35 protein-coding genes and 1 tRNA gene are annotated in these 52,039 nt (G+C 35.7%); 16 read left to right on the top strand and 20 right to left on the bottom strand.

The annotated features are described in order from the left end of the window. Positions 1-1,207: 1,207 nt before the first annotated feature. Complete coding sequence (locus F6K54_RS01180; protein WP_293073305.1) at positions 1,208-2,995, bottom strand: tetratricopeptide repeat protein; 1,788 nt, start codon at positions 2,993-2,995, stop codon at positions 1,208-1,210. Positions 2,996-3,953: 958 nt separating this feature from the next. Between F6K54_RS01180 and F6K54_RS01185 the strand changes: the two genes are divergently transcribed. Continuing rightward, the gene (locus F6K54_RS01185; RefSeq protein WP_293073308.1) at positions 3,954-5,063 is read left to right on the top strand and encodes a three-Cys-motif partner protein TcmP; all 1,110 of its coding nucleotides are present in this window, start codon (positions 3,954-3,956) and stop codon (positions 5,061-5,063) included. Here F6K54_RS01185 and F6K54_RS01190 read toward each other — a convergent pair. Further along, entirely contained in the window at positions 5,038-5,829 is a 792-nt protein-coding gene (locus F6K54_RS01190; RefSeq protein ID WP_293073311.1) for a DUF5131 family protein, read from the bottom strand. The two genes, F6K54_RS01185 and F6K54_RS01190, sit on opposite strands and share 26 nt — an antisense overlap. Positions 5,830-6,630: 801 nt before the next feature. On the opposite strand from F6K54_RS01190, the gene F6K54_RS01195 reads away from it, so the two are divergent. The 5 genes from F6K54_RS01195 to clpP all read left to right on the top strand — a co-directional run bounded on the left by F6K54_RS01195 (position 6,631) and on the right by clpP (position 13,598). Beyond that, positions 6,631-6,960 (top strand): hypothetical protein, encoded by a 330-nt coding sequence (locus F6K54_RS01195; RefSeq protein ID WP_293073314.1) that lies wholly within the window; start codon positions 6,631-6,633, stop codon positions 6,958-6,960. Positions 6,961-7,308: 348 nt separating this feature from the next. After that, on the top strand, positions 7,309-8,409 hold the full coding sequence (locus tag F6K54_RS01200; RefSeq protein ID WP_293073317.1) for an acyltransferase family protein: 1,101 nt from the start codon (positions 7,309-7,311) through the stop codon (positions 8,407-8,409). Positions 8,410-8,982: 573 nt separating this feature from the next. Further along, positions 8,983-9,831, top strand: a complete 849-nt coding sequence (locus F6K54_RS01205) for a GNAT family N-acetyltransferase (protein WP_293073319.1) — start codon at positions 8,983-8,985, stop codon at positions 9,829-9,831. 740 nt (positions 9,832-10,571) lie between these two features. Further along, entirely contained in the window at positions 10,572-11,747 is a 1,176-nt protein-coding gene (locus F6K54_RS01210; protein ID WP_293073322.1) for an ATP-grasp domain-containing protein, read from the top strand. A gap of 1,263 nt (positions 11,748-13,010) precedes the next feature. Continuing rightward, the gene (gene clpP, locus F6K54_RS01215; protein WP_293073325.1) at positions 13,011-13,598 is read left to right on the top strand and encodes an ATP-dependent Clp endopeptidase proteolytic subunit ClpP; all 588 of its coding nucleotides are present in this window, start codon (positions 13,011-13,013) and stop codon (positions 13,596-13,598) included. Between the two features lie 359 nt (positions 13,599-13,957). Here the strand turns inward: clpP and F6K54_RS01220 are convergent, their stop codons facing one another. Beyond that, a complete protein-coding gene (locus tag F6K54_RS01220; protein ID WP_293073327.1) occupies positions 13,958-15,121 on the bottom strand; it encodes a hypothetical protein in 1,164 nt (387 codons plus the stop codon). 1,688 nt (positions 15,122-16,809) lie between these two features. Between F6K54_RS01220 and F6K54_RS01225 the strand changes: the two genes are divergently transcribed. Together F6K54_RS01225 and F6K54_RS01230 are read left to right on the top strand one after the other, a co-directional pair. After that, complete coding sequence (locus tag F6K54_RS01225; RefSeq protein WP_293073330.1) at positions 16,810-19,116, top strand: ribonuclease R family protein; 2,307 nt, start codon at positions 16,810-16,812, stop codon at positions 19,114-19,116. A gap of 602 nt (positions 19,117-19,718) precedes the next feature. Beyond that, entirely contained in the window at positions 19,719-19,961 is a 243-nt protein-coding gene (locus F6K54_RS01230) for a hypothetical protein (RefSeq protein WP_366558013.1), read from the top strand. Between the two features lie 106 nt (positions 19,962-20,067). On the opposite strand, the gene F6K54_RS42555 is transcribed toward F6K54_RS01230, so the two are convergent. The 3 genes from F6K54_RS42555 to F6K54_RS01240 all read right to left on the bottom strand — a co-directional run bounded on the left by F6K54_RS42555 (position 20,068) and on the right by F6K54_RS01240 (position 21,763). Beyond that, on the bottom strand, positions 20,068-20,172 hold the full coding sequence (locus F6K54_RS42555) for a helix-turn-helix domain-containing protein (protein WP_366558014.1): 105 nt from the start codon (positions 20,170-20,172) through the stop codon (positions 20,068-20,070). Positions 20,173-20,467: 295 nt separating this feature from the next. Beyond that, positions 20,468-20,743: a hypothetical protein gene (locus F6K54_RS01235; RefSeq protein ID WP_293073332.1), complete on the bottom strand. Its 276-nt coding sequence runs from the start codon at positions 20,741-20,743 to the stop codon at positions 20,468-20,470. Between the two features lie 393 nt (positions 20,744-21,136). Continuing rightward, on the bottom strand, positions 21,137-21,763 hold the full coding sequence (locus F6K54_RS01240) for a chorismate lyase (protein WP_293073334.1): 627 nt from the start codon (positions 21,761-21,763) through the stop codon (positions 21,137-21,139). Positions 21,764-22,197: 434 nt separating this feature from the next. Between F6K54_RS01240 and F6K54_RS01245 the strand changes: the two genes are divergently transcribed. Both F6K54_RS01245 and F6K54_RS01250 read left to right on the top strand, forming a co-directional pair. Beyond that, on the top strand, positions 22,198-23,835 hold the full coding sequence (locus tag F6K54_RS01245) for a hypothetical protein (RefSeq protein WP_293073337.1): 1,638 nt from the start codon (positions 22,198-22,200) through the stop codon (positions 23,833-23,835). 1,514 nt (positions 23,836-25,349) lie between these two features. Then, positions 25,350-27,296 carry an ATP-binding protein gene (locus F6K54_RS01250; protein ID WP_293073340.1) on the top strand — a complete coding sequence of 649 codons (1,947 nt, stop codon included), beginning with the start codon at positions 25,350-25,352 and terminating at the stop codon, positions 27,294-27,296. Positions 27,297-28,829: 1,533 nt separating this feature from the next. Here the strand turns inward: F6K54_RS01250 and F6K54_RS01255 are convergent. Beyond that, positions 28,830-28,910, bottom strand: a tRNA-Leu gene (locus F6K54_RS01255). Positions 28,911-29,078: 168 nt separating this feature from the next. Here F6K54_RS01255 and accC point away from each other — a divergent pair. Further along, positions 29,079-30,437 carry an acetyl-CoA carboxylase biotin carboxylase subunit gene (gene accC, locus F6K54_RS01260; RefSeq protein WP_293073344.1) on the top strand — a complete coding sequence of 453 codons (1,359 nt, stop codon included), beginning with the start codon at positions 29,079-29,081 and terminating at the stop codon, positions 30,435-30,437. A gap of 314 nt (positions 30,438-30,751) precedes the next feature. Here accC and F6K54_RS01265 read toward each other — a convergent pair whose 3' ends face one another. Beyond that, entirely contained in the window at positions 30,752-31,036 is a 285-nt protein-coding gene (locus F6K54_RS01265; protein WP_202221485.1) for a YggT family protein, read from the bottom strand. Positions 31,037-31,344: 308 nt separating this feature from the next. Here F6K54_RS01265 and psbX point away from each other — a divergent pair, with 308 nt between their 5' ends. Both psbX and F6K54_RS01275 read left to right on the top strand, forming a co-directional pair. Further along, on the top strand, positions 31,345-31,464 hold the full coding sequence (psbX, locus tag F6K54_RS01270; protein WP_124146589.1) for a photosystem II reaction center X protein: 120 nt from the start codon (positions 31,345-31,347) through the stop codon (positions 31,462-31,464). A 488-nt stretch (positions 31,465-31,952) separates the two neighbouring features. Beyond that, complete coding sequence (locus tag F6K54_RS01275; protein ID WP_293073354.1) at positions 31,953-32,834, top strand: Ycf66 family protein; 882 nt, start codon at positions 31,953-31,955, stop codon at positions 32,832-32,834. Positions 32,835-33,969: 1,135 nt separating this feature from the next. On the opposite strand, the gene F6K54_RS01280 is transcribed toward F6K54_RS01275, so the two are convergent. From F6K54_RS01280 to F6K54_RS01300, 5 genes are all read right to left on the bottom strand, one after another. Continuing rightward, positions 33,970-34,524, bottom strand: a complete 555-nt coding sequence (locus F6K54_RS01280) for a transposase (RefSeq protein WP_366558017.1) — start codon at positions 34,522-34,524, stop codon at positions 33,970-33,972. After that, positions 34,479-34,622, bottom strand: coding sequence for a hypothetical protein (locus F6K54_RS01285; RefSeq protein WP_293073357.1), 144 nt, complete (start codon positions 34,620-34,622; stop codon positions 34,479-34,481). Before F6K54_RS01285 ends, F6K54_RS01280 begins: the two co-directional genes overlap by 46 nt. Then, complete coding sequence (locus F6K54_RS01290) at positions 34,612-34,800, bottom strand: hypothetical protein (RefSeq protein ID WP_293073360.1); 189 nt, start codon at positions 34,798-34,800, stop codon at positions 34,612-34,614. Before F6K54_RS01290 ends, F6K54_RS01285 begins: the two co-directional genes overlap by 11 nt. A 21-nt stretch (positions 34,801-34,821) precedes the next feature. Then, positions 34,822-35,130: a helix-turn-helix domain-containing protein gene (locus F6K54_RS01295; RefSeq protein WP_293073363.1), complete on the bottom strand. Its 309-nt coding sequence runs from the start codon at positions 35,128-35,130 to the stop codon at positions 34,822-34,824. Between the two features lie 358 nt (positions 35,131-35,488). Beyond that, on the bottom strand, positions 35,489-36,220 hold the full coding sequence (locus tag F6K54_RS01300) for a sugar transferase (RefSeq protein WP_293073366.1): 732 nt from the start codon (positions 36,218-36,220) through the stop codon (positions 35,489-35,491). Positions 36,221-37,210: 990 nt separating this feature from the next. On the opposite strand from F6K54_RS01300, the gene F6K54_RS01305 reads away from it, so the two are divergent. Further along, positions 37,211-37,732 carry a hypothetical protein gene (locus F6K54_RS01305; protein ID WP_293073369.1) on the top strand — a complete coding sequence of 174 codons (522 nt, stop codon included), beginning with the start codon at positions 37,211-37,213 and terminating at the stop codon, positions 37,730-37,732. Between the two features lie 501 nt (positions 37,733-38,233). On the opposite strand, the gene F6K54_RS01310 is transcribed toward F6K54_RS01305, so the two are convergent. The 7 genes from F6K54_RS01310 to F6K54_RS01335 all read right to left on the bottom strand — a co-directional run bounded on the left by F6K54_RS01310 (position 38,234) and on the right by F6K54_RS01335 (position 50,310). Next, entirely contained in the window at positions 38,234-39,931 is a 1,698-nt protein-coding gene (locus F6K54_RS01310; RefSeq protein WP_293073372.1) for a S8 family serine peptidase, read from the bottom strand. A gap of 1,725 nt (positions 39,932-41,656) precedes the next feature. Beyond that, positions 41,657-42,289 carry a ribonuclease HII gene (locus tag F6K54_RS01315; protein ID WP_293073375.1) on the bottom strand — a complete coding sequence of 211 codons (633 nt, stop codon included), beginning with the start codon at positions 42,287-42,289 and terminating at the stop codon, positions 41,657-41,659. A gap of 829 nt (positions 42,290-43,118) precedes the next feature. Continuing rightward, complete coding sequence (locus F6K54_RS01320; RefSeq protein ID WP_293073378.1) at positions 43,119-45,170, bottom strand: Rne/Rng family ribonuclease; 2,052 nt, start codon at positions 45,168-45,170, stop codon at positions 43,119-43,121. Positions 45,171-45,303: 133 nt separating this feature from the next. Continuing rightward, positions 45,304-45,546, bottom strand: coding sequence for a transposase (locus F6K54_RS01325; protein ID WP_366558018.1), 243 nt, complete (start codon positions 45,544-45,546; stop codon positions 45,304-45,306). A gap of 514 nt (positions 45,547-46,060) precedes the next feature. Next, a complete protein-coding gene (locus F6K54_RS42560; protein WP_366558015.1) occupies positions 46,061-46,282 on the bottom strand; it encodes a transposase in 222 nt (73 codons plus the stop codon). 347 nt (positions 46,283-46,629) lie between these two features. Next, complete coding sequence (locus F6K54_RS42565) at positions 46,630-46,914, bottom strand: helix-turn-helix domain-containing protein (RefSeq protein WP_366558016.1); 285 nt, start codon at positions 46,912-46,914, stop codon at positions 46,630-46,632. Positions 46,915-47,598: 684 nt separating this feature from the next. Then, positions 47,599-50,310 carry a TIGR03960 family B12-binding radical SAM protein gene (locus F6K54_RS01335; RefSeq protein ID WP_293073381.1) on the bottom strand — a complete coding sequence of 904 codons (2,712 nt, stop codon included), beginning with the start codon at positions 50,308-50,310 and terminating at the stop codon, positions 47,599-47,601. Positions 50,311-50,720: 410 nt separating this feature from the next. Between F6K54_RS01335 and F6K54_RS01340 the strand changes: the two genes are divergently transcribed. Further along, positions 50,721-50,900 (top strand): hypothetical protein, encoded by a 180-nt coding sequence (locus F6K54_RS01340; protein ID WP_293073384.1) that lies wholly within the window; start codon positions 50,721-50,723, stop codon positions 50,898-50,900. A 491-nt stretch (positions 50,901-51,391) separates the two neighbouring features. Continuing rightward, positions 51,392-51,541, top strand: coding sequence for a hypothetical protein (locus F6K54_RS01345; RefSeq protein WP_293073387.1), 150 nt, complete (start codon positions 51,392-51,394; stop codon positions 51,539-51,541). Positions 51,542-52,039: the final 498 nt, after the last annotated feature.

The raw sequence follows: 52,039 nt of genomic DNA on the forward strand, positions 1-52,039 counted from the left end.
CCAAAAATAATAAGGAAAAATTACTCATTATCCTGCTTTTAGCTAAATCAGATATTTCTGTTGATTTTTCATGTCTTACTCTGAGGGAAAAAGAAGTAGAAAAATTTCAGTAACCTACCCCAGAATTATTTGATTTGAGGCGATGAGGAAAATTGATTTATATTTAAACTCGACTCTACCTAGAATTATTTTCCCACACCTCATATTTTGATCTATCTGCTATCTAGAGGAATTAAATTAAATGAAATACAAATTCGGTCGCTATCTCCAGTAAATGGAGTAGTAGAGCGCCAAAAATAACCAGGAAAAATTATTCATCATCCTATTTCTAGTCTCAGTTTATATTTCTGTTAATTTTCCATTTCTTACTCTCAGAGAAAAGAAGTAAAAAAAAATCAGTAACCTACCCCAGAATTATGTTGTTAGAGAGGATAAGGAAAAATTTATTTCTTAAACTTGCCCTTAATAGATGATTAGTATTTCCCCAAACTTCAGAGAATTTTATCCGTCTCAAGGACTCCAACTAAATAGTAAGTATTCAGCCGTCAGCTATTAGCTAGCCTCCTGCGGAGGAACTGCATTAACAGCTATTAATTTTGAGGAAGATAAAAGCAACCTTTATTCTTTCTCAAGAATAAAAGTTACTGGCAAAGTCCCCGGACTAAACCTGAGAAGTAATTACTCATTACTAAATAAGGGATAGCTTTTAGGGAGAGGTAATTATCCATTATCCATTATCCATTAATGAACTACTATCTAGAGGAATCAAATTAAATGAAATACAAATTCGGTCACTATCTCCAGTAAATAGAATAGTAGAGCGCATAAGGAAAATTTATTGATATTTAAACTCGCTCCTAATAGATGATTAGTATTTACCCAAACTTCAGATAATTTCATCTATCTCAAGGACTCCAACTAAATGAAATATAAATTCGGTTACTCTCTCCAGTAAATGAAATAGTAGAGTACCAGAAATAACAAGGAAAAATTACCCATAATCCCATTTCTATTCTCAACTTATATTTCTCTTGATTTCCCATTTCTTACTCTCAGAGAAAAGAAGATGAAGTATTTGCCCAAGCCTCATATTTTGATTTACCGAATAATTAATAATTAGGGTTTGCTGAAAAAGTCTTTTTGTTGAGGTAGGGAGTAGGGAGTAGTTAAGAGTCAGGATAAAGGAGAGGTAATTATCCATTATCCATTATCCATTATCCATTAATGAACTACTATCTAGAGGAATCAAATTAAATGAAATACAAATTCGTTCACTATTTCCAGTAAATGGAATAGTAGAGTGCCAAAAATAGGAAGGAAAAATTACTAATAATCCTGCTTCTGGTTGAATTAGATATTTCTTTTGATTTTCTATCTCTTGCTCTGAGGGAAAAGAAGTACCAAAATTTAAGTAACCAGACCCATAATTTTCTTTTACACTATTAGGAACTTGAATATAATAAACGCCACTGCAATAACTTTCAGGATGAATATGAGAGTTTTGAAATCCTTCTGACTCTAAAATAACTGCCCAACCACTGAGCTTCCAGTCTGAGGGTAAATTCTGGAAAAATTGATAATTAGAGTTATCAATAAAACGACCAAAATAATCATGGAGAGAACTATTAATTTTTCTGCTTAGTGCTGCCATTACAGGAGTATTATCTGTAAAAATTTCGTAAGTTTGACTACCTCTATTTATTGGTTTACCTGGCCGATCTTTTAAAAGAGTAGGATGTCGAACAATGTAATTTTTCAAGTCACTATTATAAGCTGCCAAATTCTCCCATCCTTCTATATCCGTAAATTGGTATTTAGCTACTAATTGTGAACAGTCAAAAATTGACTCAGCTTCAGATTTTTTACCTACATCTTGCAGAGCTAAACCCAGATGAGCATAAGCTTTAATATGTCTATGATTAATATTTATAGCTTTTTCAAATTTAGCGATCGCTTCTTCAGATTTACCTATTTCTCGCAATGCTATTCCTAATTGTGCATAAGTATCAGCAGAATTATAATTATGTTTAAGAATTTTCTGATATAGCTTTATTGCTTCTTCCCAATGAGATTGTTTCCCTAAAATTTCTGCTAAACCTGCCATGGCATGAATAGAATTTTTATTGTGTTTCAATGCTGAGTTATAACATTTAATAGCTTCCTCATATTTTTCTTGTTGACTTAACAGAAAACCTAGATTGATATAAGCACCAGCAGAAGTAGGAATTAGATCGATAACTGCTTGATAACAAGCTTCGGAAACATCAATTCTTCCCTGCTCATAAAAAGTAGCAGCAATATTAGTCAAACATTCTGTGGAATGGGGATTAATTTCTAGTGCTTGTTGATAAGCTTTTTGTGATTCTTTGAGGTTGCCACGACGGTAAAATGCCATACCTAAAGATGATAGAGCATCAAAATTATTGGGAACTATAGAAATAGCTTTTATGTAAGAAGATATTGCTTCATCTAACTTCCCTTGAGTTTGAAATATATCCCCCAGAGTCATATTAACTCGCGGATGATTGGGATTAATAGTTAAAGCTTTTTGTAAGGTAGCGATCGCCTCTTCTATGATTCCTTTTTCTGTCAAAGCAATTCCCAAGTTTAGGTGAGAGTCAGCAGAGTTTTGATTTAGTTGAATTGCCCGTTTATAACAGTCAATAGCATTATCTAATTGTTGAGAGGCGCGATAAGTATTACCGAGATTATTTAGGTATCCAAAATTATTCGGTTCTAGATTAATAGCTTGATTTATTAAACTTATAGCGCTGTTATTATTTCCCATTTGTGCTTTAAGTACGCCCAGATAATTTAAGGCTTGAGAATTATTTGGTTCCGACTGAATAATTTTTTCATAGATAACTTTTGCCTCTTGTAGTTGCCCGCTTTTGTGAAAAGACAAAGCATAAGATAGGGAATTTTCTGGGAGATTATTTTTTAGTGGTTTTTGACTTTTATTTTTGGCTGCTTTTCTTCTTTGTTCTCTGTTCATATTTTTATCCTTGTACTAATATTAGGCTGTTCAATAATTAATAATTAATAATTAATAATTAATAATTAGGGTTTGCGTATGGAAAGTCTTTTTGCTGGGGTAGGAGACAGGAGACAGGAGACAGGAGAAATGGGAATGAGCGAGGAAGTTAGGAGCTAAGTTTTGTCCCTGAATTTTTCTGCCCAACTATGCGCCTAAAATACTAACTTTTTGAGCGTGTTAGACGTGAGACCAGGTACTTTTTAAAGGCTCCAAAAAGGCTAAATCTTTTATATGTCAATGCTTTTAGATTTAATCAGCAAGCCCTAATTAACAATTACCTCTTCTTGAAAAGAAGAGAATTGACACTGAAGGAAAATTTTTTCTTCTCTTTGTCGATTGGATATTGCGAGGAGACCTCGCCATCCCTCAACCGCTTTTTTATCCTTTAAAGGAGAGGCTTTAAATCTTAATTCTTCAGTAATTTTGAAATAGTAAATAGGATTCGATTGGGTGCATCTCATATTTGCAAAAATACTTTTTTCCTATATATTCCCTGTTCCCTGTTCCCAGCTCCGGTGTTCCCTAAAAGCAATAACTTTTTGGCTTTATTCACGCATTGAGATGCACCCATTCGATTTTTGAATAATGTTCAAAATTGAATTGAATAAAATATTGAATTAATTCAGTCTTTCTTTAAATAACCTAGAATACTATTAGCCTAAAATTGTCTTGTTTTAACAAAAACTTAATTTTATCAATGACAACAATATCTAAATGAAGATTAAAATAGATCGATAATTACTATAGCAATCCTCAATAAGTTGTGACAAATCAAAAAGTAGATAAAAAAAACTGAAACTCCCATCTGTTCCCTGTTCCCTGTTCCCTGTTCCCTGTTCCCTGTTCCCTAAAAGTAGTAAGATTTTTATACACAAATAAAATAGGATTGCTATAGATATTTTTAAAGTGTAGAAATATGACAAATAATTCTTTTTTTGATGAGTTTAAAGAAACATCTTTAGTAAAAGCTGAAATTGTAGCTAAATATTTTTGGGCTTGGGCAAAGGTCATAATACCACAAGCGAAAAAAAGGGGAAAAAATATTGCATATATCGATTTGTTTTCTGGGCCTGGTCATTATCAAGATGGTTCAAAATCTACACCATTACTAATTTTAGAACGTGCTATTGCTGATGTAGATATGCGAGAAAAGTTAATTACTATTTTTAACGATAAAAACTCTGATAATACAGATTCACTTCAACAAGCAATAAATTCTCTACCAAACATAAAAATGTTGAAGCATAAACCACAAGTATTAAATACAGAAATAGGAACAGAAGTTGTTCAAGTATTTCCAAATATACCTACACTATCTTTTATCGATCCATGGGGTTACAAAGGTTTATCTCTTCAACTCATTAGTTCAGCAATTGCAGGTTGGGGGTGTGATTGTATATTTTTCTTTAACTACAATCGGATTAATTCAGGATTAAATAACCCACGAGTTGAAACCCATATTAACGAACTATTTGGTATAGAGCAAGCCAATTTACTTAGAGAACAAATCCTCAATTTACAACCAGATAAACGAGAGTCAAAAATTGTTCAGGCCATTGGTGATGCTTTACAAAGAGTTGGAGGTTCTTATTTTCAACATTTTTGTTTTAAAAAGGAAGATATAAACCGAACTAGCCATTATCTTATTTTTGTATCTAAGAATAATCGAGGTCATTCTATTATGAAAGATATTATGGCAAAAAAAAGCTCTATTTTGCTTCAAGGTGTACCGTCTTTTCAACATGACCAAAAACCTGTTCAGCTTTCATTATTTGACTCACAACCAATTAACAAATTAGAAGATATGTTGCTTGATGAATTTGCGGGTCAGACTATGACAATGCTTCAAGTTTATGAGCAACACCATGTTGGTAAACCATACATTGAGCGGAATTACAAAGATGCTCTTTTGTTGTTAGAAGAGAAAGGTAAAATTGTTGTATATCCCCCAGGTAGTCAACGACAAAAAAGGAAAGGCAAGCTTACATTTGCCAATCATGTTAAAGTGACTTTCCCGCGGAAATAAAGGTATTTTTTTTCACAATTTTTCTTGATTGAACAGGAATTTTTTTCCAAAGCTGACGGTGTTTTTCCCACACTTCTGGCATCTCATCCCAAACTTTTTCATCTAAAATTCTGCCTAAAGCTTTAGGAGTTCTACCTCCCCATTGTTTAAAGAAAAAAGCTACATTAGAACCTTGACATTGTTCACAAATATTTTTTGCCCATTCCTCTTTCATAGGACGATATTTATTGCCAGATTCACCACCTACAATCACCCAGTCAATATCTGTTAAATTAAGTTGTAAATTGCCTAAAAGTGGTTCACAAGAAAGGAATTTCACATTAGCAGGTACTTGTCGTAAATAATCGACGCGATGAACATAATCTTGACTTTCCACTGATACACCCATCCAAATATTTTCATGCCATTCTAATTGAGGTGCTAGATCGACTAAACGTTCATGTCTTTTCGTCAAAATTTGATAAATATGCCAAGGGGTTTTGCCAATTATTTCAAAGACTTGTTTGATGAAATAAATAGGAACATCCTCATGGAAAATATCGCTCATTGAATTAACAAAAATTCGGCTAGGAGTACGCCAACTTAGAGGTTGTTTCAAACGCTCAGGATGAAGTTTTAAAGCAAATCCTTCAGGAAAATTATTAGTAAAACGTTTTGTAATTGCTTCTGCATAACAATGAGTACAACCAGGACTAACTTTGTCACAACCTGTCGTAGGATTCCAGCTCTTATCCGTCCATTGAATACCAGTTTTATTACTAGCCATAATCAAATTCACCTTTTCCAAAAAGAATAATTCTTAAGTTCTAATTATTGTTATTGACTTAAATATTTTTTTATTAGTTACTTAATTATAGCTTTTTTTGAATCATAAATCAACATATTTATCTAGCAATATGAAAACTTAAAATTATCTCAATAAAAAAATATAATAGTTACTGAATATCAATAATAAAATAGTAAGCATTCAGCTATTAGCCAGCCTCCTACCGGAGGAACTGCGGACTTCAGCTAGCCTCCTCCGGAGGAACTGCGGACTTCAGCAATAATACCTTGTGCTTAAGGACAAGTTTTAAATGAATATAGACTTTGGAACTGACTTTTAGTCAGATTTTTCTAGCTTAATTAAATATTGCTTTTAGTGAGTGATCAAAGCACTCTTCTGATAGCTGATAACTGGTAAGCATTCAGCTATTAGCTGTCAGCTATCAGCAACAAGAGTATCTCCTTAAGAATAGTGTTTAAATTAACAACTGAGTTTAAAGGCAAGGGAGACAACTTTTGCAGTAAGACAATTAAATATTGCTTTTAGTTTAGGATAAAAGCAATAGCTGAAAGCTGATGGCTGACGGCTGAATGCTTACGATAACTGACGGCTGAATGCTTACATAAAATAATTAAGTACCTATGCAAAATTAATTACATATTTTGAGATTTTAAATAGCATTAACAACGAGAGTAAAGCAAAATAACCCAGTTTGTTGAATCTTAAAAAAAGACAAAGATATAGGTAAAGCCTCCCCAAAAAACTTATTTTAAACAAAAGTAATTAAAAACAGTCCTAATTATGGCAAAACTCACTCACAAAGAAATATTCGACCTCCTAATCAAAGAAGTTCTTGAAGTTTACCCACAGATGGAAAATAAGTTAGATTTTGTATCCAAAGATATTTTAGACCATCTCCTCTCTAGTAGCGATCGCGTGAGAGAAAGATTGCGTAAGGGATCTTTTACAAAAGATGATGGTGAAATTAATCAAACCGAAGCTTTTTTACTCACCTGGGTAGATGAAGTCTGGGATGTAGAAAATGGTAATCAAGAGTTATATAAAAAATTTATCTCTGACTTGAATGGAACACCACAAAAGTTTGATTTATATGACAAAGAGGTACCTTAAATTAATGAATAATGAATAATTAATAATGAATAATTAATGTAAGCATTTCCTCCGGAATGCTGCGCAAACAGCTATTAGCTGAAGTCCGCAGTTCCTCCGGTAGGAGGCTGGCTGACTGCTGAATGCTTACTAATTAATAATTAATAATTGATTGATCATGAAAACTATAGTAATCTGCGCTTATGTTGTCACAATTCAAAAACGAGAAATAAACTCCGAAACTTTTACTTATTAACTATTGCCTTCAGACCTATTCTGAAAAAGTAGTAAGATTTTTGACACGAATAAAATAGGATTGCTATATCTTTAAAATTATCCATTATCCATTATCCATTATCCATTATCCAAATGCGCTTAAAATCTCTCGACGTATTTCGTGGCATTACTATTGCCAGTATGATTCTTGTTAATAACCCTGGCAGTTGGAATCATGTTTATCCACCCTTACTTCACGCAAAATGGCATGGCTGTACACCCACAGATTTAGTATTTCCCTTCTTCTTATTTATCGCAGGTATAGCAATGACTTTTTCCCTGTCAAAATACACCGAAAAAAAACAAGTAACTCCACAAATTTATCGGCGAATTTTACAGCGATGCTTCATACTTTTCCTCTTAGGTTTACTACTAAATGGCTTTCCTAATTATGACTTAGCTAATATTAGAATTATGGGAGTATTGCAACGTATTAGTTTAGCCTACCTCCTTGCAGCGATCGCTATCCTTAACATTTCTAGAAAACAACTTTATTGGCTTTCCGCTGCACTACTAATTGGATACTGGATAGCCATGCAATTAATACCTGTTCCTAGTTATGGCCCTGGCGATCTTTCCCCAGAAGGAAATCTTGGTGCTTATATCGATCGCCTCATTCTTACCCAACAACATTTGTGGGCGGGAAAACCATACGATCCAGAAGGTCTATTTAGCACTTTACCTGCTGTAGTAACCGTTTTGATTGGTTACTTTATAGGAGAATGGCTGAAGCATCAACCAACCAAAAGTCGCACTAGCTTAAATCTGGTCATTTTCGGCCTTAGCTGTTTAGTAGTAGGATATATTTGGGGACTATTTTTTCCCATCAATAAAGCTTTATGGACAAGTTCCTATGTAATATTTACCTGCGGATGGGCCTTACTGTTATTAGCTGTTTGTTATGAGGCGATGGAAGTCCGAGGTTGGCAAAAATGGGGACATCCATTTGAAGTGATGGGATTAAATGCCATATTGATATTTGTAGCCTCTGGATTTTTAGCTAGACTAATGATTTATAACAAAATTAGTATGGTTGAAAGTTCTCCTAGTATTAAGACATGGATATATGAACAGTTTTTCCAATCTTGGGCTGGTTCATTTAATGGTTCTTTGATTTTTGCTATTGTTAATGTGTTATTTTGGTGGGTAATTTCTGATTTAATGTATCGTCGTAGTTGGTTTCTTAAAGTTTAATAAATATGGAGTAGGGAGTAGGGTTTAAAGGTATAAGATATTCTTGGTTAATGCCGATAATCTTCTACATTCATTACTGAATTATTATTATTACTTAATAACTGAAGTCGCATTGGAAGTATAGAATTATTGTAAGCATTCAGCCGTCAGCCATCAGCCATCAGCTATTACTTTTAGTTTAGGATAAAAGCTTTATTAATTGTCTTACTACAAAATTTTCCTCCCTTACCCTTAAAGTCAGTTGTTAATTTAAACCCACATTCCTTAAGAAGAGAGTCTTGTTGCTGAAGTCCGCAGTTCCTCCGTAGGAGGCTAGCTGACAGCTAATAGCTGAATGCTTACGAATTATTTTTGAGAATGGGTATAAAACACTTAAAAAGGAGCATATTTTAGGCGCATAGTTTGGCAGAACAATCTTGGGGCAATTCTTACTTCTACCTACTATAAATTCCCATTTTTCCTGCTTCCTACCCCTACTAAAAGACTTTTGGTTTCTCCTTTAAATGAGAGGCTTTAAAGCTTAATTATTCGATAAGTCCTGATATTTTTAATTAAATATAAACAGATTTGAAAATGAACATTGACCAAGATAATTTCATAGTCCGTCCAATGACTCTAGCTGACTTAAAATTAGTTATAAGTTGGGCTGCTGATGAAGGATGGAATCCTGGAATTGATGATGCTAATAACTTTTATGTAGCTGACCCTCAAGGTTTTTTAATTGGAGAATTAAACGGGGAACCAATAAGTTGTATTTCTGTAGTTAGATATAGTCAAAAATTTAATTTTATTGGTATTTATCTTGTCAGACCTGAATGGAGAAAAAAAGGATTTGGCTTAAAAACTTGGCAGGAAGCTTTCAAGTTAATTAATAATCAACCTGCTGCTTTAGATGCTGTTTTGGAACAAGTTAATACTTACCGTAAATCTGGTTTTAAAACTACTCATAGTCATCTGCGTTATCAAGGAATAATTCCTGGTGAAATATCTCAAGATGTCAAAGAATTAAAGACTATTAATTTTGAGAAACTTTGTGATTACGATCGCCTTTATTTTCCTGCTGATCGTCATGATTTTCTCAAAGAATGGATTAATCAATCAAATGGTAAAGGTTATGGAATAATTAATGATGGAAATTTAGTTGGTTATGGGGTTATTAGAAAAGCAAAAGCAGGATTTAGGATAGGTCCTATATTTGCCGAAAACCAAGAAATAGCAGAAAAGTTATTTTTAGCTTTGTGTAGTTATTCGGATAATCAAAATGTTTATATTGACGTTCCCGATATTAATAAACAGGCAGTTACTTTAGTTGAAAATTATCAAATGCAATGTGTTTTTGAATGTGTCAGAATGTATTCCGGTCTAGAACCAAATATTGATTGGACAAATATTTTTGGTGTGACTAGCTTAGAGTTAGGATAAACTTTCAAGATGATTTGATAGGGTCATTTCAGTTATCAGTTATCAGTACCTCCGACTCAATTCGGTGGCTTGAAATACTGAATTGAATATTTTTTTCATCCCCTTAAAATTAAAAGGGGGGGTTTTAAACCTTATTTTTTAGTAAACGAAAATCTCCAAATTTAGTTAAGCATTTAGTGGTCAGCTATTAGCTTTATTACCTTTAAAATAGGAAAAAGCAATTGAGAGGTTCCAAAGAATTAAAAATATTGGTAAAAGTTCATCAATTAACCTTATTCGTAATTATTCATTACTTTTGAGGTTTAGGTAAGAGACTTTAATGGTAACTTTTATTCTGTTTCAATTTCTCAATTATTTTACCTTCTCCAAAATTAATAGCTGATAGCTAATAGCTGACGGCTGGAATGCTTACCAATTTGTTTAATGCCAGATTATAGTTAGGGCTTGCTGATTAATTATAAAAGTATTGATTTATATTGGTTTGAGCAGTTTTAGGAGCGAATTGCAGTGCGCCTATTTTAGTTAAAAACCCTCAAAAAGATAGTATTTTAGGCAAACTTAGGCAGAACAATCTTGGGACAATTTTTACGACTATCTCTTCTATAATTCCCCTAACTCCTGTCTCCAGTATAGCTGTCTCCTGACTCCTACCTCAACAAAAAGACTTTTGAGCGCAAGCCCTAGTTATATCTGCAACTATCAGAAAACATAATTGCTGTTTTATATTTCAAAAATTGACTATGTTCTTTGTAGATAAACCATACATCTCAGAATTTTTCAAAGCTACTGTCAGAGATAACGCTATTCCTGTAGTAGGTACAGATATAGCTCAAAAAATGAACCTTTATAGTGGCACAAATATAATTACTGAAGAACGAGCAATTGAGATAGTTAAGGAATTAGATAATCCAACTATTTACACTACCTCTGAAAATTCTTATCATTGGATATCAAAACATTTACATTTCAGCGATATTCCTGAAAAAATAGAGCTATTCAAGAATAAGTTGAAATTTCGGAAGCTAACACAATCAATCTTTCCTAACTTCTACTTCAGAGAGATACCTAAAAAAGACCTAAAAAGAATTGAATTTGATAAAATTCCACTACCATTTGTTATCAAACCAACAATTGGTATTGAGAGTCAGAAAATTTATAAAGTTTCCAGTTACTCAGAATGGCTGAAAACTATCGATTTAATCACAAAAGAAATAGCTCCAACTAGAAACTTGTATCCTGAATGTGTATTGAACACCAATTCATTTATGATTGAAGAATATATCGATGGAGAAGAATTTGCTGTTGATGCTTATTATAACTCCATTGGCGAACCAGTTATCCTAGGAATTTTTAAGCATCTATTCTCTTCAGCCAATAGTTTCAGTGACAGAGTTTATTGTTCATCGAAAGAAATTATTGAAAGTAACCTTGACGAATTTACAAATTTTCTCGAAAAAATTGGTAACTTGGCTAGAGTCAAAAACTTTCCAGTACATATTGAGTTGAGAAGAAATAATAATGGTATTTTATTACCTATTGAAGTAAATCCCATTCGATTTGGTGGTTTTTGTACTACCGCAGAGTTATCTTTCTTGGCTTATGGCATTAACCCATACTTATATTTTTACTATCAAAAAAAGCCAGATTGGTACAAAGTTATTCAAGGGCAAGAGAGAAAATTATTTAGTATGGTTATATTAGATAACTCTAGTGGAAAAAATGTCAGCGAAATTACATTATTTAATTATGATAAATTGCTAGAAAATTTTGAAAAACCCATAGAATTAAGAAGGATAGATTACAAACAATATCCTATCTTTGGCATCTTGTTTATAGAAACTATAGAAGAGAATTTTATGGAAATTAAAAACATCATAGATTCAGACCTAAGTGAATTTATCACAGTCAATAGATAGGTTGATATATTCATAACTTACACCAAATTTTTAACCTAGTCGATCTAGCAATCTAAAAGTAGTACAAATATAATTATTGAAAAACGAGGTATTGAGATAGTTAAACAATGAAATAATCCGAGAATTTACCGAATAATTAAGGCTTGCTGAAAAAGTATTTTTGTCAGGGGAGGAGCCAGAATTCAGCAATCCTGCAATTCAGAATCGGTGAATTTCCTACGGAATGCTCCGCAAACAGGAGTAATGAGAATTATAGAAGAGGTAGCCAGAAAAATCTTCCCTTGGTTTTCTTCCCCTATCTTGCTGAAAATCCTAGATTTTTGAACCATTACCACCTAAAAGCTAGTATTTTATTAGTACCTAAAAAGGCTAAAACATTTATCTGTAAAAAGTTTAAGATTTAATCAGCAAGCCCTAATTAAGGTTTAAAGTCTCTACAGTTCATGTCAGGCAAAAACTCATAAGGTATGGAACCATTAGAGTAGCTTTTGAGATTACATAACTGCAAAAAAAATCCTTAACTGAACTGTATTGTTAAATATACTATTACTATGCATAACTACCATAAACTCTACCTTGATTTCCAAAAAATTAGCTAAATTTAAACCATAGTCGCCATTAATACATTAATGTCAAAAACTTTTAATTTTTAACTGAAAAATATCTCTAAATAGGGCTTGCTGATTAAATATAAAAGCATTTAAATATAAAGACTTTAGCATTTTTGGATCATAAAAAAGTACCTAGTTTTCAGCTCTTCATGCTCCAAAAGGAGCGTATTTTAGGCGCATAGTTGGGTAGAAAAATCAAGGGATAATTCTTGCCTAATAATTAATAATTCATCATTAATAATTCATCATTAATCATTATTAATTAAATAATTCAGATTACTCTGCCTCCCCTTTCAAGGGGAAAATAAATAAATAATATTTCCTTATGTTCAATCAAGAACGGTTTTAACCAGAAGTAATTATCCATTATCCATTATCCATTAATGAATCCTACCTCTTCGCTCATTCTCATTTCTCCTGTCTCCTACCCCAGCAAAAAAACTTTCCATACGCAAACCCTAAATATTGTCAAAATAAGAATAAAAATTAAACAAATTATCAACTATTTTCTCTGTGCAATTGTCTGGTTAAATTATGCCTGAATACCAATAAACCCTACTTGACTTCCTAATAAATTTGCTAAAGTTAAACCAGAATCGCTAAGATATATTAATGCCAAAAATTTTGACATTTAACTTTTGACTTAAAAAATATGATTCCAACCGTTATTGAACAATCTGGCCGTGGCGAAAGAGCCTTCGATATTTATTCTAGACTTCTACGCGATCGCATAATATATCTAGGAGAAGCCATAGATTCCGATCTGGCCAACCTAATCGTCGGCCAATTATTATATTTAGATTCAGAAGACCCAGAAAAAGATATTTATCTGTATATCAACTCCCCTGGTGGATCAGTCAGTGCAGGGATGGGTATTTATGACACAATGAGACACGTTCGCCCCGATGTCTGTACTATTTGTATGGGAATAGCTGCCAGTATGGGAGCATTTCTTCTCAGTGGAGGAACAAAAGGCAAAAGAATGAGTCTACCCCACGCCCGAATTATGATTCACCAACCATTAGGTGGAGCACAGGGTCAGGCTACAGATATTGAAATTCAAGCTAGGGAGATTTTATACCTCAAAAAATATCTGAATGACTGTTTAGCAGACCACACAGGTCAACCCATAGAAAAAATTGTGGAAGATACAGAAAGAGACTTTTTTATGTCAGCTACAGAAGCAATGGAGTACGGCTTAATTGACCAAGTTTATAACCGTAACCCCTCTAATTCTTAACCAATTTTTTAAGGAGAAACAAGAAAAAATTTTCCTTTTATTCAATCCTCTTCCTTTTAGGGCTATGCTTTATAAACATCTTTACTTAACATAAAACTTGACAAAAATATCATTTGATGTATTAAAGTCTGAAAGCTCCTAGTGTCGTTGTGATCGCAACGACAAAAAACAGCTTTTAGGAGTACACAAGTTAGTCAATTTGTCAAATCAATAAAACCAACAAAATGCTCGTAAGCTTTTGATAATAGGCATTATACACTTTTGTAAAGAATTTTGCTGATAATGCATAGCTTTTAGGGAGAGGTAATTATCAATTATCCATTATCAATTATCCATTATTGAACTTCTTTCTTCCTTCTTCAAGGCGTATCTAACTTCTCTAAATTTTGTAAGAAATCTTGCAATTGTTCATAGGAAAGACGGGTACGCCCTTCCTCTCCATAGTTTTTTTTGAGATAAGTTTTTCCTTTTGTTGAATTCCAACCCAAACGTTTAATTTCATTGGTAGTTTTACCAAATACTTCTAAATACTCCAAAAAGCTTTGTAACTCATCTACACTTAATTGTTCCAAAGATTCTTTGTTATGACTATATTCTAAATAATCTTTTTGTTGTTTAAGCTTCCATCCCTGACTCTTACTTTCCTTTGTAACCTTAAGCAAGACATCTAAATATTGATGAAAATTAAATAATTCTTCCGTTGTTAAAAATTGACGTGTTTTTTGATGATAATTCTGTTCTAGAAAATCTTGTTCCTTTTCTTTAGTCCAGGATAAACTATCAATCAAAATATCTATTTTAACATTATCATCAGATACATCGTATGATGTATTTAGTGAATGATTTTCCTCAGTAGTATCAATCGATTGAGCTATTTCTACTGACGAATCTATAGATTCTGCTGTAGTTATTTCACTATCTATATCATTATTATTTCCAGAATTTATTAATGTTTCTGTCGTCTCATCAATCTTTTCCTCCTCCTGCTCCGTACCATAGTCAGTATTTAACCAACTATTATCAAATCCACTCGAACTTTGAATAAGATCGGGAATATCATCATAGTTAATACTAGATTCTACTATCTGTAATTTCTCTTTTTCCACCGAGGTATAAATTTCTGATTCTTCCAACTCAGACGAAGTAGTTGAACTATCAAAAACCTCCTTAGTATCTAAATTCGATATTGCTGCTGGTACTTCCTCTATATCTATCTCTTTTTCTAAAGAAGTGTTGATATAAGTGTCAGTTTGTGGTATGGGAGGACTAACAGATTGAGTAGGATAAATTTGAACAGAACTTTTAGGTGTAGAAATAGATTTATCCAGTGGAAGAATGGCAAGCGATCGCTTTCTAGCTTGGTCTTCTGCCAACTCCACAGTATCAGCCGCCCCTAATCCACTGGCCAAAGTTTGACCATTAACCTGCACTAGGACACGAACCACATACTTACCATTATGGATAGTAATTAACTCAGAGATTAAGCAACCTGTGGGGTAACAAGCTCGAAAACGTTCTAACATAATTGTCTACTTAGTGAAACCTAGATCGAGTTAAAAGTCCAGTTTAATACATTTGCTCAAAACCCAGAGCCATTTCAATTACCTTTGCCAAAAAAATAATTTAAAGATATTCTAGGATAGGATAAGTTCATAGCTAACTCAAAAGTTGTGGCCATTAAACAATTTATCTAAAAAGGTAAATTACCTAAATAACATGGGAGCATGAAAGCCATCGTCTTTTAAGCGATGGATGAAAGGCGAGAAGTCGGATTTTAATCCGAAGTATTTTATTTGACCGAGGAAAGTTATACAAGTATTGCTTCATTTTTAGATGGTGACAATCTACATAATATGGTGAGAAACCCAATGATTGGAAACCGTCAGGAAAGAGAATAAAGCGTGGTTTGTATAGAAAAGGTAATAATTGGTGTATTAATGCAGACTGTAATGGGGCTGCAAATATCATCACAAAAGTAAGCAGAAAGCTAGGTTTAAACTTAAGCCGACTGTGTAGGGGCACCGCGGAAATTGTCCCCAAAGAGTATATCTTTGGTCAGCGCGCGAAAAAACGAAGCAACATGGATTTACCGGTGTTGCGTAGTATCAACTTAGAATCTCCGTGACTTAAGTCCGGGGAGTAGTCAAGACAAACTATGATATGGCTGAATTAGGAAAAGGGAAATCCAAGTGACAGCTCCCGTCGCTAAATCGGAGATTATAGCGCGGGCTTCTCGTTGACTCCCGGCAACCCGGCGGACATTTCACGAGCTTTGGTTTTACTTCCCCGTGCTGCCCCACCGGAGAAGGAGTAGAAAAATCTCGCTCTACCTATTTTCCTTGAAAGTTTTACATACAAGTGGCGGCTGCAATTTCTGCACAATTCCTTGTAAAACCCCATACTTTCAGTTGTCTAGGTTCAGTTTGTAGGCGGCTTGAGCTCTTGTGTTTAACTTGACCTACATTAATCATTCTACTGGCGATTCATCCCATCGTCAAATCGGAGATTATGACGTGGGGCTTCTCGCCCGAACAGCTAAATGTCGCTCTTGGTCTCCCGTTATAATCTCCGATTTAACGGGAGGGCAGGGCGCAACCTGCAAAAAAACTCATCTCTACAGTAAAGTAGCTTCAATTATGCTACAATTAACCCCCAAATCAAGTAGCGGTAATACGCACCTGACTTCAGGACCGAGACAACTCAAGATATGGGGTTCAACTGGTGAAGTCCTAGTAATTTCCGATTTGTCGGTAAAATCACAGAAGGTAGCTAGGTGAATACATAACTGGACAGTTTGAAACGGCGGTGGGTCTCATCGTTGCTGCCTGTGGAGGTGAAGAGGATACTCAACCTTGGAAGCAGGAAGCCCTTTTCCGTGAGGGAGGGAAGCCCTCGTTATAGCGCTAGCTTAACGAGGGAGAACGTCACAGAATAAGTTTTCCATAAACTAGGGTGAAGACAAAAAAGTACAAGCCATTTATCCTAATACATTCACAAAAAGTAGCAAAGATAGTGGTAAATACTAGATAGCTGGGCGGTTTTGTCTACGATGAAATAACTCTACTCAGTAAATGTCTTGCCAAAATTAGCTTAAGAGGGCCATTAAGCATTTAACTAAGGAAAGCTGATTTACAACTATCAAGGTGAGACAGTCAAGGCAGACTACTTTACTAAGATAGCTGAACCGATAAAAAAAAGGATAAAACGCTGCATGAAATTTTCCATCGCTACACTGCTAGCAAACTTTAGCGAAGACAAGTTAGTTGCTCCTAAAGCAGTGGAGAAAAAACTAGATTGTCAAGACGATCTAAGTATCCATAAATTACAAATTGTTTTGGATGCTCTAGAAAAAATAGGAGTTTTAGCCAAAGATAAAGGTCGTTATAGACGACTGCTTGAAGAGTCTGTTGTAGAAGCAAAACTGCGCTGTTCCAGTAAAGGATTTTGCTTCGCCATACAAGACTCAGAAGGAACTGAAGATATTTATATCCGGGAAAGTCATCTGAGTAACGCCTGGAATAGCGATCGCGTCTTAGTCAAAATCATCAAAGAAGGCAGTCGTCGTCGGAGTCCAGAAGGAGAAGTAAAATTAATCTTAGAACGTGCTAACCCCTCCTTATTAGCCAGAATTAAACAGATAAATGGACATAATGGGGAACCCTATTATCGGGCAGTTCCCCTAGACGATCGCTTACTATTTGAAATAGACTTAATACCAGAAAATGCCGATCTAGCAAATGCCATCGATCACCTCGTCCATGTCGAAGTATTGCGCTATCCCCTGGGAGAAAAACGTCCCATAGGAAAAGTGGTTCAAATTCTCGGTTCAGATGCAGAAGCAGCAGACGATATGGATATAGTATGTTGTAAACATGACTTGCCTCGGTCTTTTTCTGATGCTGCGATCGCAGAAGCTGAGTCTTTGGTTAAGCACTCCACCAAGGCCGATCAAAAAAATAGATTAGACTTGCGCGAACTGCTGACAGTTTCCTTTGGAAATGCCAATAAGAAAGACATTAACCATGCTCTGAGTATAGAAACCACTTCCTCCGGTTATTGGCGAGTGGGAGTTCATATTGCTGATGTAGCATACTTTATTAAGCCAGAGTCACAACTAGACAAGGAAGCTCGTAAGCGGAGTATCAGCATATACCTGCGGGATACAGTAATTCCTATTGTGCCAAAGATCGTATCAAGTGATTACTGTTCTTTACTACCAGAAAAAGATAGACTCGCGATATCGATCCTAATTACGGTCAATAAAAATGGTCAAATAGTTGAGTTTGAAATTGAACCTAGTGTGATCGAGGTAGATGCTCACCTTAGCTATGAACAGACGAAACAAATAATCAATGGCAACACAGAGGAATTAGTTAACCTCCCCTCAGAACAAATAGAGAGTACAATTAATAAACTCAACAATGTCAGTCAAGCGGTCCGCAATGCAAGATTACGAAGAGGTGGTTTCGACCTAAATTTACCAGATGAAAAAAGCTATTACAATGATGAGGGAGAATTGGGAGCAATGATAGTTCCCGAACTATTTCCAGCTAGAGCTATGGTAGCAGAATTAATTGTCCTAGCGAACCAAGCAATAGCAAGTCACTTAACTGCACTGGGAGTTCCAGCAATTTATCGAGTGCAAAACACTCCAGATCCAGGAGACATTCAAGAATTTATTAAATTAGCTAGTAATCTTGGAGCTGAGTTATATCTAGAAGATGAAGAAGATGTGCAACCTGCTGACTATCAAGCATTTATTGAAGAATTTACTGCACAAAAATCAGAAAGAGTGCTGGCATATTTGCTTGAAGACACTTTGAAACCTGCTATTTACAGTACCATAGCTCAACCCCATTTTGGCCTAGCCTTGCAACATGGTTATGTTCATTGTACATCACCAGTTTCCAGATATTCTGACCTGCTGATTTCACGAGTCTTACATATCATATTTAATGAAGGACGCGATCGCCGTTCGAGTCGTTCCAAAGAGGGTGTGGAACTAGGTCACTCTTCTTGTCATGGTAAAATAACCTGGAATGTTTTACCTCCAGAAATACAGCAAGAGTTGGAAGCACAACTAACATCAGTAGTTGTACATTTAACAGAACGAGAAAATGTGGCACAGGATGCTCAAGAAGACCTGGAGGGATTAATTAAAACTGGATTGATGAAGGAACGCACAGGGCAAACGTTCCAAGGTTTGATTACAGGGGTGCAGTCTTACGGTTTCTTTGTAGAAATTGAAATTTCCTCTGAGTCAGTAGAAAGTTTCAGGGTAGAAGGTTTAGTTCATGTATCCTCTCTCAAAGATGATTGGTATGAATATCGTTCTCGACAACAAACTCTTGTAGGACGCAAAAATCGTAATCAGTATCGACTAGGGGATATGGTGGAAGTACAGGTCAAGAGTGTTGATTATTATCGTCAACAAATTGACTTAGTTGCAGTGGGTGGTGGTAGCATTGCCTTTGATGATGATGAGTTTTCTACCCCTAGTCATCCTTATCGGTTTTGATGAAGTAGGGTGATGGGGTGATAGGGAGGTGGGGTGATGGGAAATAAGTCTAGTGCGAGAGCAAGATGCTCCCGTGAGATGTAGTTCAAGCTAGTATTTAATGCTTTTTTTCCCTTCTTCCCTATTGCCCATTGCCTATTCCCCAAAAGCTCATAACTGATAACTGATAACTGAAAAAGTAGGGTGCGTTAATGAAATGTAACGCACCACCTATCCCAAACACTTCGGTGCTGATAACTGATAACTGTTAACTGATAACTGAAAAAGGGGGTTGACAAGAAAATTTGACATGGTATTATATTCATAATGGAAAAGGTGCGCTCATATATACTCAAGTTAAGTTAGGCCAAAAAAATATAGAAGAGGTAATCGTTGGTTTAGTTTAGTAGCGTTAATGAAATGTAACGCACCGCCCATCCCAAATACTTCGGTGCGTTACGCTTTGCTAACGCACCCTGCTGAACCGACACAGCTAAAACTGTGCATTAGGGAGAAGGGGAGAAAGGTTTTTGTTGGGTTTCACTCCGTTCAACCCAACCTACACTTATCGCACTGATAACTGAAAAAGCTGATAACTGATAACTGATAACTGATAACTGAAAATGCGGCCTGGAACAATCCTGAGAAACCATTACAAAATTATTAAAACTCTTGGCAGTGGAGGGTTCGGGGATACCTACTTAGCTGAAGATTTAGATTTACCAAGAAATCCTAAATGTGTAGTTAAACATCTCAAACCTAAAACCTCAGATCCAACAGTTTTTCCTATTGCTCTCAAGTTGTTTGAGAGGGAAGCGGAGGCTTTATACGAGTTATATCATGTCCGGATGATTAGTGATGATTAAGCATTTCTAGTTTGAGGCCACAGCGTGAAAACAGGTTAAACCCTGAACAAATTCCTGCTGCTCCATAATTTTCTGGCAGCGATAGACCAGCAGACTAGACTATCATTCACTCGCCACACGGACACAGCCAAATAGCTTGGCGCTCTCGGTATTTTTGTCCCGGGGTTGGATATATACGGTACTTAAATCTAGCTTTCATAACTTGACGCATCAAACTAACAATATGATAACATATTTATTGAAAAAAATCAACCCGCAAGCAATAAAAAGTCGCCCGCTTATGGGCTAGGCTTGAGACCCATTTTTTCGGTTAATTAGGGTTTGCTGAAAAATTCCTATGAGCAAGGGTAGGAGTCAGGAGTCAGGAAGACCGAGTCAGGATAAATAAGAATTATAGAGGAGGTAGTCGGATATATTTGTCCCTTTATTTTTCCGCCCTTCTCTGCTGAAAAAAAACCACACCTCTTTTCAGATTATGGAGTGGTTTTTTAAATCAAAAGTAATATTTACTTGCTCATATTATCAATTCTTTTTTGATATTCATCCTTATTTTCTGTTTTAAATAAATCATTCATTAGCCAATCTAATAACCCCATTTCATCATCATCAACATTATAATCGTCTTTACCAAAAATTTTCAGGAAATACCTTAAGCTCTTATTTTCAAGATTATCATAAACTTCTTTTCTGGCTTCACTATCAGAAATATTATTGTCTTTATTAGCCTCCTTGGCTTGCTTGATTAACTCTTGAAATTTTTCTCTATCTTCTTGATTGCTCATATTTTCCCTCCATTTTTACGTAAATTATAGGTAAGCATTCAGCCGTCAGCCATCAACTAGCCTCCTCCGGAGGAACTGCGGACTTCAGCTATTGCTCTTAGTTTAGGATAAAAGCTTTATTAATTGTCTGATTACAACAGTTGGCTCCCTTGCCCTTAAAGTCTATTTTAATTTAAACACTTTCCTGAAAGAGAGAGTCTTGTTGCTGATAGCTGAATGCTTACATTTATAGACTTTAAGTTTAACGTTTATAATCAATTCCTTGCTAAATTATTTCATACAACTTTTACAGTTTTATACTTTTGATAATTTCTTAATACTAACGATTATTTCACATAACCTAGGTATGAAACCATTTGTAATATATCTGAAAGTGAAATAGTATAACAACTATTACTTTGGAGAATCGCCATCCATAACATTTGTTGGTCCTAAATATTTCCTCAGATAAGGTGAAAATACCTCATAAATTAATGTCAGTGGCTGGCCATGATGCCAAAATAGGTAATGTCGTCCCCAAAATGGTCCTAACTGGCCAAAAGCTAACTCTAATTCTCTAGAATGACCATAATAAATTCCTTGGACATCTCGATATAATTCAGTCCGCAAACGAGCTAAACTAGCCCAAATAGGCAAAGACCGATTTTGCAAATACTCATCCACATGACTTGCTTCCCACCACGAAGCAGCATAAGCTAGTCTTTGTCCTGAAGTTGTTCTCAACCATACCTGCCGTCGCAGTCTAGGGCCAGGTAGGGCATTAATTAAGTCAGGGGCATTATCAAGATTCATGCCAATAGGAGACATATCAATTACATCAACTTCTGTGGGTTCAGTTGTCAAAAGTTGTAAGTGACGAGTGGGAGAGCCATCTCCAAGTAGTAATATTTGCCATGCAGGTGAAAGTTGGGAGTGGGGCAGACCTTGGCGGACTGCTTCTTCTCCTCCTTGCCATAAGGGAGCTAGGGAATACCAAGGCTTGGGCTGTATAATAGGACTTTTGGGTGAAATAGCAGTCAATTTTTTTCTTTACAGAACTTAACTTAGTTATTTCGATCATAGCGTCCCGACTCAATTCTTTCTACTAGCGCCGCTACGCGGAAGTCAAAAGTCAAAAGTTAAAAGTTAAAAGTTAAAAGTCAAAAGTATTGATTTGTAATTGTTTTAGGATTTTGTAACTGGTCAGTTATTTCCGCCATCCTGCACTAGCATCAAAATCAGGGCTATTTAATTCTTTATAAACCTGGGTGTGGGGAGATGGGGAGATCCAGAAATATTTGGTAATGTTTGAAGATGGAACATTTTTTATACCGAATTAAGCGGATTTGATATAAAGTATCACTTTTAACTTTTGACTTTAGTGAATGGGGAGATTGAAGTGTGGATAGAATTATAAACATCATAAACATATACTTTATAACCGGATTCTATATAATCTATAAATAATCAAAATTATGAATAAAAAACAACCATCATCCTTATGGAAATCAGTGACTGACAAAACATCAACAGTTAGAGACAATATTGGTAAAAAAGTATCTAAAGCCGGGAAGTCAATCAGTGAAAAAGCTTCCGAAACTGCTAAAAGTAAAGCTTCAGAAATGGAAGAAATCATCAGTAATAAAACATCAAATATTGGTAAATATTTTAGAGACACTGTTAAAGAATCTGCTTTTGGAACACAGCAAACTAATTCTGAATTATCGCCAGAAATAGAAAATGATTTAGAACAAGAAGAAATATATCATATCTTTGTTGCTTATCAAACTGCTAGTCAGGGAGGTACTCAAAAAGTAACTCTCAAATCAGGTAAAAGCTATAACGTGAGAATTCGTCCGAATAGTACTGAAGGTTCTACTTTACGATTAAAAAAATGCGGTTTACAAGGAAATGATGCCTTTCTAGTTTTACATACTTTTTATAACCCTGAATTAAACCTAGACCGTCGGATGAATAATTTGGTAGTTCATGCATCAATTTATGAGAGAAGCAAAACTAGATCTTTAGAAGCTTATAACAGAATTAATGCTGGTTTATATGTTTATGATTTAGCAGCACTCAATCTATTAGATTTTCTTGTTAATTCTTCAAATATAGATTCCTTAATTGGTTTACGTTATACAATTGCCAGTGAAAATTCGCGGTGGATAGGTATTGATAAAAGTTTGGAAGAAGTTTTAGAGTTTGCCAATTTAAGCGAAGTTAAAAAATATCAAATTAAGAGTATTTATCAATATATTAAAGCAGCAGATCCTTTGCCTGAATTAGATGATTTTCAACAGTTAAATGTAATGATTTTAAATTCAGCGATCACTTCTGAACTGAAAGATAAATATTTATTGGCAAGTGCTACATCAACTGGGTTAAGAATAGATATGTTAATTGTAGATTTGATTTACAATAACCCAGAAATAAATAATAATCAACGTCGGAAATATTTATCTTTCTATCAGGAGATTAAAGAAGGTGCAAAAGTGTCAGATAATTTGATTTCAGAAAGTTTAGACTCGATAATTATTCAGGCAGAAATTCCGAGAATATGTAAAATTGTATATCAACTTTTAAGAGAAAGATATTTTGAAATAGAGTTAGAATTAGAAAGGATAGAACGGGAAGAATTTTACTCAGTTTTTAGCAAATTCAGGAAAGTAGAACAGTTTGTCAAACAGGCAGAAAATCAAACAAAAACCACAAATAGTTTCGGAAATATTGCCATTCAGAAAGGAATGTTAATCGAGGAAGCAGATGATGCAGTAGTTAGTGGTGGTGTTGGAGTATTAGCAGGAGTAAAAGTATTAAAAGGAGGAGAAGCTTTAATTGGAGCTGTTGGTTTAGTAGCGATCGCTTCAACTTTAGAAATGAGTACTCAGGAGAAAATTAAATTAGGAATTACTGAGGAGGGAAATTTTTCCGGGGCAGTTGCTTATAGTGGAATTATGAATGCTATTAATCAAGTTAGTTGGGTAATTGGCGATGGTGGAGAAAGAAAATTAGAGCAGAAATTAGATATTTTCGGAATGTTGAAAGGTAGTCAGGATAAAAAGCAAATTTTACAAGAGTTGGAAACTAAATTGTATAATTCAAATCCCTGAATAAGGCGTTATAGTTCTCCGCACAAGGCAAAATTCAAAATTCAAAATTCAAAATTCAAAAGTTAAAAGTAATCCTTGACTGAGTTTGAGTCTTTGTAAATGCCCTAACCTTTGTTTCGACTGCTATATAACAATTTGATAAATATTTGCTATAAATAACTAGGTCATAACTTATCTTTTTAGTTTAAGGGAAATATCCGATAGAGTTTTTTAACTTCCCTTATTATTCGTAACAATCTTTTTTAAAAATGGTATTAGGTTGTGAGTTTACTGAATAGTAGATAAAATCAATTAGTCACATAAAAAAAAGTTACATAATTAGGTCTTGCTGATTAAATATAAAAGCATTGACAGATAAGAATTTTAGCCTTTTTTATGTCTTTAAAAAGTGCAAGCTTTTCGGTCTAAAATGCTCAAAAATTTAGTATTTTAGCTGCATAGTTGGGCAGAAAAATCATTCTTACAAAGCTTAGATCCTGCCTCCTCGCTCATTCCCATTTATCCTGTCTCCTACTCCTAAAAAAAACTTTTTCAGCAAACCATAATTACGTGGTATTTTAGGTAGAATTTAACGAAGTAAAAATTCATAATTAAGAAGTCAAAAGTGGTTTTTAAACGGGGATTTTGAGCAACTCTCCAAAAATATTACGCCTTAAAATGTGGGGTTTTAGACTATTATGATTTTGATAAATTACTACAGTTCATATCAAAGGAAAATTAATCTGATAAGCAACACAAAAAATTGCTTTTTATCCCACAGCTTTATCCTAAAAATTCTTAACTGAATCGTATTGGAAAAATAAAAAATTACACCAGATTTAACTATGATTAGGCGATAGTTTTTTTAACTTATGCAAAATAGCGATCGCTGATTTTTGTTTGAGATATTAGGAAGCAATTTCTAGTATTACAGCAGAAGGAAGAAGGAAGGACTGAAGTTGGAAAAAAGAAAAATCTTGCGTTGCCTGAGTTTTAAGCTGTTGATATGTCCTAACCTGTCCTTAAATTGCTATAATAAATTTTCTAAAAATAAATGACAGAAACAAAATTGCCCGTATTTTTACTAAACATACAATTAATAAATAATCCTGTTAGGGAATAGCAAAAAATAAATTATCCAACTCTTGGACTCCCCTTACTCTCTACTTGTTATTCCCCTAAATTCAGTGCAATGGGATATTTTTCACTTAGAAGTCTCTTATACCAATTTTATCTGAGGTGGCACAGAATTAGGTGTTAGGTCTTAAGTCTTAAGTCTTAGGTATTGGATGTTATAGCAATTTTATCTGAGGTGGCACAGAATTATGAAATTGATTAACCTATCTATCTCGATCTACAGTCAACTCTGATTAAAATATTATTCTATGTCACTTCTTATGGATTTTGTCTTAGTAAAAATAATGCTAAATCAACAACAGGAATATAGTAGCTTTCTACAGCCATAATTGTTTCCTAATATCCTAATTTATACTTGACCAATATATTATTAGAATAGTCAATCAATACAAATTAATATGTCAGAAGTAAGAAAACCCAAATATCCCATTATTTCTTATAATCATATTCTTTCTGAACTTTCTGTGAACCGCAAAGATCCATGTGAAGTTATTCGTGAATTAATCTCTAATTCTTATGATGCCAATGCTTCTAACATTCAAATATACCCACTTTTACAAGAAAAAGGATTTATATATTTTGATAATGGCATTGGTTTAAGTGAAACAGAAGAAATTAATGGTATTACCCCTTATGTAGCTTTTTTCTCAATCGGAAAATCTACAAAAATTCAAGGAGAGTCTATAGGGTATAAATGTCAAGGTTCTAAACTTTGTTTTGCATCTAAAAATATTACTATCATTACTAAATGTTCAGATGAACTTTGGTGGAGATATATATCAATAGATAATCCCCAAAAAAATATCGATCAGTCTTTTAATATTGCTTCTGAGTTTAGTGACCAACCTTGGGATAGTCTAAGTGAACTTTTCCCCACAGCAAAAGCTCAAACAAAAAATATACTTAAAAAATTAAATCAAGATTTTTTTACTACTCAATTTAATCATCAAGGAACAATGATTATTGTTGATGGATTAGAAGTTCAAGACTTCTCAAATTTTTATTCTTCAAATGAATATGGAAAAAATCAATGGTCTTATTTAAAGCATTATATCCGCTTCAATACTAGACATGGTGACATGAGAATACTTAGAGCTGATGAGACAGATTTTCCCAAAAGAAGAGAACTTTCATTTAGAGAAACTATTGGATACAACGACCAATGTCAACTTTTTCTATGGTCTATGATTAAATATAATAAATACGAATTAGAAGAAATTAAACCAGGATATCCTTATTTAAAAAAACCGGATGCCACCGAAAAAATCAAAACTCCTGCTCAAGTATCAAGTCTCGATCATGGTAATTTTTCAGGCCGTTATTGTTCTACTTTTTCATATCAGGAAACAACTTATTGTATCACTTTAGCAATAGATGGAAATAAAAGAGCATTAAATAAATATCCAGAATTAAGTAGAAAAGGCGATGGGAAATCAGGAATTAAATTAGTAGATCAAAGAGGAACTTTCATTTCATCTGAAGGTGTAAAAATTTGTTCTTACAATAAAATTTTTGAGCATCCATTATTAGAAGACTATTCCATACTTGCAGATACCAAAGTGAAATCTCATTATATTTTGATCGTCAACGGTAGTTTTAATGTAGTCACAAATAGAAATTCTTTGACTGATGATTCTAAACAGATATTAAAAGACGATTCATTCCTGAAAAACATAAAAAAATTTTTAGATGAAGCTCAACGACAAGTTTCTGTTTTTCGTGAATTTATTGAAAGATTAAACAAGGAAAATCAAGAGGCAAAATTAGAGACATATATTCAAAAATTAGACAAGCTGAAAAAAGATATTAAAAATAGAACTAGGTTTAAAGTTAACAACATAGAACAATTAAAAAATAAATGGATTATACAACCAGAAATAGGAGAAGAACATTGGGTTGGAGCATTATATACAATGTTTTCTCACTTAGTTACTGTTGACTTACCTTACGCAGAATTATGGGTACGTCCAAGAACTTTTTGTGGCGTTGGTCTTGATAGTATAGCAGTTCCATTAAAAGAAAATAGCTTAAAAGACACGGTTCACAGAGGACTAGAATATAAATACACTTTTTCCCCGACAGATGAATATAATCATCCTTTTATTGTGACTAATTTTATAGTTTGTTGGGATATATCTATACCAGAAGAACGAGAATTAATTAAAGATGCTTATGGCTATTTTGGATATGTATCTTTAACAGAAGAATTAAATAATATTGGTTATGAAATAATTAATATTCAAAGTCAAACAGGTGAAATTCATGACCAAAACATTAAAGTAATTAGCCTCAAAAAATTACTCGATCATACTTTTGATTGTCAATGGACTACTCCTCCAAAATAAGCACTTCATCACATCTAAAACTTAACCTTTTTTGCTTCTGGATAGTTAGTCGTATTTGCTGCGGAGTATATTTCAAAGATTTTCTGATTATCTGGCCATGAAAATTTTCTAGGCGATCGCCCCATCCCAAAAACACACCTTGAGGTATTTCTACAGCTCAAACATTAGAACAGCTATAGCACTATAGTTTTTGATTGGAAGCTCAAAAAATGTGAATGACTGCCATGAGAAAACTATAACGTTATAGTTGAGATACTTCCACTCCCCAGTCAATCATTGTGAGCGCCACCAAAAAATGGAGACTGAGGTAAGTGGAGAGCAAAAAATCTCCCCTTCACCCACAATAGTTGGAGGCTCACAAAATGTGACTGACTACCATGAGAAAACTATAACGTTATAGTTGAGACACTTCCACTCCCCAGTTAATCATTGTGAACGCCACCAAAAAATGGAGACTGAGGTAAGTGGGGAGTAATAAATCTCCCCTTCATCCACAATAGTTGGAGGCTCACAAAATGTGACTGACTACCATGAGAAAACTATAACGTTATAGTTGAGACACTTCCACTCCCCAGTTAATCATTGTGAACGCCACCAAAAAATGGAGACTGAGGTAAGTGGGGAGTAATAAATCTCCCCTTCATCCACAATAGTTGGAGGCTCACAAAATGTGACTGACTACCATAAGAAAACTATAACGTTATAGTTGAGACACTTCCACTCCCCAGTTAATCATTGTGAACGCCACCAAAAAAATGGAGACTGAGGTAAGTGGGGAGTAATAAATCTCCCCTTCATCCACAATAGTTGGAGGCTCACAAAATGTGACTGACTGCTATGAGAAAACTATAACGTTTGAGTTAAGATACTTCCACTCCTCAGCTAATCATTGTGAACGCCACCAAAAAATGGAGACTGAGGTAAGTGGAGAGCAAAAAATCTCCCCTTCACCCACAATAGTTGGAGGCTCACAAAATGTGAATGACTACCATGAGAAAACTATAACGTTATAGTTGAGACACTTCCACTCCCCAGTTAATCATTGTGAACGCCACCAAAAAATGGAGACTGAGGTAAGTGGAGAGCAAAAAATCTCCCCTTCACCCACAATAGTTGGAAGCTCACGAAATGTGACTGACTACCATAAGAAAACTATAACGTTATAGTTGAGACACTTCCACTCCCCAGTCAATCATTCTGAGCGTTACCAACATAGCACTATAGTTATTCATTAGACAGGACTTAGGTCAAAGTACTATATATAGTAGATAAAAACTATAGCACTATGGTACATATAGTGGTTTTCTCGGAAAAAATCCCTTAGTCCTGACTAGAATAATTTTCGATTATCTAGCCAGAAAAATTTGCTAGGCGATCGCCTCATGCCAAAAAACACTACTAGACACTTTATCCCACCAAAACACGACATAAGCTATAGCACTATAGTTTTAATTCTCCATATCTAACATTAATTCCTGAGTCCAAAAAAGAGAAAATCAGAGGTTAAGCTAATAACCCCTGACCATTCTCCAATGCGGATGGCGAGACTCGAACTCGCAAGGCAAAGCCACACGTCCCTCAAACGTGCGCGTATACCAATTCCGCCACATCCGCTCTAGTTAGCATCTATCAACCAAACTTCAATAAAATTACGGCATTTTAGCTAACAATATACAATAATAACATAAAATTCTGGAATGTCTACAAGAAATTTTCTCACATCTTTCCTAAAAACCCAAAAAGTCTTATCCTAACTGAATAATTGAGCTAAAAGCACCGAAAATGCGGTTCTCTAAAATCCTAATAGCCAACCGAGGCGAAATAGCCCTACGCATTCTCCGCACCTGCGAAGAAATGGGCATAGCCACCATCGCCGTCCACTCAACCATAGACCGCCATGCCCTCCATGTGCAACTGGCGGACGAAGCAGTTTGCATTGGTGAACCCACCAGTAGCAAAAGCTACCTCAATATTCCCAACATTATATCGGCTGCCTTAACTCGTAATGCCTCTGCCATCCATCCAGGCTATGGCTTTCTGGCTGAAAATGCCCGATTTGCAGAAATCTGTGCTGACCACGATATTGCTTTTATTGGCCCATCACCAGAAGGGATTAGGGCAATGGGGGACAAATCCACAGCCAAAGAAACCATGCAAAAAGCCGGAGTTCCTACAGTTCCAGGAAGTGATGGTCTTCTCAAAGATGAAAAAGAAGCAGTAGCGATCGCCAAAAAAATCGGTGTTCCCCTCATGATCAAAGCCACTGCCGGAGGTGGAGGACGAGGAATGAGACTGGTTCGCCAAGAAAACGAACTCTCCAAACTGCTTCAGGCAGCTCAAGGAGAAGCAGAAGCAGCCTTTGGCAACTCTGGAGTCTACATAGAAAAATTCATTGAACGTCCACGTCACATTGAATTTCAAATTCTAGCCGATAGTCACGGAAATGTAATTCACCTGGGAGAGAGAGACTGTTCTATTCAGCGTCGCCATCAAAAGTTACTAGAAGAAGCTCCCAGCCCAGCATTAAGTCCTAAACTACGTCAGAAAATGGGAGAAGCCGCAGTCAAAGCAGCCAAGTCCATTAATTATGTAGGTGCTGGCACTGTAGAATTTCTCCTAGACAAGTCTGGTGAATTCTACTTTATGGAAATGAATACTAGGATTCAAGTAGAACATCCAGTCACAGAACTAATTACAGGACTTGACTTAATTGCCGAGCAAATTAGAATTGCCCAAGGAGAGAAACTGCGACTAACCCAAAAGCAGGTAAATTTTAATGGCCATGCAATAGAATGCCGAATTAATGCCGAAGACCCAGACCATAATTTTCGCCCCCATCCTGGTCGCATTAGTGGTTATCTACCACCGGGAGGTTTAGGAGTGAGAATGGACTCTCATGTTTATACAGACTATGAGATTCCACCTTACTATGATTCTTTGATTGGTAAATTAATAGTTTGGGGACAAGACCGTCCTACTGCCATTCAGAGGATGAAACGCGCTCTCAGAGAATGTGCTGTGACAGGAGTTCCCACAACTATCAGCTTTCATCAAAGAATTTTAGAGACTCCGGAATTTCTGGAGGGGCAAGTATATACAAACTTTGTTGAGACTGTGATGAAACCTGAGAGTAGTAAATAAGTAGGGCTTGCTGAATAAAAGTGTAATCAATACCTGTAACGGCTTCCAGGGTTAAAGATTGCTGAGGGGGTGTAAGGTTTTTGGCTCAATTAGTCTCAAAATGCTCATATTTTTCCCCTGAGTATCAGAAAATTTGGCCGTAGTAGATAGTCTAAGCTGTTCCCAGTTAAGTGTTCCCTATCATCACCATCAGACTTTTGAGCGCAAGCCCTAAGTAAGTTGACGCAAAAAAAACTAAGTATGTAACAAAAAGTAAAGTGGATCTAAAACCTCTTCCCTTCTGCCTTCTGCCTTCTGCCTCCTGCCTTCATTAGCTACAGCATCATTCTCAATAAACCTTGCTGGCCCAAAAGCAACTCTCGTAATAAGCTGAAAATACCTACCCAAATAATCGGACTAATATCTACCCCACCTAGAGGAGGCACAATTTTCCTAGTGGGGGCTAAAAATGGTTCTGTCGGCCAAAAAATCAAATTAAATGGAAGTTGATTGATATTTACCTGGGGGTACCATGTGAGAACTATTCGGAAGATAAATAAGAAAGTCATTAACCCCAGGATAATACCTAGAGTCCAATTCGCTAATGTCAGATAGTCCATAAGATAATAAAAAAATGAAATTTTGTCAAAAAAATCTTAGTGCAGCGCTGTGGAAATAATCCACCAGTGACACAATTCCACAAGCATTAGTAACTGATACTTTTGCCTTATACACAGCTACACTCAAGATTTGGCTAGTATTAAATATTTAAAGATATTGATTAGTAAATCCTATTCATGGTCAGAAGGCAAGCTGTAAAAATCATTACTTGTTTACCACGACCAAAATTTCTACTGAAAAAAATCGCAAACCGCTATAATATTTAAAATTAAAGTAAATTAAATTTTGTGGCAAAGGGCAATAATCCATGACTCCTTCTTTATCAAACTTCTTATTAAGTCTACTGGCGGGAACTCTAATTGTAGTTATTCCTGCTACAATTTTTCTGATATTCGTCAGCCAAAAGGATAAAGTTACTCGTTCCTAGACCCTAAATAATAAACATTTTCCTTTTTGGAGCAAAGGTTAAGTCAGAATACCATTTCCTAGAAGTCTAACAATCACGAATTCTTCTTAGGAATAAACTTTTTTCTGCAATAACTTAACAGTTATGTGAAGAGCCGAAAAGCAAACTATTTTTGGTTTAAGTTTCACCTAATTTTTTTTTGCAAAGACAAAGTTAAAGCCTCAGACTACAGAATAGGGGAGACAGTGATATAATTGTCCAAACCTAACAAGCTGAGGTTTTTCTTTGTTAAATTGATGACATAGCACAAGTCAAAAGGAAAAATCTGGCGTTGTCTGAGTTTTAAGCTTTTAATATGTCAAATACAGTAGTGGCAATTGCTATGCAATATCCAACTAAATATTAAATAAATTATATATACCAAGTAACTTCAAGTCTCAATACCAAGTCAGGGTAGAGATTATTAAACTTGAATTACTAATTGATGACTTACTAATAGGAGATTTAGAATGGTCAACTTAGGATTAAATTGGAGTAGTTTGCTAGGAATAATCCTGGCCGTAGCAGGAGCAGGACTATACTTCCTCCGCACATGGCGTCCAAAGCTAGCTAGAGACCACGATATTTTCTTTGCCGCCATTGGCTTACTATGTGGAGGTATTCTCATATTCCAAGGCTGGAGACTAGACCCTATTTTAGCTTTCGGTCAGTTTTTGTTAACTGGTAGTGCCATATTCTTTGCAGCAGAATCTATCAGAATGAGAGGTCTTACAACTAAGCAAGCTAGGGAACGTACCCCTATTGTAGATGAAGAAAGACCAGTAAGTCCTGTTTATGGTTATGCAGAATCAGACTTAGACGAACTAGAACCTTATGAAGAATATCCTGCTAATCGTCGTATCAGAGGTACTCAAGATTATCGTTCTTCTAGGCCAGATAATTTTGAGGATGACTACCGCCGTCGTCCTTCTAATCGTAGAAGCAGTTATGATAGACCAGGAGAAACAAACCCAAGATTACGCAAGCGTAGTCCTCGTTCAGAAGATTATCCTACTAGAGCGTCTTCTGAATATTGGGAAACTTCTGTAGACTTAGAAAATAAGAGACCTACTTCTCGCAGTCGAGGTAATATCAGTGATGCTAATAGGCCAGAAGATGGACTACCTCGCCCTCGTAGTCGAGATAGCTGGGAGACTTCTAGTACTGAAGAAAGACCACCCTATAACCGTACTCGTCGCCCTAGTCCTGAAGCAAGCTACTCGGAAGAAACATCTCCTAGAACTAGAAAGCGTCGTCCACCAGAAGCATCATCTACGGATGGAGAAGTAACATCAGAAAATTATGTAGAGTATACTCCTATGGATTCTGCTGATAGTGATGTTAATGGTTAATTGAAGAAGGCAGAAGTTAGAAGGCAGAAGTCAGAAGGCAGAAGGCAAAATTGCTTATGGATAGTCTTCAACAGGTCACTCCGTGTCTACAAGCTCCAAACAATTTTCAGCACCCCCGTTTATGGTGAGGTATTAAACCCGCAAAAGAAAAGATAAATTTCTAATAGAAGTAGGAATATTAGGTGGGGATAATTTTGATTTTTTAAAGTAAATAAAAAAATTCTATTTTCCCCCACCCATTCTATTATTTATTTAATCGCTGAATATTCGTAGCATTGAGAAAATTTGTAGAAATTCAATTTTTGTTGAACCGAAAAAATTATCATCAAAACTTTACTAAAGTCAAAAGAGATATTTCTATTATTATTAATAATTTGATCTACAAAGCTGGCGCGAAGCGAATACTGAGAATATTGGAAAGCCAACTTTGATGTCGGCAAGGGGTCTCCCGTTATACGAATGTTAACGGGAGGGGAATTGCCGACCAACAAATAAACCGCGTAGCGTCCGCTTGAGCGGGATTTTTTGGTAAACCCTTGATGTAGTCTGGAATGATTTGGGTAACAGATAAGTCTTTCCTTTTTGCGTATCGATTAATTTTTTCATAATTTACTTGATTTATCTCGAATTACTATCCGTTTATTTCTTGTCATTGTACGCAGATTTGTGTTATGATGATTATATTAGGAGTAGCGGTAATACGCACCTGATAACAGTACATAGAAAACAACATAGAGTATGGGGTTCAATTCAGAAGTTCTAGTCAGCCCGTGAAAAGGTAAAACTCTTGAGGGTCCTGGATGAGTAANCAAGGGAGGCAACTTTTGCAGTAAGACAATTAATAAAGCTTTTATCCTAAAACTAAAAGCACTCTTCTGATAGCTGAAGTCCGCAGTTCCTCCGGTAGGAGGCTGGCTGACGGCTGAATGCTTACGTTAATATTTATCAACTTTACTGCTGTACAATACCTATACAATTCCGGCACTCACTGGGTAAAACCTGACCCACCCCTCTAGCTCCCCTCCCAGGAGGGGATGGGGGTGGGTGATGTTTGCTTCTTGCTTCAACCTGGGAGGCCGCCCTCTTCCAGTTCACAAGCGTAAATTCGGGTACAGCCTACCCCCTAGCATTTTGATTAATTTCTCCATACTGAGATAACACCAGTGCCGCATTTAAGTCCCGGTCTATTCTCATTCCGCAGTGAGGACAATTCCCCGGTGCGGTCTTTTAACTTTAATTCTTGATGAATGTAACCACAACTATGACAAGTTTTGGATGACGGAAACCACTGATCAGCTAGCACTACTGTCCCACCAGAGCTGACGATTTTGGTTGTCAATCGTTGTCTAAATTGATAAAATCCTTGGCGGGCTATAGACGCTGCCAACTTACCATTTTTCATCATACCTTTAACATTTAAACTCTCTAAGCAGACGTGCTTAACTTTACCCACTAAGAGTGTAGTAGTTTTCTCTATGAAATCCCTACGCACATTAGCAATACGACCATGATACTTCGCGAGTTTTTTGTAGTATTTAATGGCATTTTTTGAAGGTGGTTTACCTTTACCTCCTAGTTCCATACGGTTGCGCCATTGAAACTTAGCCAGGTTTAATTGCTCTAGTTTAATAGAGTCTGGGAGACTTAAAATTTCGTTTCCCCCTTTTTTTGGTTTGCTATACTTGCAAATTGTTTGACTCCAACATCTATACCAAAAGTTTCGTATTCCCGCTCATCTAATAGGGGATGAACTGGCAACTTCTCAGCTTCAATTGCTTTAACTAACAAACCATTTTTCCCCTGTTCTACTAATAGTAAAAGTCTGACTTGCTGTGGTGTAAGGTATTGATTCCCATAATCGAAAAGTTCCTAATGTTGGTATTTTAATTTTCTGACCAGGGTTAACTATAACTTTTCCATTACCGTTGTAAACAGTAAAAGATTGTCTGTCTTTTTTCCTTTTCAATTTAGGATATTTACTGATTCCCTATTTCGGTTTAAATGCTTCACCTAGATGTTGAAAAGCACTTTGGTAAATGCGAGACGAATAATTATTTGTCCAGGCATATTCTGGCTGCTTTTTGACATAGTTAGTAAAGACTTTTTTAGCTTCTAAAATACGTAATGCGTAACTCAAGCTAACTTCCTGACCACGTTTGTTAACTTTGGTCATGGCAGAAGTTCCATTCACCATATTGAGGCCATAGTTGTAAACAAAACGAGCATAACCAGCACATTTCGCCATAAATGAGCGCTCCTGGTTACTAAGTTTTAATTCAAGTTTTTTGGCGTACAATCAAATCACCTCCAACCACATTTTCAAATATTTTTTGTGGCTAAGTCAAAAAAATCCCCTTTTTTTTCAGTTCTTGCCGGAAATTGCCATAGATATTGATACTAGCAATCAGCTCCTTGAAAAATACTATTTCTCTGAAGTCACTAAAGCAGATTTTATAGCAAGGAACGAGTTGGTTAGGACATAGACTGGTGATCGACTTTAGACAGAGAAATTTTTTCCCACTGTTCCCTGTTCCCTCCTATATTCAAACATATCAATTTGGGTTAGAAATATAATAGCTGGAAAAATACTATTAATCTCTAACCTCGTAATAACTTCAGTTAACTTTAAATCACTTAGTCATTAATAACAATCCTTAGTAAGCACCATTGTTTTTTGGGAAAACAACAATACCAATTGTTTTAAACATGATCCATATATCTATCCAAAAATTTCTGAAGTTTACATAAAAAAGGTCGATTTGAACTCTCTTAGGATAGGGAATATCATTACGACCAGAAACTTGCCATAAACCTGTAATTCCTGGTTTGATCGTAAGAATTTTATCCATGTGATGACCGTATTTTGGTAGTTCCTCAACCACTAATGGTCTCGGCCCTACGACGCTCATATCACCTTTCAAAACATTCCAAAATTGGGGAAATTCATCTAAACTCGTTACCCTAAGAAATTTACCGATCCATGTAATTCTAGGGTCATGTTTTAATTTAAAACTTTCTTGAAATTCTTGGCGCAGATGAGGAGATGTTTCCATAATTTCTCCTAACATTTCATCTGCATTTTTCACCATAGTTCTAAACTTCAAACAACGGAAAAGCTTTCGATTTTTACCCACTCTTTCTTGAACATAAAAAACAGATCCTGGAGAGCTTAAGACAATTAGTAAAGCTATAAACAGGTAAACGGGGGCAAACAATATGAGAACCAACAGAGAAAACAGGATATCAAATAATCTTTTATAAAATCCTACCTCTAGGCCCTCTAGAAATCGACTTTTTTGTCTATCTCTGGGGAGGAAAGGTTGAAAACCACGTCCTGTAAACCCCCTAATTACCTTGCCAGAGATGAATTGGCTATCGGCAGTCATCTTACTCCTTCACTTCACACCACACACAGTCCTGATCATAAAGCTTATAGCGAAATAGAGGGCAAATTTAGTTACGAAAAAGATGACTAATTTTGAAAAAGGACAATTATTTGCCTCTCGCTTCAGATTCTTCCGTACCTCTATTGATAAATTTTATACAAATCAAAGATTTGTTTTAATCTCAAGATTAACTATGAAGATTATGATAGTCCCATATTTGAGATACCTATCCTATCTCAAATAGTCATATTGTTAATAAAAGTCTATACCATCAGTCAAGGGGAAATTATAAATAGTCAGTAGTTAAGATTGCAAGTTCAATCTATTGCAAGATGACAGTGTAGCAATACGTTCTTTAAGTTAGGACAATAAATTTGAGTGATCGGGAAGTATGGAGTTGAGAATAGGGAGTTGAAAATCAGAAGACTGTAGTCAAAAACATCTGAAAAATAGCCTCAAAACCAACATTCCGCACCACAAAATGTAGGATAGAATCAGGAGTCAGGAGACAACCTAACCCTAACCCCTCCCAGGAGGGGAAGTCAGGAGACAGAATTTAGAAGAAAATCATAGCTGCCGTAATTGAGTAATCAATAAAACAAGTATTTATGCTTAATTGTTTACTCAGAATTTAATGAACGAAAAAAGTAATAAGGTTAATGGTTAATAAAGATAAGTTATACAGTATAAATACTTAGCAAGGCCGGGATTTATATACTACTTTTGATGTTGCAATTTGAAGTATTGAATGTAGGTCAAAAGCTTAACATCGCAAAAATTTAAGGTCAAATTAGCTTGTTTGTTGATCTATCTAGGTTTTCCTAGGTCATGCTATGCCAAGAGCTATTTTTACCGAAAAGCGACGTTGAAGGCCCCCGTGTTTTAACCGGGGGATGAAAACAAGCGAATCCTTTAGACTAGACAACTTTAGTTGTCCTGTGCTATTACTACCTACAATAACTTTTCGGTCTGCCCGCTTCCAATGTACTGTTGTCAGCAAGTTTTAGACCGACTGGATTTTGGTCAAATAGGCTAGCTGCTATTACAGAAAAGCGTAACCGCCAAATCCATGATGGTATCAATAAAGCAGCCAGAATAGTAATTAATCATTGTTTAAAAAATTCTATTAGACTCAAAGAAAGAATAGCTCTATTATGTGAAGAGTATGGGATTATATTCATAGAAACTGAGGAAAGTTATACAAGTATTGCTTCATTTTTAGATGGTGACAATCTACCTAATTATGGTGAAAAACCCAATGATTGGAAACCATCACCGAAAAGAATAAAGCGTGGTTTGTATAGAAGTAGTAATAATTGGTTAATTAATGCAGACTGTAACGGGGCTGCAAATATAATCGCAAAAGTAAGCAGAAAGCTAAGGTTAAACTTAAGCCGACTGTGTAGGGGCACTTTGACTTGTCCCCAGAGAGTGTATCTTTGGTCAGCGCTCGAAAAAACGAAGCAACATGGATTTATCCTGTTGCGTAGTATCAACTTAGAATCCCCGTGACTTCAGTCCGGGGAGTAGTCAACCTCAAAAATATCGAAGTATCTACTAGGCATCTATAACTGCTTCATAAAACTGATACAAAGCGTCATATAACATGACAAGTTGATGTTTACTTCCTGCTTCTACTGAGGCCGTCGGCGGTTACTCATCCACAGGCATTCACGGTCAAGCCAACCGCATCCCTACACTCTATACTTACATTTAAGTCTTTGTCAATTAACATAACTAAAAAAGTCCTCAAACCCTTACTAAGCCATTCCTAGTAGGGAGCGGGATTTCTGGAAAGGTCTACGTCTATATGGATAGACTGCCAGAAATGCTTAAGTAGCGATTAGTGCAGAAGATACAAATTTCACCCTCGTTACTACTTGCCTGTGAGAACTAGGGTATTATGTCGATAAATCGCGCAAATTGTTAACTAAGTCGAAACTCCCTCTTTTCCACAGAGGTCTAATGTAATTTTCTACATCTGCCATACATAATTGTTCAACGACTTATCGGTCAAACGCTAACAGTCGTAGAATTAGCAGTATCAATAATTATATTCTCAATTGCCTCAGCAGATAAACTAGGATTAGCTTGTTTAATTAAAGCTGCGACACCTGCAACATGGGGTGTTGCCATAGAAGTACCAGCAAAGAAACTATATAAATTACCTGTTATTGAAGGAGCTACAGGTCCATAAATATCTCCTGCATCTTCAGGAAAACCATCTCCTCCTGGGGCCACGACATAATCCAATTCACTACCAGCTTTATTAGAAAAAGAAGAAAATTGGGCATTTCGATCTACTGACCCAACTGCAATTCCATATTCATTAGCTAATCTTGCTGGATAATCAGGACTGCTTGAACTACCATTACCTGCCGCAGAAACAAATACAACACCTCTATCAGCAGCATAACGAATAGCATCAATTTCGCTGCTAACTAAATTTCTCCCACCAGAACTAAAGTTAATTACATCTGCTCCATTATCAACAGCATAGAGAATAGCTGATATTCCATCGCTAACCTTACCCACCCCTTCATCATCTAGCACCCGGAGAGACATAATTTTAGCACTTGGAGCTACTCCAGTTGTTCCTGCTCCATCTCTCTTGGCAGCAATTGTACCAGCGATATGAGTTCCATGACTTTCTTCATCCCTTGGGTCATTATCATCATTTACAAAATCCCAACCCCAGGTATCATCTATATAACCATTATCATCATCATCAACGCCATTATTGGGAATCTCAGCGCTATTGTTCCATATTTGGCCTGTTAATTCAGGATGGGTATTATCTACACCACTATCAATAACAGCTACTACAATACCTTCTCCCTGAAAACCTTGATTCCAAACTTCTGGTGCTTTGACTAAATCTAGTCCCCACTGATTTCCGCCAATATCTGGAACATCTGGAAAAGGGGCAGCTCCAGTAGCACTGGCCACTGCTGCTGAGGCATCAACTAAACCGTATCCAAAAGTACTGTTAAAGGTTGGCTGTACAGAACTAGCTGTTTGTGGAGCTTCATTTATACTTATAGTATTAGTATCCCCAAAAATTAAGCGACTTTCAACAAGTTGTATGTCAGATATTGCTTTAACTCTTGCTAAAGTTAAACCATTTGTCTGAACCTGAATTAATGTATCCCCCGATAAAGAATCTGCTGTTAATAAGATGTCATTTTCTGTTAAGTTTTCTGGTATTTTTATTCTGTCAAAATTAAAGTCAAAATCATCAATAATATCTGCCATGTCTATATTATTATTTTGATATTCTCGTAGCACAAATGTGTCATTGCCTACTCCTCCAATTAATGTATCTTTTCCTAAGTCTCCAGAAATTAGATCGTTACCATCTTCACCTAATAAAAGATCGTTTTCTTTACCTCCAAAAATTGTATCGTTACCAATTTCTCCATAAATTGTGTCGTTGCCTAAATCTCCCAAAATTCGATCGCTACCTTGATTCGCATAAATCAAATCATTATCTCTACCACCTCGTAAAGTATCCGAACCATCCCCACCCAATATGTTGTCGTTGCCTTTATTACCATTAATTAGTTCAGGATTTGATGAGCCTATTATTGTATCATTACCATCTAGAGCTTGTAGACCTTCTGGATATGGAGTCAGTAAATTTACGGGTACAATAAAGTTATTAGGGTCGTTGTCTAATAAATAAGAGAAACCATCAGAACTAGGAGCCATAATCGTATTCTTTTGTTAACACTAATTTTCAGTATAGACGCGCTTTATTAATTTTTGGTTAAATAATATTTTCTCTTTGTTGCTAATTCCTTACACTTCATTAAATTCCAGGAAATTAATTATTTTGCTTTGACAACTTTCTGAAGTTATTTTTTCTGATTATTTCTATTCATTAAGAGTCTTATTCATTTCTCTATTAATTATTTTTAATTTCATATTCAGCTTGTTGATAATTCTTTGTATTGTCTCTTTATTTAACTTCTATCCCACATTCCGCACTTCAAATTGCAACATTAAAACCTACATTCCGCACGACAAAACGTAGCATAAAAATATAAGTCAAAATTCAAAAGTCAAAAGTCAAAAGTCAAAAGTAAGAAGTAAATTATAGTGGTCAATAGAAGTCAATAATTTAGCAAGTATTTATGCTTAAAATTTAACTGAGAATTTGACTTTTGAGAAGTAATTTATACTGTATAAATATTTACCAATAATAGAAATTATATACTACTTTTAATGTTATAAATTGATGTGAGGAATGTGGGTTAAAAGTAGTATAAAAATCCGTAGCTGGCTAGGTATTCATACTATATAGGGTTTGCTGAAAAAGTCTGATAGGTGAGGGTAGGAGACAGGACACAGGACACAGGACACAGGAGAAATAGGAATTTAGAGCAGGTAGGAGTAAGAATTGTAAGAATGATTTTTCTGCCCAACTATGCGCCTAAAATACTAACTTTTTGAGCGTGAAGAGCTGAAAACCAAGGTATTTCAGACCCTAAAAGGCTAAAGTCTTTATATGTCAATGCTTTTAGATTTAATCAGTAAGCCCTATATAAATAATTTTCATTTACCGAAAAATTGCAGTCTAAAGCCTCCCTTTTTATACCAATTCCCAAAAATAATACTATACTTCACATAGGACTTCAGCTATTAAGTAATAATAATAATTCAATAATGTTTGTAACGATTATCGGCATTAAACAAAGATATTTTATGTATTTAAACCCTAATCCTTACCGAATAATTAACTAATTAATAATTAAATAATTCGCGCCTTGAAGCCGACCCTTTTAAGGGGAAAAAAGCGGTCTCCGGATGGCGTTTTGCTCCGCAACATATAAAGCGGAGCGGCTCTGATAAGAGCGGGTCCCCTCGCCATATCCAATCAACCAAGAGAAGAAATAATATTTCCTTATATTCAATTCCGTAACGGTTAAAACCCGAGGTAATTATCAATTATCCATTATCAATTATCCATTAATGAATCCCTACTCCCTACTCTCAAGGAGATGTAGCAAGACTTTCAAGAGAGAAGAGACTATTTATTATTTCAAGCCTCTTGTTTCAGCTAGAGGTACTGATAACTGATAACTGAAATGACCTTTCTCATTTGTCAAATTATTAATAAAATATTCAGCAAGCCCTATTTAATTGTTTACTCATAAGTTACAGAATAATTAACTAATTAATAATTAAATAATTTGCGCCTTGAAGCCGACCCTTTTAAGGGGAAAAAAGCGGTTGAGGAATGGATGGTTCCTAACCATATCCAATCAACCAAGAGAAGAAATAATATTTCCTTATATTCAATTCAGTAGCGGTTTTAACCAGAGGTAATTATCAATTATCCATTATCAATTATCCATTAATGAACACTATGATTTCCTTCCAAATTCTGACTCCTAGTTTCATACTAGATTCAGCAAGTGCGGAATGTAGATTCTATATAGTAAATAGGGAAAGCTGACAGGGACTAAATGAGAGACGGTGTTGAGGCGATAGCCCATAATTTAATATTCCTTGCTTATGTTTGGATGTACCATAACCTTTGTTATTTGTCAAGTCATAAACAGGATACTTTTTGGCCAAACGTATAATCAATGTATCTCGCCAAACTTTAGCCACAATACTTGCAGCAGCGATCGCCAAACACTTACTATCTCCCTTAACAATGACCTTCTGAGGTATAGACAAATCTTGAATTTGCTGATTCCCATCAACCAAAACCAAATTTGGCCGATATTTCAACCTGAGAACAGCTCGCTTCATAGCCAATAAAGAAGCTTGCAGAATATTTAAACGGTCTATTTCACGCACGGAAGCTATACCAATTTGACAGTCCAAAGCAATAGTTTGAATCTGACTAGCCAAAATACAACGACGCTTTTTTGTTAATTTTTTACTATCTGCTACTTTTCCCCCCTGATAAAGGGAAGCTAGAGGGGATGCCAAATCATCCAAAACTTTTTCTGGCAAAATTACTGCTGCTGCCACTACGGGTCCAAATAATGCTCCACGTCCCACTTCATCTACACCAGCAGTGAGAGGTTCAATTATATTAATAGGGTATACCATTTATTCTTGAGTAGGGGATTAGGGCAGTGGGGGAGAAGTCATTTCAGTTATCAGTTATCAGTTATCAGTTATCAGTACCTCTGCAATAAGGAGGCTTGAAATATGGAATATTCTCTTTTTTTTTATCCCCTTAAAAGGAGAGGATTTAGACCACAATTTCTCGGTAAACATCAGAATAATTAACAATAACTGGTTAATAATTATCAAAAAAATATTCATTATATGTTAATTACTTAATCACTGAAATTTCACTTAAGCGTAGCATTTTTTTTAAAATTGGTATTACATAACTGAGGTTCATAGATATAGCAAGGAACGAGTTGGTGTTTGACAGAAATTGACGATTAACCTGAGACAGAGAAAAGCTTTTACCGAATAATTAAGGTTTAAAGCCTCTCATTTAAAGGAGAAAAAATTTTCCCTTTTGCGTCAATCCTATCCGCTTTCAAGAAGAGGTAATAATTAGGGCTTGCTGATTAAATCTAAAAGCATTGACATATAAAGACTTTAGCCTTTTTTTTGCCTTTAAAAAGTGCGCCTATTTCAGCTCTTTATGCTCAAAAAGGAGCGTATTTTAGGTGCATAGTTGGGCAGAAAAATCTTGGGACAAAACTTAGCTCCTACCTGCTCTAAATTCCCATTTCTCCTGACTTCCCCTCCCCTCCTGGGAGGGGCTAGGGGTGGGTTGGGAGGGGGAGGGGCGAGGGGTGGGTTGTCTCCTACCCTTACCCATAAGACTTTTGAGCGCAAACCCTAATTAATAATTATTAATTATTAATTATTAATTATTAATTGTTGAACACTGTTTCCTGCTAAATCTAAATTCTGTTTATTCCTCTGTAGCTGCTGAAGAACGACGACGACGACGCCGAACTGGCCCTGAATCATCAGAGTCATTATCTGAACTTAGATCGACATCTGGATCGCTCAATTCTGCCTCGTACTGACCATTTTCCTCATCACTATCAAAATTAATTTGCTCCTCTTCCTCTAAAGACATTGATGAGTCAACCTCTTCTAATTCTGGATCTTCATCGTTATTCTCCTCTTCGTACTCTACTTCTGACTCAAGCTCAACATCTTCTTTTTTTTCTGTTGTTTCTCTAATGCTTTTCTCCCCAGGTTCCTGAATAGAAATAATTACTGATTTAGGATTTTTAACTGTTCCCTCTTCTAAAAGTGTTATTGGAGAAATACCCATCAAAGCATACACATCTTGCTCATCAGGTGTCATTTCTACTGTCACTATCTCTGGAGGTTCGGTAATAGGTCTAATTATCTCTCTTCCCGGACGCCTATTGGGTGTTGTCAATGGATATCCTTCTGAAAGCATAGGATATTCCATCTCTGTGCCCATTTCTCTTTCTTGCAATTCTAATGATTCATCTTGCATTGTTTCACCGACTCCTACTCGTCGCCGTCGTCGCCGTCGGTTAGATTCTTGATAACTAGGGTGATTTAACAATTCTAAATCTGAGGAATTATTAGTAGACTCTACTTCTTGATATCCCTGTGTAGTCTCCCCAGTAGGAGTCTGAGTTGCTGTTACTAAAGTTGGAGGAGCAATAGTTACAGGTCTGATAGTTTCTTCTACCTCTGGGGTACGACTAACTACAGGCAAATTAAGTTCTTCAGCAGGAATTTCTGATTCCCCTGGTAAACGAACTAAATGTCCTAATCCATTACAGCTAGGACAAGTGCGGCCAAAAAGTTCATATACATTTTGACCTTGGCGTTTACGAGTCAACTCAACTAACCCCAGTTCTGATAACTGGGCTATTTGAGGTCTCGCTTTATCAGCTTTGAGAACTTGATTAAAATGTTCAAGAACTTGCAATTGGTCTCGCCGTGAGTCCATATCAATAAAGTCCACAATAATAACCCCAGCAATATTACGCAGGCGTAGCTGACGGGCTATTTCTGTAGCTGCTTCACAATTTGTCCAAAGTACTGTTTCGCGAGCTGTAGCGGAGCGTGTGAAAGAACCGGAGTTGACATCTATCACAGTTAGTGCTTCAGTCGGTTGGATAATAATGTAACCACCAGAGGGCAAGTCCACTCTAGGTCTAAGAGCTTCTCGAATGGCTGCATTAACCCGGAAATATTCTAGAATGGGGATACGATCGCTATGATAGTCAATTAAAACTTGTAGTGGTTTGCCCCCGCTCCAGTTAAGCAGGTGTTTTTTGACTCGCTTCACTGCCTCGCTTGAGTCTACTACAATCCGATTTACATCTGTGTTATACATATCTCGTAGCACTCGTTGAATAAAGTCACTATCACGATTTAGTAGTGCAGGTGCTCTATTGGAGTTGCCCTCCATTTGGACTGTTTCCCACTGTTTCTGCAATAGTTCTAAATCTTCTAGAATTGCTTCTTCTTCCATCCCTTCTGCTTCAGTACGGACTAATAATCCCATACCTGCTGGTTTGATTAAAATCGCTAATGCTCTGAGGCGATTTCTTTCGTTTTCAGAACGAATACGTCGGGATAGGTTGACACCCCGTCCATAAGGCATTAGGACTAAATAGCGGCCTGGTAGAGTTATGTTGCCTGTTAAGCGTGGTCCTTTTGTACCTGTGGGTTCTTTCATCACTTGTACTAGGACTTTTTGTTGGGGTGTCAGTAGTTCTGTAATTGCACCGGAAGACCGTTTTAATCTTAATGGCCCTAAATCGCTAACATGAATAAATCCGTTGCGCTCTGGATCTCCAATGTTTACAAATGCTGCATCTATCCCAGGTAGTACATTTTCTACTACTCCTAGATATATATCACTAACTTGATGGCTGCCTGTAGCAACGACAAGTTCTTGTATTTGGTCTTCAGAAAATACCGCAGCAATTCTATGTTGCTCGGCAATAATTATTTGCTTTGGCATTCAATTCCCTCAATTGCTTAATAAAAATGTGGCGCTATAGATGTAAGTCACCTGTGAAGTTCTCTCCCGTTAAATCGGAGATTATAACGGGAGCTTCTCAAACAAAGAAGTTTCTTGCTTTGCTGGCGCAATGCTACGCGAACGTAGGCTGATTAATCTCATAGCCTCCACAAGCAGACAAGATGATACCCACGTCGTTTAACCCTTTATTTAATATATTAATTGCAGCGTTTTCATCTCTATCTAAAACTGTTCCACATTTCTGACAAGAATGAATTCTAACTGATAAAGTTTTAGGTACTTTTTGGCCACAATTACTGCTATTTTGTGATGTATGATGAGGGTTAACTTTTATTATATGAACACCTTGAATAATTAATAATTAATAATTAATTATTAATTATTAAAGAATTATATCAAATTCGGTAGCATCGGTGTTATTTAATCTTTAAAGATAAGAGTCTATATTGTCGGGGCGAGTGGCCATTTGCCCTTGTCGATTGTATGACGATCGACAGAATTATACTACTCCGAAGCCAACGGATTTGATATCATTCATTATTCATTATTCATTGTTCATTGTTAATTATTTACCTACATCATAAATTGATTTTGATAGTTTAGTATTTTTTGCTAAACCTCTAAATATTTAAGTTTGCCTTCGGCACGCCGCTCCGCGTCTACAACTGCAATCATGTCATATTGTTTAACTAATTTATGAGCAGTTTTATAGTTACAATCTTCTCTTTGTCTAGCAATATGTATTCAATGAATAATTAATAATGAAAGAAGGAAACTAATTATTCATTATTAATTGTTAACTATTAGACGTTTATTTAGTTAAATTAAATTCTGATAATTATTAATTGTTAATTATTAATTATTAATTATCAACGTGCCTTTTTCCAGTTATTTGACCCAATTTCTTTTCTAGATACTTTTCTTTGCTTTCTTGCTAAATTAGATTGCGCTTTCCTGTAGAAATTAGGGACAGAAACAGTTTCACCAGTATTAGTTGTCAAAAACTCTTTTAAGCCTACATCAATACCTACAGCAGTTTTGATATTATCTGTAGGAATTAAACTAGGTACTGACTTATCTTCTAAACTCAAACTCACATAATAACCGTCAGCGTCTTGAGTGCGTCTTACATTCTGGGGTTTCCCCAGAATTACGCACTCGCTTTTTTGGTTATAGTTGCAGTTTTCATCGTAAACCCATCTGGAATTGGTCTATGAACTATTACTGGAATAGCACCAAACCTACTAATAATTATTTGTTTACCATCAAATTTTATTGCTGATGAGCGGATGATTAACTCTACTAAAACACAATGACCTTAATTTCCCTGATTTTTTAAATCTTGGCCTTCCTCCACCTTTACCAGATCGATCGGGTATTAGCCTTTCATGTCGGCTCTTAGCCGAAACGTTTCCAAGCTTTATCTAGTCTTTGTAAGTTAATTTGCTGAACTTCGTATGGAGATTTCCTTGTAGTCAGGAAATAACTGTTTTGTCTGTTTAAGTGCGAATTGCTGAAAATAATAATCTGGTCTACTAGAAATCTCGCCAATAGGACATGAAATTAATGAACAACGGTCAATTTGACATCTGGTTCTATTCAACCAGTCTAAACGTTGACCTAGAGCATAATTCCAATGCCGTCGTAACAGTTCTAACCAATAATCAATTTTGACTGACTGTTCACAAGTGGGCTTAATTTTGTAGCAATGAGTAATTATCATAATTTTATATTACTCTTTACTGCTATATTTGAGCAGCAATCGACACCTGTTCAATTTACTACCAGGCAATTTCTCTCCTATTAAATAGCAGATTATAACGGGAGACCCCTTGCCGAATCTAGTTAGATATTCACTGCAATACTTGCGTGAACTTTGCTTCTTTGTTGTTGATAATGCTTGGTCTGGTGTTGAGTAGTTTACGCTTCAGTTTACTCTTACCCATTTGAATACTTCTACTAATTTCTATCTTATTGTATTTTCAATTCTTCACACTCAAAATAATCCAATTTTTTTACAAATCTTCATTTTTGTATCACTTCTATTAAATAGTTTAAATTATTTAATTTCTCAGGCACTTTAGAACTAGATAGATTAAATTTTATCGTTAGGATATACGACCGCAACTAATCAATTTTTAATATTTAAGTTCTATCGTATATCTTTAATTTACGAAAAATTTTTATTGATCTAGATAGACACCATTGTACTTAGGTCAAAATGTTTTTTAGGGGTAGACAGATAAGAGAGTAAAGGTTTCCTGATTCAAATCCCGTTCGTTTATTTATAGGATTTTTATTCCAACTTATACCTTCTTACTTTCTTCCTCTTTTTTCGAGTAATTTTTTTCAATTCTGACACTTAAAAAAACAAAAATCTATCTATTAGATTCTTATTTTACTTATATCACCTCAAAAACAACTTTTTCCGGTGAATATGCAGTAATTCAAATTCCTGTTTGCTTACTTGTTCCAACATATAAATTATATGTTGTGGTCGTAGTAAAGTTCCATCATTCTGATAACTTCCCACATAACGAAGAATGCCATCTATTTTAGCGTCCCATTTCGTTTCTAAAGAAAAAATATCAGTGGTTGGATACTCTATAAACTCCAACTCAAATAAGCGATCGCGTAAGTTAATAACTTTTACTTTACCCGATTTTGTGGTTTGTTCCCACAGAATTGATTCACTATTATTAATTGCCTCTACCCACTCTTGCCAATTGAGCTTTTCTTGTGTTGTTTGATTGTAGAAATCTGTTGTTAAATTTTCTGAAGATTCAGCTATTTTCCGGACCTTCAAAATATATTCTGCTTTCTCCAATATCTGAGATACAGAAGGACTCTTTACCTCTACTTCTTCAACCTTATATATAGGTATATCTTTTGGTAAAGCAGCTCCCAATTTATTTTGAAATGCTACCACATCCATTGGTTCTGTCAACTCAAAATCCACAATTTCCCCTGTGCTAGTTGTTCCTAAAGATAAAGCACTAGCCGGAATAATTCGTGGACTTGGATGATATCCTCCTGTAAAAGCAATAGGTATAGAGCTGCGACGAACTGCCCGAGCAAATAGTCGAGCTAAGTCTAAATGACTAACCAAAGCCATTTCTCCCAACTTCCCTAGCCAAACTCGTAGACGTTGTACCTTATTCTGATTTGGCACAAATTGACCATTAAATTCTGGAATAGGCAAAGGTGGAACTACAATATTATGACCTAAATCAGGACCACATACACCACAATGAGAACAAGTTGCGAAAAAGCAGTCCGGAACAGTTATTGCTGCTAAAGCTTTGTGCAAATCTTCCTTTAGCCAATTTTTGTCAATTCCAGTCTCTATATGGTCCCAAGGTAGAGGTTGGTCAAGTAGAGATGATAAGTTTTGAACGGAAGTAATTTCAGTAGAATTTTCTGTATTCTGAAATACATTCCATTCACCATTTTCTACTTGGCGATATTTCCAACTCAAGTCTGATTCTGCAATAGCTTCACTCCATGCAGCAAAAGCTCTATCCAAACTTTCCCACCAAGAGTCCATTCCTGCTCCTCGTTCCCAAGCACGGCGAATTACAGATGCTAGACGGCGATCGCCTCTACCCAGAAAGTCTTCCATTGCTGAGATACGAACATCGGTATAATTTACCTTGACACCTTTCATTCTTCTAAATTCTGCCTTCAGTAATTCTTGCTTACGTTCTAACTCAGCTACTGAGACAGAATGCCACTGAAAAGGTGTATGAGGTTTTGGAGTCAAGTTGGAAATTGTCAGAGTCACCTGTAGTTTCTTCCGACCTTTAGTTCTGCACTCTTGTTGTAACCAATTAACTGTTTCTGCAATACCTAACACATCCGCATCAGTTTCACCAGGTAAACCAATCATAAAATAGAGTTTAACCTTATCCCAACCTTGTTCATAAGCGGTTTTGACTCCTCGCAAAAGTTCTTCATTTGTCAATCCCTTATTGATAATGTCCCGCATTCTTTGGGTGCCTGCTTCTGGTGCAAAGGTCAGACTACTTTGCCTCGTACCACCAATAATATTGGCAATATTTTCATCAAATCTATCAACTCTTTGACTGGGTAAAGATAGGGAAATATTTTCATCTTTGAGGCGGTTTCTAATTTCAGTCCCCACTGCTGGTAATGCTAGATAATCAGAACAACTTAGAGAAAGTAAAGAAAACTCATTATGTCCAGTAACTCTTAAACCCTTTTCAATAGTATCTACTATTTCTTTTGGTTCTACATCTCTTGCTGGTCGAGTCAACATACCTGGTTGACAAAAGCGACATCCTCTGGTACATCCACGCCGTACTTCTATTACCAGTCGGTCATGGACTGTTTCTACATAAGGAACTAAACCTATAGAATAAGCTGGCATGGGAGCGGCCACTCGGCGCAATATTTTTTCTGGCACATCCTTACGAATAGGGAATACAGAGCCATCTTTAGCCATTTCATAAAATTGTGGCACATACACCCCAGGAATTTGGGCTAAATCTAAGAGTAATTCTTCTCTAGTTAATCCATTAGTTTTCCCTTGCTCGACTATTAGTCCTATTTCTGGCAGTAACTCTTCTCCATCTCCTAAAGCAATAAAGTCAAAAAAGTCTGCATAAGGTTCTGGGTTTGAAGTTGCTGTTTGACCACCTGCAAAAATTAAAGGATAGGTTTGTTGTGCTTGAGGAGAGTGGGACGTTAATTTTCGTTCTTGCCAAGTTAGGGGAATACCTGCCAAACTTAGCATTTCTAAAATATTTGTAGCTCCTAATTCATAACTGAGGCTAAATCCTAGAATATCAAAGTCAGTGAGCGATCGCCTTGATTCAACAGCAAATAGTGGGGTATCTGTAGCTCGTAATTTTTGTGCTAAGTCTGGAGCTGGTAAATATGCGCGATCGCATAGTTGTCTTGGTTGAGAGTTTAATATGTTGTAAAGAATTATATGTCCTAAATTGGAAGCTCCTACTTCATAAACTTCTGGATAGGTTAGTACCCAGTGGACTTGAGCGTTGTCCCAAGGTTTATGGAAAGCTCCCAACTCATTACCAAGGTAACGAGCAGGTTTTAAGATTTCTGATGTTAGTAAGTTCTCTACTGCTACTGCCACTATTTGTACCTAAGTTGTATTTTTTGGACACACATCTTTCAAGATAACATCAAAAACTTATTAATTAATCTTAACTACCGCTTAAACCTAAAAAGGTAGTGCTGATGTAATGGTTGAAAGCTTGGGTTTAACTCCCCAACTTCTACTTTCCGGAACGGAAACGCTTTTTAGATTATGATTGATGTCCAAATAGACATCTCCAATAATAAAAAATAAAATTAATTATCGTAGGGCGTGTCATCAATTCTTTCCCTCTACTCCCTACTCCCTACTCCCTACTCCCTCTTTTCTGGAGAGGTCTAATGATTTATATCACTCTCTTGTCTAGGATTGGATCACCTACAAGAGTAAGCATTTAGCAGAGAATTTAATTATGTAGGGTTTTTCTATTAGCAATGGAACCAAAGTGTATGATTCGCAAACTTGTATCTAAAGCTCTCTATTTTCGCAGGTTGACTCCTGAAATCGAAAATCAAATCAACTTTGAGCTGACACGACTTGGCTATATTTCTGATGTAGATTATGAAGCTTTAGAATTATTAATGGAGGAGATGGACGCAGGCAGAGTTCAGCTTGTTCCCTCTATCTAAACTGTAAATCGTTTTAAGTTTATTTTGGTTGAAAGTTTGAGATATTTAATTTATATCTAACGTCTATCAATTGTTGGTCTTTGGTATATATAAGTCATTGATAGATAGTTTTGGTCTTTGGAAACTGAATGCTTTAATTGGTACAATTATCTAGTTGAGATTGTATCTGAATCTAGTGATGAAGTTTAATTATAATGATATATTTTTTTAGGGTGCATAAATCTGGGTTTTATATATAATTTTGATATTTTATTTAGAGTTTTTGAAGTAGATTTATTTGATTTGGTTGGAGATAAATTTAATAGGCACAAGTGAAGTTTCTTAGATTTAGATTTTGAGTGTTGATTATTTATTTATTCTTTTCAGGCTTTATTCTCTACATTATTAACACAATATCTAAACTTAATAAGTTTTAATTAAAGTGTTTAATTACTTTTATAGTGCTACGCGCAAGGCAACAGGGAAATACAAAAGGGTTTTAGCTTCTATTCATGTCAAATACTTTAATGTATAGTACTGTAACTTTAGTCAAATTCATTATTGATAAATATTTGCTACAAATAGCTAGTGCTGCTACGCGGAAGTTAAAAGTCATGCTTTTAAAAATCAAAAGTATTGATTTGGGCGTTGCTGAGTGGTAATGATTTTTGGATTAAGTATCAACGCAAAGTATAAGTTTTTCTTTTGTTGAATAAAAAGTCATGTGTAGGGGCAAGTTAAATCTAATAATTAAATAGTATCACGATTTTTTTGGCGATGCAAGGGGAAATACCTTGCAATTTTTTTTAAGCTTCACAGAATGCAGATGAATCATCCCTGTATCCGTGGCCAAATCCTTGTCTGGCAACCAGGATTTTTTTGGCGATGCAAGGGGAAAAGCCTTGCCTTTTTTTTGAGCTTCACAGAATGCAGATGAATCATCCCTGTATCCGTGGCCAAATCCTTGTCTGGCAACAACTTCTCCCACAAGGAAAAAAAATGTTTAATCACTTTTAACTTTAGTCAAATTGAATAACCGATACTGTTTTGTTAACATTTGCTAACAATGCACAGCAAGATTAACCTGCTGAGGGGGTATCTCCCAATGTCTACAAGAAAACCTGTAGACGCAAGTGAATTACTTACATCGCCTTGATTAT

This window comes from Okeania sp. SIO3B5 (assembly GCF_010692555.1).
Taxonomy (GTDB): Bacteria; Cyanobacteriota; Cyanobacteriia; order Cyanobacteriales; family Microcoleaceae; genus Okeania.

Excerpts from the sequence above, each read along its gene's own strand:
- F6K54_RS01180 (WP_293073305.1), bottom strand. The coding sequence starts at position 2,995 with ATGAACAGAGAACAAAGAAGAAAAGCAGCCAAAAATAAAAGTCAAAAA.
- F6K54_RS01185 (WP_293073308.1), top strand. The coding sequence starts at position 3,954 with ATGACAAATAATTCTTTTTTTGATGAGTTTAAAGAAACATCTTTAGTA.
- F6K54_RS01190 (WP_293073311.1), bottom strand. The coding sequence starts at position 5,829 with ATGGCTAGTAATAAAACTGGTATTCAATGGACGGATAAGAGCTGGAAT.
- F6K54_RS01195 (WP_293073314.1), top strand. The coding sequence starts at position 6,631 with ATGGCAAAACTCACTCACAAAGAAATATTCGACCTCCTAATCAAAGAA.
- F6K54_RS01200 (WP_293073317.1), top strand. The coding sequence starts at position 7,309 with ATGCGCTTAAAATCTCTCGACGTATTTCGTGGCATTACTATTGCCAGT.
- F6K54_RS01205 (WP_293073319.1), top strand. The coding sequence starts at position 8,983 with ATGAACATTGACCAAGATAATTTCATAGTCCGTCCAATGACTCTAGCT.
- F6K54_RS01210 (WP_293073322.1), top strand. The coding sequence starts at position 10,572 with ATGTTCTTTGTAGATAAACCATACATCTCAGAATTTTTCAAAGCTACT.
- clpP (WP_293073325.1), top strand. The coding sequence starts at position 13,011 with ATGATTCCAACCGTTATTGAACAATCTGGCCGTGGCGAAAGAGCCTTC.
- F6K54_RS01220 (WP_293073327.1), bottom strand. The coding sequence starts at position 15,121 with ATGTTAGAACGTTTTCGAGCTTGTTACCCCACAGGTTGCTTAATCTCT.
- F6K54_RS01225 (WP_293073330.1), top strand. The coding sequence starts at position 16,810 with ATGAAATTTTCCATCGCTACACTGCTAGCAAACTTTAGCGAAGACAAG.
- F6K54_RS01230 (WP_366558013.1), top strand. The coding sequence starts at position 19,719 with ATGCGGCCTGGAACAATCCTGAGAAACCATTACAAAATTATTAAAACT.
- F6K54_RS42555 (WP_366558014.1), bottom strand. The coding sequence starts at position 20,172 with ATGCGTCAAGTTATGAAAGCTAGATTTAAGTACCGTATATATCCAACC.
- F6K54_RS01235 (WP_293073332.1), bottom strand. The coding sequence starts at position 20,743 with ATGAGCAATCAAGAAGATAGAGAAAAATTTCAAGAGTTAATCAAGCAA.
- F6K54_RS01245 (WP_293073337.1), top strand. The coding sequence starts at position 22,198 with ATGAATAAAAAACAACCATCATCCTTATGGAAATCAGTGACTGACAAA.
- F6K54_RS01250 (WP_293073340.1), top strand. The coding sequence starts at position 25,350 with ATGTCAGAAGTAAGAAAACCCAAATATCCCATTATTTCTTATAATCAT.
- accC (WP_293073344.1), top strand. The coding sequence starts at position 29,079 with ATGCGGTTCTCTAAAATCCTAATAGCCAACCGAGGCGAAATAGCCCTA.
- F6K54_RS01265 (WP_202221485.1), bottom strand. The coding sequence starts at position 31,036 with ATGGACTATCTGACATTAGCGAATTGGACTCTAGGTATTATCCTGGGG.
- psbX (WP_124146589.1), top strand. The coding sequence starts at position 31,345 with ATGACTCCTTCTTTATCAAACTTCTTATTAAGTCTACTGGCGGGAACT.
- F6K54_RS01275 (WP_293073354.1), top strand. The coding sequence starts at position 31,953 with ATGGTCAACTTAGGATTAAATTGGAGTAGTTTGCTAGGAATAATCCTG.
- F6K54_RS01300 (WP_293073366.1), bottom strand. The coding sequence starts at position 36,220 with ATGACTGCCGATAGCCAATTCATCTCTGGCAAGGTAATTAGGGGGTTT.
- F6K54_RS01310 (WP_293073372.1), bottom strand. The coding sequence starts at position 39,931 with ATGGCTCCTAGTTCTGATGGTTTCTCTTATTTATTAGACAACGACCCT.
- F6K54_RS01315 (WP_293073375.1), bottom strand. The coding sequence starts at position 42,289 with ATGGTATACCCTATTAATATAATTGAACCTCTCACTGCTGGTGTAGAT.
- F6K54_RS01320 (WP_293073378.1), bottom strand. The coding sequence starts at position 45,170 with ATGCCAAAGCAAATAATTATTGCCGAGCAACATAGAATTGCTGCGGTA.
- F6K54_RS42565 (WP_366558016.1), bottom strand. The coding sequence starts at position 46,914 with ATGATAATTACTCATTGCTACAAAATTAAGCCCACTTGTGAACAGTCA.
- F6K54_RS01340 (WP_293073384.1), top strand. The coding sequence starts at position 50,721 with ATGATTCGCAAACTTGTATCTAAAGCTCTCTATTTTCGCAGGTTGACT.
- F6K54_RS01345 (WP_293073387.1), top strand. The coding sequence starts at position 51,392 with ATGTCAAATACTTTAATGTATAGTACTGTAACTTTAGTCAAATTCATT.